Raw genomic sequence first — 56,857 nt, forward strand, 5'->3', positions numbered from 1 at the left:
TTGTACCTCGCAATGACGCGTTTGGTAGATTGGTTCGACAAGCTTACCATGACAATCGGCTCTGGAAATCGTACCTGTTAATTAGGGATTGCTTCGTACCTCGCAAAGACGTGTTTGATAGGGTCATCCTGAGCTTGTCGAAGGAAACGTGCGGTGATGGTTCGACAAGCTCACCATGACAATCGGCTCTGTCAATCAGACCTGTGAATCGGGAGATTGCTTTGTACCTCGCAATGACGCGTTTGGTAGATTGGTTCGACAAGCTTACCATGACAATCGGCTCTGGAAATCGTACCTGTTAATTAGGGATTGCTTCGTACCTCGCAAAGACGTGTTTGTTGTGGTGGATTTGCTTTCGACGAGATTGCCGCGCTGCCGCTCGCAAGGACATGTTTGGATTATAGTGCATTCCCCGCTCCCCGCACCTCAAACCCCGCGCCCGATACACCTACCTGACAGCTATCACCCGGTAAACTACCCAGTATTTAGTTTCGAATACCTTGCGGAAATCCATCTGCGGGATGGTTTTCTTGATCTGTATAATGTACTTATTGTTGAGTTGCGTATATCCGGTAAGTACGTTTTTCGCGGTCGCAATTACAATATAATCAGCATATTTATCGGGCGACTCCAGGGCACTTAAAAAACTCGACTCATAGGGCATTATCAGCGGGCGTATGTCACGCGTAAAGGCTACAATAGGGTAGGCGGTGGCATCGTCAATTAATATGTGCTGGTCGCCGGGCAAACTGGCAATGTAGTTGGCCACATCCATATTTTCGGCTTGCGTATCGTCGTCGGTACGGTTAAACAGTATGTTAACAAAGTTTTTTTCTTCGGGTATAGATGATGTTTTAAGGTAGTAACCACCCATGCCAATCTGCACCGCTACCATTATCCCCAGCATTATTTTAAAAGCGAAATGGTTTTTAACCGTGTGATGTTTGATGATCACGCATAAAAATGCCAATACAATAAACAGCAGGTAGTACTGATAGCCCACGTAAACCTTATCATACTTAATGTGTAAAAACTCGATGAGTGCAAAAGGGGTAAGAATGGTTAACACCTGGTAGGTACTCTCCCTTAACAGGTAAACGGCCACTATTATCATAGGGCAAAACAGCAGTACCCTTGCCGATAACAGGATAGAAATTTCGGGGATCTTGATATTACCGCCGGCGGTTTGCGCGTCAAAGCTTAACTTATCAACCAATACATTCCAGGTAGCGTAGGGGCTCTCATTAAAATAATTCAGATCGCTTGCGTGGGTAAGGTTAAGCAGCTTGTAACACAGTACGGCTACCAGCGGCAGCGCAAACAAAATGATGTACAGCGAGAAGGTTTTGTTAACCAGCTTACGCCTTAACGACGGGCTGTTGATACTTTGATACAAGCGGAAGATAGACTCCTGCTCGCCCAATTTTAAGCTATGTACCGTGATGGAAAGCACCAGCGGTAAAAAGAAAAGCGTTAGCCAGATGAATTTATAATCACAAAATATAAGTGTTACCAGGCAAATGCTGGCAATAGATACGTGGAATGTGGTGTTAGATTTATAAAATTTAAACAGGTTGATGAAGAACAGGAAGAAGAAGATAAGCGACATGTAGATACCCTTGCCGGAGCAGGCCGAGTAAATGAGGCCGGGGTGGAAAAGGAACATGGCCAGTAAGATCCACAGGTAAAAATCGTTCTTCAGGTTTTTGAGCAGCGAGCTGGCCATCACATAAAACAACCCTGCCGTACCCATTGCCGATGCCAGTATGGGTGCCAGCGCGTAGCCAAATGGGGTAAACACAAAAATGGCGTAAAAGGGTGTGATGGGGGCGGTTAAGCCCATTACCTTTAAGCGGTTGCCCAACCCCTCGAATACGATCTTGGCCTTCTCTATATAAAATAACGACTCCTGATTATAATACCCCAGATCATGCAGGTATATAGCGCACACCAGGTAATAAATTACCAGTATGCCGGTGAGGATGAGCAGGTATACAGATTTAGAGATTCTCATTTAACAACGTTTGTAGGATTGTTAACTTTACTTAACCCGTGGTTTGTTTTTTCCCAGTAAAACGGTTTTACTATTAGTTGGTATAAGCCCTTATAAGCTGCTATAGAGTGCATGAGCCAATAAATAGGGTTGGCTACCGCGAATAAGATGAGCTCGTAATACCGGCGCTTAAATACCGCCATCATGTTTACATAAATCATGAGGATGTTACCCACCATGAGGTTAAAGATAGACATGAACAGCACCCAATCCGGGAAGAGGGTACGGATGGTTGAAAGGTCAAATATAACGTAGGCGATAAAAAACAGCAGCAGCAGCGGGTACACCAAAAAGGTTATTGGGGTTGCCCCGATAAAGAAACCGAAACCCAGAAAGCCCTTCCAGCCGATTGTTCGCCATAGTTTAACGGGGTTGCGCATGTGCACCAGGTAGGTTTGCATGTAACCCTTTATCCAGCGCGAGCGCTGGCGGATCCAGTTAAAAGGTTCGTTATTGGCCTCTTCGTAGGTGGTAGAGTTGATGATGGCTACCTTGTAGCCCTTTGCATAGGCGCGTACACCCAGGTCGGCATCTTCGGTTACGTTAAACGGATCCCAGGCACCAAGCTCTATCAGTTCGGCCATTTTAAAGTGGTTGCTGGTACCCCCTAACGGGATAGGGATATCCAGGGTATCCAGCCCGGGCAGCATATAATCAAACCAGTACGAATACTCGAGGGTAAACATACGGGTCAGGAAGTTCTCGTTCCGGTTAAAGTAGTTTAAGGCACTTTGGATACATACATACTCGTTGGGTAGTTTCCCAAACAGCGATACCACTTTTTTCAACTGATCGGTATCGGGGATATCTTCGGCATCGTATATGGTAAGGTATTTACCGCGGGCAAAGTGCAGGCCGTAGTTACAAGCTTTTGGCTTGGTTTTAGGCATGTGGAAGGGTACAATAACCACCTCAAATATGGCAGGGAAATCGAGGTTTTTTACTGCGTTGAGCGTTTTATCGTCCTCTTCTTCCAGCAGCAGTTTAATGTCCAGTTTGTGCTTGGGGTAATCGAGCGCCTGTAAGTTCCAGATCAGTTTTTTGATCAGCTTATCTTCTTTATAAACCGGCAGCAGGATGGTATAGATGGGCATATCCTCATCAACAATCAGCTTCAGCTCATCTTTGGTTACGGCCTGGTGCAATTCAAACCGCGAACCTACCAGCGCCAGGAATAGTTTAAAGATAATGGCTACCAAAAAGAACGAGCTCAAGATCACGTTGATGGTGATGGATGTGTTTTTAAAGCTCAGCACCAAACCTATGGTTACCAGGGCGATCAGTACAAAAATAAAAATGAGCTGGGGTGATGTAAACGTTACCACGGCCGAGTTGTCGGGGTCGCGCTTCATCAGCTCAAACACAGCCGATTTTACATACTTTTCTCCCAGTAGTTTATTGCTCAGCCAAACGATCTCTAAATCGTACGCCACGATGATCTCGGGCTCCTTATCATAGGTGAATTTAATAAAGTCTAAAAAGAGCTCGTCGTTAGGGTTAGCCATCAGCACCAGCACCTTGTTATTCTCTATCCGCATAGGCATAGCCACACGCTCATAGGCAAACTGCAGGTCAATTTTGCTCAGTACCTCAGCGTCGTACTCCATTTCGCGCACGGGCGCAAAGGTGTACCCGGCGTTTAGTAACGACCGCTCGTAATTTTTACGCGAGATGTAGCCAAAGTTCAGTACGATCTTCAGGAACGACAGACCCGACTCTGCTGAAAATGCCTCAATTTCTTCCCGTTCACTTGCCGTAATAAACCCGTCATTGATCAGTAACTCAGGAATGGACATACTCATGCAAAAAATAATAAAGTAGCTAAACGTAATGCACTAAGCGGCTTAATCATTAAACAACTCTTGCGATTTTTGAACTTTTGAGCGTATGTACAAGAATGATAGCAGGATCAGCACCAGTATACCTAACAAAATGTACAGGTTGTAGCTATCCCAGAAACGGGTAAGCGCGCTCTTGGTATCGATGTACTCCAGGTTTTCGCTCGATTTGTTGATGTTGAACAAGTATTTATTATTGTTCACGTCAGATATACAAACGTTGCTGGATAGGGTAGATAGCTGCTCGGTAATTGATTTGGATGCCGCCAGGAAGGCTTCGGCCAGGTGTACGCCTGTAGCCGTGAGTACCAGCGTTGCATTGTTGCTTCGCCCGTAAAAGATCTGCGCCAAACCGTTGGATGTGGTATCCGAGAGCGAGTAAACCACCGTATTATTATCCGTGTTGTAGAGCCTAAAATTCTGGTTGAATTTGATCGGCGCATCCGGGAACTCGTTAAGCAAGGGGTCTTCTTTAGTTAACAAGGCAATGATGTTGTTCTTTTTCAACTCGCTCGACTCCACCGCGTCAGAGTACATAAACTCCGGGAAGTTGTTGGCGTTGATGTTGTTATTTAGCTCGTATATGATCTCGCCCATTGCACCGGCTGCATACTTAGCATATTTTTTAGATACCACGATACGGGTTGTGCCGCTATTGAAGGCCTCCGGATACTGGTAAAAGCTCAGGTCGCTGGTGATGAACGGGTTTTTTGATTCGAGGTATGATTTATCAACGTCAATCTCTGAGAAGAAGTTGGTAAAGCTGTTTGAACAGTTACCGCTGCTTGGGTAAAAGCGGAATTCAGCCTCGAGCGTGTTGTACTTGTGGTGCTGGTACCTGTTAATAGTTACCGATGTATTTAATTTGCCCGATGCGTCCAGCTTTTCGCTGCTTAATAATAAACCGTTAAGGTAAATGTTAAAGAAACCGCGATCGCCGGGGTTAAGGCTGCTGTAGTTGGCAATTATCCTGATCTCTACCTCTTTCGGGGTAAAGCTAAAATCGGAGTTTTTGAAGTTAAAGGCACTCTTTAATGAACCGATACCGGATAAGAAATCGCTAACGCCGCCAATTTGCTTTAACGATAGTTTTGAGCGGTTTTCATCGATGGTTTTAAAGAAGGTATTTTGTGCCTTGTTCACCAAAAGGTAATCGCCAAAAGTCGAGTTCAGGATATTCATATTACCTAATGCGGTAATTGTTTTTTCGTAACCGGCATCATCACCACCCGATACAAATAAGATCTCGACAGGTACGTTCTCCTGCGCTACCGATTTAACCGGCATAGCACGGCCCTTCATATCTACCATAGTGGTAATGGTATCCATTACACTTACTACAGACTTGTGCAAGTAAAATAAACCCTGGTTGTTTTGGGGCGTAACCTTTACCAACGGGCGTTTATCTGCCGTTAATGAGTTTAACTTACCCACCATGATAAAGTTGCGCACGGTATCAGGTAATTTAGAAGCCTCATAAACAGAGATTTCGCGGGTGGCGGTTTTCTTCAACCTTGCATAGGCCCATGCTACTGCCTTTAAATCGTGCAGTGACGGGTTGGCGGGATAAACAATGGCTGTTTTTGAATCGAAACAGTTACTGATATTTACGTTGTTGAAGAAGTTTTTGTTACTTTTTACTAACGATAGGTAAGAGTAGTTCTTAATCTTTACCCACATAGCCGGGTTATCCAGATCCTTACACTGATCATTACTGATGGCTAATAAGGTTTTAACCTGTACTTTTAAAAAGTTATCAGAACTTACATCGGCACGGGTTAAATTGATGGCAATGCGCTGGATAGAATCTTTAGTTAACTTACCGCTGTAAACAGGTTTTGAACCTACAAATAAGTTGATAAAAGATTTTTCGCGGATAAGGGCCTGCGATGGCTCAAAATAAATAACCAGCTTGCTGCCGTTAACTTCATATTGAGGGGTTATTTTATAATAAAATGAGGTAGCACCACTCATACCCGTCACAGATTCGTCATCGTTATGGCCGCCCATTCCCTTTAAAGAAATAGTAGCCATCGATTGCGCAAACGATGCTGAACTAATTAATATGAAAGCTAAAAATGTAAGTAATCTCTTCATCAGATTTGTAAATATTAGTTTATTACGTAAAATTCTACTCTAAAATAGTTGCCGTTATCGTCACTGCGATAAATCAATTCGCCGCCAAGTTCTTTGGTCATCAGTTTGGCAATTGAAAGGCCTAAGCCCAGCCTGCTCTCCATACTGCCCGACGCATCATTTAATGTTTTCAATTTATTAAACATCATGTCAAGTTCATCCTGGCCTATGGCAACACCCTCGTCAATGATCTCAAACACAAATTTTTGGCGTTGCAGGCTGGTCACCACCTTAATATCGTTATTAGTTTGTGAAAATTTGATGGCGTTGGATAATAAGTTCTGGAATACCTGGCCGGCAAAAACGCGGTCTAACTTAACGTTTAGCGGCAGTTTAAGAATATTATCCGTCAGGTGAATGTTCTTCATCTGCGCGGTTTCCTGCAGGCCGCGATACACATGGCTAACTTCCTGGTTGATATCGAAAATCTCCATATTGAATTTCATCTCCGGCGACTCGATCTCCTTAACATCCATCAGTTTGTTAAGCATATACTGCATCTTATCTGCCGATTCTGAAATATAGCCCGCGTATTCCTTTTGGTCGGTGCTCAGGCGGTAATCTTCTTCTTTAAGCATGTTATTGCTCATTACTATTTGGCCTATCAAATTCTTCAGATCGTGACCTGCAATGTTTATAAAGCTGTTTTTCTGATCGTCAAGCTTGCGTAATTGCTCGTATTGCCTGTCAATAATATTATTCTTCTCGTTAATATCCCTGTTTTGCTCTTTTAACTGGTCGTTTGATTTTTCGATCAATATTTGCGAGCGCACCTCACGTGCAATCACTTTAAAACGCGCGTTGGGTATCAAACACGATATAAAGGCAATAATGAAGAAAAACTGCCCTCCATTGGTTACTACCGAATCTAAGGTATATTCGCTTAGCATATTGTAAAAAACTGCTAAAAGTAATATAGCCAATAAGGTTTGTATGATAGAGTTGATAGGCTCCCAAAAAACCTGTAAGTTAAAAAACAGCAAAATGGCCGCGTAAATTAGGTAGTAAATATTTTGCTGCTGAAAATTAACTACGTTACATAGTATTGCCATTGTAACCGACAGCATGAAGAAGCAGATGTGCAGCAAGATGCGATAATTATATTTACGCGTTTGGAACAAATTATACAAACCTAATATCACCAAAACGGTTATGATCCTGATGATTAGAAATTGCAACCAAATATTGTTAGCGTATATAAAATCAACTATGCTAAATATCGGGTACAAAAAGATGATCGTCCAAATGATATTATTAGTTTGGTACCACGCTTTTTTTGATATTTCTTTTTGATATTCTTCTTTAGAGATCTGAACAAACATTCGCTGGTTACTTAAATTTTAAATGGTATAAGTACTAAACTCTTTAATATAAGTGAAAAACACGCTACACTTTAATGTATTTGCAAAGCGGTTAATTATAGTATTAATTATAACTATGCAGGCTTTAGTTGCAAAAAGCAATCCAAACCTGCCTACCGCAAGGCAGTTAGCATTTAAACGCGCCTTAAGCTTAAACAATGGGGTTAGCGTTTCATGGCTCGAACAAACATGGAACAAGGATAATTTAGGCCAAACTGCTACTAAAATCATTGATTTTAAGTTAATTAAACAACTGGGCTTTAAAAGTATCCGCCTGCCGGTGGCGTTTAACTATTTCGACACTACCGGAATCCCTGTTGAGAAAGTATTTACTCATATTGATGAAGTTTTGAAACAATGTAAGTTATACGGTATAAAATTAATAATAGATTACCATTACGGTAATTTAAATGATAATAACTACCTAACCGAAACAAAAAAACTGATTTCCCTTTGGTTAATCTTAACCAAGAGATATATACGGGAAAGCCCCGAAAATGTTTTTTTTGAATTATACAACGAGCCGCCCCATATGGACCCCAAAGTGTGGAAAGATGCTGTGTATAATATAGTTACAGCAATTAGGGGGGTGGACAAAAACCGGACATTAATTGTGGGGGCATCAAACTTTAACAGTATATATGAGCTAAGCCGTATGGAGCGGCTGGCAGACGAGAACATCATTTACACCTTCCATTTTTACGAGCCTTTTTTGTTTACCCACCAGGGTGCAACCTGGGTAGGTGACCAGGTGGCTACAACAGGTATCCCGTTCCCTTACAATGCGGATAAATATCCAGCACTTAACCCCAAAACAAAGGGTACCTGGGGCGAAACCAATTACTATCAGTACAAGGCAGACGGCAACGTGCAATCTGTAAGGGATAAATTGCTGATCGTAAAAAAATGGGCCGACAAGTATTATGTGCCTATCCTGTGCGGCGAGTATGGTGTTTATAACCAGTACGCCGATGCTGATAGCCGGTGCAGGTACATCAAAGCTGTGCGCCAAAATTTGAAGGCGATGAACATCCCCGGCATCCTTTGGGATTATAACACCAGCTTTTCTATATTTGACGGCCCCCCTTCAATCAATAATTTGTCAGATTGTATGAAAGACGCCATAGATTACAAAGCGTCAAAACTATATTAACATTAAAATAGTTAACTTTGAACACTAATAAGTTTGTATGAAATTTTTTGAAGAAAAGCGCAAGGAAGTAATGGGGCATATTGAGAAGTTTATGCTCGAGAAGATGACCGAGTACCTTAAGCCTATTGATACCATCTGGCAGCCGTCAGATTTTTTGCCTGATGCTTCAAGGAGCACTTTTTTTAGCGAAATAAAGGAGTTACAGGAAAGCGCCAAAGGCCTGTCGTACGATTTGGTTGCTGTACTGATTGGCGATACGATTACCGAAGAGGCATTGCCTACTTATGAATCATGGTTGACCATGGTTGAGGGCGTATCTGATAACGAAGAGGGTGGCTGGATGAAATGGACCCGCCACTGGACTGCCGAAGAAAACCGCCACGGCGATCTGTTGAATAAATACTTATACCTATCGGGTCGTGTTGATATGCGGATGATGGAAGTGAGCACCCAATATTTAATTGCCGATGGCTTTGATATTGGTACCGGGCACGATCCGTACCGTAACTTTATCTACACATCCTTTCAGGAACTGGCAACAAATGTATCTCACCGCCGTGTAGCCTCACAGGCTAAAAAAGATGGCGATACCTTGTTATCAAAAATGTGCGGTGTAATTGCCAGTGATGAGGCCCGCCATGCTAAAGCATACAAATACTTTATTGAAAAGATATTTGAAGTTGACCCTAACGAAGCTATGCTGGCGTTTGAGGATATGATGCGCAAAAAGATTGTAATGCCGGCACACTTTTTACGTGAAGTTGGTTTAAAGATAGGCCAAACCTTTGGCCACTTTACTGATGCTGCCGAGCGCCTGGGTATTTACACAGCAATTGATTATGTAGATATATTACGCGAGCTGATAGAAGACTGGCATATTGAAAGCGCTGTTGACCTGAAGGAAGACGGCGAAAAAGCCCGTGACTATATTATCAACCTGCCCAACCGTTTATTACGCGTTGCCGAAAGAATGAAAAACCCGATGCTGGAATACAAGTTCAGCTGGATACACGGATAAGAATATAAAGACATTAACAAAAATCCCGCTATGCAGAGCATAGCGGGATTTTTGTTTTTATAATGTTGTCAGTCTGAGCTTGTCGAAGACTTGTTAGCCCGGCAAAGTAATGTGGCCAATGGTTCGACAGGCTCACTATGACTCTTTGGATATATTTTAATTTATCCTTCCTGCACCAGATCAGTTCCCTCGCTACCGGATACATCATCAAACAAACTGTTTAAGATAGATTCAATGGTAATGGAATTTACGTCATCTACATAATGCTCGTTGCGGGTAATCCAAAGTTCATCGTCCTGTACGGCGATGGTAAATAGCACACCCTCATATAACTCCGGCTGAGAGATCTCTATCCCGGCAGGGGCATTAGTTACGGTAAAAGTAATTGAGCTTTGGCGCTGCTCCCTAAAAATGGGGTTCAAGCGTTCCTTAATATGATTGTAAAGCTCGTCGATACTAACCGGGTTATGCAGGGTGATGATTTTCATGGTAATAGTATTTGCTATATTTACAATTGCCTGTGCTTATTGTTTCTGTTTAACTTTTATTAAGGCCGATAAAACAGGAGTTTTGTTTTCAACGTTCATCTACTAAAACACACTGCTATGAATTATAAATTGCTGGGCCGGTCGGGCCTTAAAGTATCTGAACTATGCCTGGGCACCATGGGCTTTGGCACTGAAGGCGGCTGGGGAGCCGACGCTGCAACCAGTTTCGAGATCATGGATGCTTACACTAAAGAAGGCGGCAATTTCCTGGATACGGCTAATGTTTACAAACTGGGCACCAGCGAAAAACTGATAGGCGAGTACATGAGCAACCACGACCGCGATTATTTTGTACTGGCTACCAAATACAGCTTAAAGGATAATACTACCAACCCTAACGCCAGCGGTAACAACCGCAAAAACATGATGCGCAGTGTGGAGGAAAGCCTGAAGCGGCTGAAGACCGATTTTATAGATGTATTGTACCTGCACATTTGGGATGATATCACCCCGATTGATGAAGTAATGCGCGGTCTGGACGATCTGATACGGCAGGGCAAAGTAAACTATGCTGCCATAAGCGATACGCCTGCCTGGGTGGTGGCTAAAGGCAATACCCTTGCCGAACTGATGGGCTGGAGCCAGTTCATTGCCCTGCAGGTAGAGTATAGTCTGCTCTCCCGCACACCGGAGCGCGACCTGATCCCGATGGCCAAACACTTCGGGATGACGGTTACTCCCTGGGCACCCTTAGCAGGTGGCGCGCTAACCGGTAAATATTTAAAAGGCGACAAAGGCCGTATCAAACCAGAAAGTAACCGCTTGAACGAGCGGGCTGAAAAGATAACCCGTGTGGTGATGGAAGTAGCGAAGGAATTGGGCGTATCTGAAAGCCATGTAGCCCTGCAGTGGACCATGAGCCGCGGCTTTAGCTGCATCCCTATTGTAGGCGCGACAAAAGTTGACCAGCTGAAGGATAATTTAAAGACCGTTGACGTACAGCTAACCGCAGAACATATCGCCAAACTGGACGAAGCCAGTAAATTCGAGTTAGGTTTCCCCGGTGATTTCTTTAAGGAAGACGGTGTGAAGATGAACAGCTTCGGCGGGTTTTACGATAGGGTGGAGAAGAGGTAGGCAGGAATTATGTTTAAAACGTTAATGTCTATATCGTTGTTATTCTTTGTTGCCTCTTTGAGCGAGTTGCATTTAAAGGATTATCTTCGTTGGGATAAGGGTAGACTAAACCAGCACGGTGTATATTTAAGTGATACAGATAAGGATAAGCTTAAGATTTTTGATAGGTATGCGCATATTGATCTGTCCGGGTTTAAGTTTAGCAAACGAATTGTCGGAAGACATATTGTTAAAAGCTGGACGAATGAAAAAAAGAAAATCCATGAAGTGATATCAGTGTTGCCCGCCTTGCCTACGTATGAAGTAAATGATATTAAAAGTGGGAAGGTGAGTACTGAAGCTAATCCTCACAAAAGGATTTTTACTTTTCATACTTATGTGATAAACTTTCCAAACCAACAGTTGCTTGTTTATCAAACCCAAATTAATGAGGGGATGGTGTATTATAGTATCGGTAAAAAAAGATACAATCCTTTAAAAGAAGATATTTTACTTGGCGTAAATTACCCAGACGAAAAGGGGATATTGGATCTTATTAAACTATAATTGGAATATAACTTCCGCGCATATTATGGAAGCAGGGTGAAGAAGCGTTGATAAGATGCTGATAATTAGTTAAATTTGTTAAAAAGGTAAGTTATGACAATAGCAAGTATTCGCGAAAAACTGCACGATTTCATAGATACTGCAGATGACGAGCGTGTTAAAGCTATTTACACGCTTGTTAGAGATGAGCCAGCAAATTATGAATGGACGGCAGATAAAAATTTTGTAGCCGAATTAGACGACCGTTTAGACAAACTAAATAGTGGAGAGGATGCCGGGCGTACCTGGAATGATATAGAGGCATCTATTGAGCAGCTTAAAAGTAAGCGTAACATAATGTAAATGGAAAATGTAATTTTTTCGGTTAAAGCCGAGAAAGAATTGTTAGCATCTTGGGAATGGTATGAAGAGCAACAAGCAGAATTAGGCGATCGCTTCATTAGGGAGGTGCAAAGAAAAATTAGCTTTGTTATTCGCAATCCGCTTCACTACCCATTAAAAGGCAGGCACCGCGAAGCAAAGATTGAAATTTTTCCATTTATTATAACTTATGCCGTCCAAGCAAATGACTTATTCATTAAAATTACTTCCGTATTCCATACGAGTCGCCATCCTGAGCAAAAGTAAACCAAATAGTAAATGAGGTATATAAAATACATAGCGGTCTTTTTACTTTTCCTTTTTAACATCTCTAACATCAACGCCCAATCTCAAAACCTCAAAATCGTTTATATAGGTGATAGCATAACTTATGGTGCAGGTTTAGATAGCCCCGCCACACAGGCCCCACCGGTAATTGCGTCTGCGTGGTTGCGTAAGCAAAAAGGACTTGGCTCGGTGAGTTTCAGTAACCAGGGGCACAGCGGTTATACCACCCTTGATTTTTTACCGGGTATGCCTGCATTTAAACAAGTATTGGAGGCCGCCAAAGCTTTTGGGCAGGCGGATGCCCTGCTTGTATTTGCTATGATGATAGGCACCAATGACAGCGCCGTAAAAGGCACGCACGGTGCCCCGGTATCGGTAGCTGATTATAAGGCCAACTTGAAAACCATTACAGATACCTTGTTAAATCATTTCCCGAAATCCATCGTCATCTATCAGCACCCTTTATGGTATAGCCCTAATACCCAAAACGGGGCAACCTATTTACAGGAAGGGTTAACGCGACTACAAACTTATGTCCCGGCGATAGATGCGCTGGCGAGTAGCTATAAAGCTGTTAATCCTAACCATGTATTTGTTGGCGATACGAAGGCATTTGGCTATTTCAAGGCGAACTACCTTACAGATTTCCAGGCAGAGCCGGGCAGGCAAGGCATATTTTATCTGCATCCCAACAAAAAGGGCGCAGTTGTTTTAGGCGAATTTTGGGCTAAGGCAATCTATAAGGTGGTGAGTAAACTGTAATAGAAATAGTTTGTTAGCCCTGTAGCGGATGGATGTTCACGCAAAGTCGCGAAGCCGCTCAGTTTTTTCTTTGAAACCCTTACAACTATTTAAGCTTTCCAACTCTTTAAACTAATCCCAAAAACCATTTGTGAATTAAACAATTAAGCCTATCTTTGCAGTCCCGTAATTACGGGGTAAAGAATACGTTTAATAAATTTAATTTAAAGCAAGTGAATACGTTAAGTTACAAAACTGTCTCAGCCAACAAGAAAACCGTCAATAAAGAATGGGTTGTTGTTGATGCAAACAATGAGATTTTGGGGCGCTTGTGTACTAAGATCGCGATGATGATCAGAGGTAAGCACAAGCCAGGGTTCACCCCACACGTAGACTGCGGAGATAATGTAATTGTTATCAATGCAGACAAGGTAAAACTGACCGGAAACAAATTCAGCGAAAAGCAGTATGTTTCTTACACCGGTTACCCGGGTGGTCAGCGTTTCATTTCTCCAAAAGAGTTAATGGCAAAGCATCCTGAGCGTGTGATCGAGAAAGCAGTACGTGGTATGTTACCAAAAAGCCGTTTAGGCCGTGCTATTTACGGTAACCTGCATGTTTATGCAGGTGCAGAGCATCCTCATGCAGCTCAAAATCCAACAACCATTTAATTACAAAGGAGAAAAGAAAAATGCCAACAACTAACACTTCAGGCAGAAGAAAAACAGCAGTTGCCCGCATCTACTTAAATGATGGATCTGGCACCATTACCGTTAACGGTAAAGATTACAAAGAGTACTTCCCTACCTTACCTTTACAATACATCGTTATGCAAAGCACAGAAGTATCTGGCAGCGCAGGTAAATTCGATGTTAAAGTAAACGTAGCAGGTGGTGGTGTAAAAGGACAGGCAGAAGCCGTTCGTTTAGCTATCGCGAAAGCTATTGTTGAACTGGACCCGGAAAAGAAACCGGCTTTACGCGCTAAAGGTTTAATGACACGTGATGACCGTATGGTTGAACGTAAAAAACCAGGCCGTAAGAAAGCACGTAAGAAATTCCAATTCAGTAAACGCTAAAATTTTAGGAGGACAACAACAATGGCAAGAACAACATATCAGGATTTACTGGATGCAGGTGTACACTTTGGTCACCTTACCCGCAAATGGGACCCGAAAATGTCACAGTACATTTTTATGGAGCGCAACGGTATCCACATTATCGATTTAAATAAAACCTTATCAAAGGTTGAAGAAGCTGCTGCAGCTATCAAACAAATTGTAAAATCAGGTCGTAAAGTATTATTCGTAGCAACAAAGAAACAAGCGAAGGATATCGTAGCTGAATATGCAAAAGGCGTAAATATGCCTTACATCACCGAGCGTTGGTTGGGTGGTATGTTAACCAACTTTGCTACCGTACGCAAGTCGATCAAAAAGATGTCAAACATCGATAAATTGACTAAAGACGGTACTTACAGCAACCTTTCTAAGAAAGAGCGTTTGATGATACAGCGCGAGCGTATCAAATTAGAAACCTTGTTAGGTGGTATCGCGGATCTTAACCGTTTACCTGCTGCATTGTTCCTGATAGATGTTAAGAAAGAGCACATCGCGGTATCTGAAGCTTTAAAGCTTAACATACCAACATTTGCAATGGTTGATACCAACTCTGATCCGTCGAACATCGATTTCCCTATCCCGGCGAATGATGATGCTACCAAATCAATTTCATTGATCACCGGTATCATTATCAAAGCTATCGAAGAAGGTTTGGATGAGCGCAAACGCGAGAAAGATGACGAAACTGAAAAAGAAGCAGCTGCTGCAAAAGCAAAAGCTGATGCCCCTGAAGTACAAGACCGTTCTGAAGGTGGTAAAAGAAAAAGGACTGCAGATGTAACAGCTGAGGCTGAAACTGAAGCCCCTGCTGCTGATTCAACAGAAGAATAATAATTTTAAGTGAGTGGTGATTAGTGAATAGTGAGTTGTTAAAACTTACCGTTTATTATTCACCACTTACTCATTAATAAAATTTAGTGTTTGGGGATGATAAGTAAACCAACTACTCACCACTCACTATTCACTATTTAACCAAAACAAAATGTCTACAGTACAAATATCTGCATCAGATGTAAACAAACTGCGCCAGCAAACAGGTGCGGGCATGATGGATTGCAAAAAAGCTTTAACTGAAACCAATGGTGATTTTGAAGCTGCTATTGATTTTTTAAGAAAAAAAGGTGCTAAGGTTGCTGCAAGCCGCCAGGACCGCGAGTCTAACGAAGGTGTTGTTATCGCACGTACTTCTGAAGATTTCAAAACAGGTGTTATCATCGAATTGAACTGCGAAACTGATTTCGTAGCGAAGAACGCTGAGTTTGTTGCTTTCGCTAATGAAATTGCAAACGTAGCTGTTGAAAACAAACCGGCTTCTATCGAAGCTTTGTACGATCTTACTATTGATGTTGATACCGAGCGTGTTAAAATTGGCGAAGCTATCATTAACAAAACAGGTAAAATTGGCGAAAAGATCGGCGTATCTAAATACGAAGTGATTGAAGGCGATAAAGTTGTTGCTTACATCCACGGTAACTTCCGTTTAGGTGTATTAGTTGGTTTAAGCAAGGCTGTTGAAGGTGCTGATGAAGCTGGTAAGGATGTTGCTATGCAAATTGCTGCCATGAACCCGGTTGCTATTGATAAAGATGGTGTTGATTCATCTGTTATTGAGCGCGAAATGGAAATTGCAAAAGATGTGATCCGTGCAGAAGGTAAGCCAGAAGCAATGGTTGAAAAAATCGCTGCAGGTAAGCTGAACAAATTTTATAAAGACTCAACTTTATTAAACCAGGAGTTTGTAAAAGACTCATCTAAAACTGTATCACAGTTCTTAGATACGGTTGATAAAGGCCTAACCGTTACCGCCTTTAAGCGGGTAGCTTTAGGAGCTTAAATATTTTATCCCCCTCGTTAAAAACGAGGGGGATTTTTTTTGTCCTGTTATTTTTTTGATCCTGCGTCATTGCGAGGAACGAAGCAATCTCAGAACTGTGCTAAACGATTTGCTTAACCGATTGTCCTTTTTAGAGATTGCTTCGTTCCTCGCAATGACGCAATTGTTATAAATTAAGTATGATAACAGCACTTCATAACCTACAACTCATCACTAACGGCACCATCGCCGCAGGCAAAGCCATTTTAATCGAGGACCGCCAAATAAAGGCCGTTATTGCCGAAGTAGAAATCCCTGCCGATGCCGAAAAGAAAAACCTTCAGGGGAATTATATTGCACCGGGCCTGATAGATCTGCAGATCTATGGCAGCGGGGGTAAGCTGTTTGCAGGCACGCCCGAAGTTGCAGCCTTGCAGCGCATGGAAGACGACCTGCTGAACCAGGGCACTACCGGTTTTTTCGCAACCATTGGCACAAACACCAATGAGATTGTAGAAGCGGGCATCGCGGCAGCGAAAGAATATCGTAGCCACGCACGTGGTAACTTTTGGGGCATCCACCTGGAGGGCCCGTATCTTAATCCGGCTAAGAAAGGTGCGCACCCTGCAAAGTTTATCAAAAAAGCCACGCTCGCGGAAATTAAGGGCTGGATAGATCAGGGTGATGGTGTGATCACGATGATCACCATAGCTCCTGAATTACAGGATCAGGAGGTGATAGACTATCTACATGCGGAGGGGATCATTATATCATCCGGCCATAGCAATGCCACCTACGAGCAAGGTAAAGGATTTTTAAATAACCCTATCCCCGCAGTTACGCACCTGTTTAACGCCATGCCGCAAATGCACCACCGAGAACCGGGTTATATCCCCGCAATTTTTGAAGCAAAACCCTACACTAGTATTGTTGCCGATGGTAACCATGTTGATTGGCCGATGATTCGGCTGGCAAAGCGCGAATTGGGCGATAAATTGTTCCTGATTACAGATGCGGTTACCGCTGCCACCACCGGGGCTTATCAGCACCGCCTGGAGGGTGATAAGTATGTGATGCCCGACGGTACGCTATCCGGATCGAGCCTTACGATGTTAAAAGCCGTACAGAATTGTGTAGAAAAGGTGGGTATTGAACTGGCAGAAGCCATCAACATGGCCAGTCTTTATCCGGCACAATTGGCAAAAAAAGATAGGAAAGGGCAGGTTGCTGCAGGTTTTGATGCCGACCTAATTGTATTTAATGATGCTTTTGAAACGCAGCAAACTATCCTTGCTGGGAATTTGTTAATGAAGACGACATAAAATTTTAACAATACCGATTAATAACTATTTTTGATAAATCTTCCTGATAAATGAAATACAAAAGAATTTTACTGAAGTTAAGCGGTGAGTCCTTAATGGGCCAAAGGCAGTATGGTATTGATAACAACCAGGTTTTGCAATACGCTCAGGATATTAAAGCCGTTAAGGAAAAAGGTATCGAGATAGCGGTTGTAGTAGGTGGCGGTAACATATTCAGGGGCTTAAGCGCCGAAAAAAGCGGTATGGAACGCGCCCAGGCCGATTATATGGGCATGCTGGCTACAGTTATTAACTGTATGGCCGTACAAAATGCACTGGAAACCATCGGTGTAGAAACTCGCCTGCAGTCGGCTATAAAAATGGAGCAGATCTGCGAGCCTTACATCCGCCGCCGTGCCATGCATCACCTGGAATGCGGTAAAATTGTAATTTTTGGCGCCGGTACCGGTAACCCGTATTTCACTACAGATACAGCAGCGTCATTACGTGCCATAGAGATCAAGGCAGACGTTGTACTGAAGGGTACCCGTGTCGATGGTATCTATACTGCCGACCCGGAGAAAGACCCGTCAGCAACGCGTTATGATGAGATAACCTTTCAGGAAGTTTACGATAAAGGCCTAAACGTAATGGATATGACCGCCATTACCCTTTGCCAGGAAAATAAGCTGCCCATCATTGTATTTGATATGAACAAACCCGGCAACTTCATGAAAATTGCCGAGGGCGAAGCTATTGGGACACTGGTGCGGTAAATATACCTGTCATGCTGGACTTGCTTCAGCATCTCACCATCAAAGTTTTCCCGCATGTTGGCTACTTGTCCCGAGAGATCCTGAAATAAATTCAGGATGACAAGATATAAAAATAAGCCCTGCTGAATTTTTCAGCAGGGCTTTGTTGTATAAAGACCATGTCATTGCGAGCGATAGCGCGGCAATCTCAGTGGACAAGCGGATATGCTAAGATTGCCACATCGCTATGCTCTTCGCAATGACACCGTTTTTTTCGAGGCGACGAATAACCATGTCATTGCGAGCGATAGCGTGGCAATCTCAGTAGACAAGCGGATATGCTGAGATTGCCACATCGCTGCGCTCTTCGCAATGACACCATTTTTTAAACCCATAATTTACCACCATGTCCTTGCGAGCGATAGCGCGGCAATCTCAGCGGAGGCAAAACCGTTCTGCGATGGCAAGAAGATTTCTCGTCGCTGCGCTTCCCTCGAAATGACACTGTTTTTTGAAACCGCACAAATTTTTCACCTACGCGTCTACCGTAAATTTCTCGCCAATCTGCTGCCTCCACATAGCGTAATAAAGGCCTTTTTGCTCTATCAGGTCAAAGTGCTTGCCCGATTCAATGATATGGCCTTTCTCTAACACAAAGATCTTGTCGGCATGCATAATGGTTGACAGGCGGTGCGCTATCAGGATGGTGATATGATCGTTCAGTTCAGAAACATCACGGATGGTAGCGGTGATCTCTTCTTCAGTGATCGAATCGAGCGACGAAGTAGCCTCGTCAAACACCAAAATATCCGGTTTACGTAACAAGGCACGTGCGATAGAAAGACGTTGTTTTTCGCCACCAGATACCTTTACGCCACCCTCGCCGATTACGGTATCTAAACCTTTATCGGCACGGGCCAATAACGTTTGGCAGGCCGCGCGTTGCAGTACATTCATACAATCATCGTCAGTAGCACCCGGGCGCACGAATAATAAATTTTCGCGGATAGTTCCTGAAAATAGCTGCGTATCCTGCGTTACGAAACCGATCTTCTCCCGCAGCTGGTCCAGGTCTATTTCATTACTTGGGATGCTGTTATAGCTTACCTCGCCCTCAAACGGCTGATACAATCCTACCAGTAGTTTAACCAAAGTACTCTTACCCGATCCAGAGGGACCTACAAATGCAATGGTTTGCCCGGCGGTAGTTTCAAAACCGATATGGTTTAAAGCATTGCGGTTGGCGGTTAGATGCTTAAAGCTCACGTTATCAAATGTCAGTTTGCTGATTTTTTCTAAAAGCACCGGCTTTTCGGGCTTTTTATCGATGGGTACGCTCAATATGCCCCTAAAGTTATTTAACGATACCTCGGCTTCGCGCCAGCTTAATATTACATTACCTAACTCCTGTAACGGGTTAAACAGGAAGAAGGAGTAGAACAACAAGCTTAGATACTGCCCCGGAGAAATGGTGCGTTCAAATATTAGCAACAATAATACAACAACCATGCTGCTGCGCACCAGGTTAACTGTGGTGCCTTGTACAAAGCTCATGCTGCGTACATACTTCACCTTCTTCAGTTCCAGGTCAAGGATCTTATAGGTGGTATTATTCAATCGCTCAATTTCCTGTTTGGCAAGGCCCAGGCTTTTAACCAGCTCTATATTTCTTAAAGATTCTGTAGTGGAACCTGCCAGCGCGGTAGTTTCGCCTACTATCTTTTTTTGGATTACTTTGATCTTGCGGCTTAGTACCATACTCACAAAGGCAATAACCGGGATAGCCGCCAGGTAAACCAGCGTAACCTTGTAACTGATGCTGAGCGAGTAAAAGATAACGAACAACATACCTGTTAAGCTCACAAAAAGGATACTGATAAAAGAGGTGATAAACTTTTCGCAATCTAAACGCACCTTTTGCAAAATACCCAGTGTTTCGCCGCTGCGCTGATCTTCAAATACCTGGTAGGGTAATTCAAGCGAGTGCTTTAAACCATCGGCATACATTTTGGCGCCCACTTTTTGAGTGATGATGCTGGTATAATAATCCTGAAAGTTTTTGGCGATGCGCGATACCATAGCCACCCCGATAGCTGCACCAACAAAGGTTAAGGCAGCAACTAAATAGTTGTGGTAGGTATAGCTGTTGCGATTACCTATAACCTGGTCAAGTATACGGCCGCTGATGTAAGGATCAAGAAGCGAAAAGCCGATGTTTACGCCGGCCAATAAAAGGGCTAAAAAAACAACGCCCCTGTAATTTTTTAAGTAAGATAAGAGAATATTCATTGCCGCAAAAGTAAAAAAAGGGAATGGCTACGTGGCTCATTCCCTGTAATTTGACAATGTGGTTAATAAGTATAAATTACAGGTCCATCTCCATCTGGATATTGCATCTTTCATAGGGCGAGGGGATACCCGTTATTTTCTTGAACCCTAATTTATGGTATAAGGCAATGGCCGGTTCTAAAACGGTATTACTCTCCAGGTATAGTTTATTTGCACCTAACTGTTTGGCCTGTTCAATACAGTGCCTGCCTAACAGGTAGCCAATCCCTTTACCCCGGGCTTTTGGCGATACTGCCATTTTAGCCATCTCGAACGCATCGTTCTCTGTTTTAATGAGCGCGCAGGCACCAACAGGTTCGTTGCGATATAATGCGATATAAATATGGCCCCCTTTGCTCAGGATATAATCATCCGGGTGATCTAAAGATTGATGATCGTTAGTTTCCATTTTGAACCAGGTGGTTATCCATTCCTGGTTTAACTGTTTAAAGGCCGGCTGGTATTTCGGCTCAAAATCTACTATTTGCAGGTCGGGGTTTTGGTGGGTCATAGTGACGGCTAATTTATGATGGTAGATTGTAAACAAATATTCAAACAAAAAAGGGATGCACCTTGCGGCCATCCCTTTCGAATATAAGTTCAAACTGGATTAAACAGTCATGATGTCTTTTTCTTTCGCGTCGGATAGCTGATCAACTTTGATGATATACGCATCGGTTAGTTTTTGCACCTCTGCTTCGCCAACTTTTATCTCATCTTCAGACACACCTTCGGTTTTTAATTTCTTGATCTTCTCGTTAGCATCTTTACGGATGTTGCGGATAGCGATTTTACCTGTCTCAGCCTCACCTTTGGCTTTCTTAACCAGGTCGCGGCGGCGCTCTTCTGTTAACGGTGGTACGTTAATGCGGATGATCACCCCATCATTTTGCGGGTTAACGCCCAGGTTGGACTCTTTAATTGCTTTTTCGATAGCCACCAAAAGTGTCTTTTCCCAGGGTTGTACGATAATAGTACGGGCATCGGGCGTGTTTACGCTACCCACCTGGCTTAACGGGGTTGGCGAACCATAATAGTCAACCATGATATCGTCCAGCATAGATGGGTTGGCTTTACCCGCGCGGATCTTATTTAATTCACTATCTGCATGCTCAATGGCTTTATCCATATTCGCTTTTGCATCATTTACTTGTTTTTTAATGAGTTCGCTCATTGTGTCTGAATTTTTGACAAAAATAATAAAAAGTATGAAAGCCCCTCATTCCTGTAAAGATAGATCGGGATTTTTTTAACCTTTATATCCTGGCATTGATTTTTTTGTAGTACTACCCTTTAGCTACCGCCGTGTTTTTGCGAAGTAAGTTTTTCTACCGGGTAACCCATGGCTTTACATTTAGCGATCACGGTATCATAAGTTTTCTTATCCAGGCTGGGCTTGCGGCTCATGATAAACAGAAATTTATGGTCGGGGTGGCCCACTACCACGTATGAGTAATCGGGGGCAAGGTCAACCACCCAGTAATCTACTTTAAAGGGCCACAGGAATTGTGCCTTCATTTCGGCGTTGTTTGTGTTCTCCACCAAAAATAGTTTCGATTTTACCGAATGTAGTTCTGTATCGTTGGCCTTTTTGTAAGTAGTAACTACGTCGAAGTATTCCTTATTATCGTTCCAGGTATAGTTGGTGGTCGTTTCTATACTCCCCTTATCAAACGCAGTTGGTATAGAGTATAAAGAGTACCAACGGCCCGAATATTTTTTAATGTCTACCCGTTCTACCGGTTTGTTGGGTACACCGGCAAAAGATGTAGCTATAAATAATAGGATGGTGCAAATGCTTTTCATATAACTATAAAAACGAATTTATAGTTATACCGGTTTTTTGCGAGAAGAAATCAGGAGGCTCTACCTTTTAGAAAGCAATGGTTTATGGGGCAATTCCATAAACGAAAGGCAAAATGTACTATACAGAAAATCGCGCTGACATGTAAATGAAAGCGTGTAAGAGATAAAATATGCAAAAGCAAAACGCTATGGTGACAGCGCCTTGCTTTTGTATTACCGGTAATTAATTACCAACGGCTACCGCCGCCACCGCCACCGCGGTTGTTATCTTTTGAGTAGCCGCCACCGCCGCCACCTCTGCTGTCTCTCGAGTAGCCGCCGCCGCCGCCACCGCGGTTGCCGCCACCAAAACCACCACCGCCGCCACCGCTTCTGCGATCGCCCGGTTTTTTGTCTTCAGCTTGGCTAACAGCAATAGAACGGCCGCTGATTTCTGATCCGTTTAAGCCAGAAATTGCTTTTTGAGCAGCTTCGTCATCTGACATTTCAACAAATCCAAAGCCTTTGCTTCTGCCAGACTCTCTGTCCATAATAATTTTAACGGTGGTTACTTCACCATAAGCTTCAAAAAGCTCCTGCAAATCTGCTTCCTGTAATGAATAAGGAAGGCTTCCTACGAAAATGTTCATTAAAAATTTTGTTTAGTGATGGCGGTTTCCCACCATTTTTACGTTTTGTTTACATCAAATATAGAATAGATATTAATCACTTGTACATTTATTTGTTAAACTGTGATTAATATTTTTTCTTTTTGATGGTTTCGGGTCTGTTTTTCAGCTAATTGACTGTATAAGGTAGTTTTTTCCATTCAAAATAAATTCATCGCCGGCACTAATTCCTTTCATTTTAAGGCCAATGGGCGACGCAGGCGACACCGCAAAGTAGTGTTGGCCATCTAATTGGAGCACCCCCGCGCTTATTGACAGGTAAAAATTACCATTGTTAGTAATCACCAGGCTGCCAGCCTCTGCCTTTTGCGAATTGCTTTTGGTGCCAATCTGGTTAAGGGCCACCATCAGTTTGTTGGCCTCGTTCAGTTGTGCTAAATTTCTGTTGGTTTCTTGCTGGGCCATTTCGCGGCCGGTTTCGTATTTATCACCCGCACTGCTTTTGGTATCGTCATTAGCAGATTGCTGCGCTTCGGCAATGGCCTGCTCAGATGCCTTCATGCGGCTTTGTACATAAGCTACACACAGGTTGTATAACTTTTCTTTTATCTCACTCATTCTTCAATCAAAAAAAACGAAGATGTGGAAAAAGGATGGTATTGCTAAAGGTTTAAAAAATAAAAGCCCCGGCCACTCGCTGCCCGGGGACTTTCAACCTAAACCTTATCACAATGTAAGTGCAAGATGCGCTTACAGATACATTAACGATATTTTGTAGGCGAGGTTATGTAGGTTAATTGAAATTGACATGCAAATGATAATTGGCCTTGGTTAAAACAAACTGGTTGTAAGTTGGTTTATGTGTAAATCATTTAACAGCAACAATTTAATTAAACCATATGAACTTAAAACGTACTTTCGGCGCTATCCTAACAGTGTTAGGGATCATCGGTCTTATTTACACTGGTGTACAGGTTATACAGCATACAGGGCAGGCTACTACTTTAATTGTAGTGGGAATTATATCGATCATCTTCTTTTTTACCGGTATCAGCCTGGTGCGCAACACTAAAGACGAAGCCTAATACGCAACCCGCGTTATCATGCCATCATCGGCAATAATTAAACCGGGTAGTTCAAAATCCGACTTTGTTAAAAGCCTGATGCGGTTGGCTGCGGTATTTGCGGTGTCGGCCAGCAGGCCCACTTCATGCGATTGCTTATAGGATACGATACGGCCACTTAAAAAGTGGCCTTTTTTATTTAAAGTGACTTTTAGTAAGGGTGCCAGCCCGCAAACACCCAGCACGCTTACACTTTTGTAGGTGCAAAAGTTACCCAGGCTATAGGCAATGAGTCTGTTCTTGTAAACCTCCATTGCCCGGCTCACATGCGGGCCGTTACCTAAAACCAGGTCGGCGCCTGCATCAATGGCGGCGTGGGCAAATGCGTTCACGTTGCCCCGGTTCTCGCCAACGTAATATTCCGGTACGCAGGGGATGTGTTCAAACGGCACACCTTCGCCGCCGCCATGAAACGATACAATCACAATATCACACTCCTGCTTTAGCGCGGCAATCGTGCCTTTCACAAACGCCCGGTCTAATAACGGCGCGGTTTGGCTATTAGGCGAGAAAGCGCAGAAACCATATTTTATACCTTTAACGGTAAACGTGGCCGACGGCTTAACCCGCAAGCCCGCATAGTTAATACCCAGGCTATCCAATATTTTAGCAGTGCTTTTACGTCCCGGCTTGCCAAAATCATCTACATGGTTATTGGCCAGGCTGATAAGGTTAAAGCCCGCACTTTTAAATACACCACCGTAATATGTTGGCATCCTAAAAAAGTATCCCTTACTTTTATGCTGTAATTTATAGGCTACCGCTGCCCCTGTATCCAGCAGGGTACCTTCAAGGTTGCCAAAGATAATATCGTTATTTTTCAGATCCTTCAACGCAGATCTGAAACTTTGCCGCCCGCTATCCGGCGGCAAGTGCGTGCTATCCGGGTAGGAGGTACCCAGCATCATATCGCCAACGGCTGCTATGGTTATAGTCGTATCGGTGATGGGTTTTATCGTAACCGTATCTGCAGGCAATTGTGCGGGCGTATTATTAGCTTGTTTTTTCTCGGGCGGATTAGTGCAGGCCGTTATCAGCAATAGAAATGAAAAGCAAAAAAGGATTGGCAAACGGTAAAGCATAGGCATAAAAAAACCTCTCACAGGGCGTGAGAGGTTTGATCTATAAATTTAGGTTTGTAATTAGTTTGAGGTCTCGTCGTCGTTAGTTGATGCAGAAAGTTCATTTTTGAATGACTCCAACATGCGGCCACCTTTGTAAAAGAAGCGGCTGTAGTAAGCATCGTCAAGGCTTGATATGGCAACACCTTTTGATGATGCGTGTGCAAACCTGTTATTGCCTAAGTAAATACCAACGTGTGATATGCTGCGGCTGTGGATCTTAAAGAAAACCAGGTCGCCTTCTTTTAAATCATCTTTACCAACCGGGCTAACCATGCTGAAAATATCGCGTGAACTGCGGCGGATAGTAGTATTAAAAACTTCGCTGTATAGTTGTTTGGTGAATGCAGAGCAGTCGATACCTTTTCTTGAGCTACCACCGAAACGGTATGGGGTACCTATCCAATCGTATACAAAGTGAAATAATTTCATGTTTGAGGTTGCAGACATTGCAACACCCATAATTTGTGACAGATAATCTTTTGCTAAACTCTCTTGTTCTGAATTATCAGCTATCGGAGTTGGAACAGTTTTTGTTTGAGCTTGGGCAGCTAAAACGCTCAGAAATAGTGCAATAGCAAGAGTAATTTTCTTCATTTAACGTCTTTATTTGTTGCAGTCGCGACAACAAGTGTTTATTAAATCAGACAGTGTGTCTATTGTTGGATACAAATCTATATAATATTTCCAATCCTCCAAATTAATCGTGAAATTTTTTTCATGTTCGTTGCGATTAATAATATTAACCGTTGTTAATAAAACTATCGCGTAGGTGAATCTTTTCATCGAAACTTTCAGCCGGTGAATATAATTTTCCAAAACCAGGCTTAATAGAAATTTTGCGATGACAATTCACATGTGATTTTACCTCAAACGTACGCGCCGTAACGGCACTTGAGCCTTGTTGTTTTTCAGCGTAACGTCAGTGGTATTTTTACCGTTTTAGGAGCTCATTTCTAAATTATGATATTACAAACGCATTAGAACATACTGGATGAGAATTTTGCATAAGGCCTCGCGCAGAAAGATTATTGCGGAATTTGAGTGTTTGCGGCAATATAAAGTGTTCATTTTACACGGCTTCCAAATGTAATTTTGTGTTATACAAATAGTAGGCAGTATGGCTTAAAAGCACTATTTTCATCCCGAAATAATCTTTACAACAAATTCGTTGCAGTTTCGGTTATTTGCAGGATATAATTAGATTTGCACTATCTCTTAGAATTGTTTTTACTAAATGAGTTCAATCGAAATAACTAAAGACACCTACCTGATGTGGTATGAGTCTATGCTTTTAATGCGGAAGTTTGAAGAAAAAACTGGCCAGTTATACGGTCAGCAAAAGATCCGCGGATTTTGTCACCTTTATATAGGCCAGGAAGCGGTATTAGCCGGTGCCATGTCGGTAATAAGGCATGAAGACAGTTTGATAACTGCCTACCGCGATCACGCGCATGCTTTGGCAAAAGGTACAAGCCCTAAAGCCATCATGGCCGAAATGTATGGTAAAGCTACCGGTTGCTCAAAAGGCAAGGGTGGTTCTATGCACATGTTTGATAAGGAAAACCATTTTTATGGTGGCCACGGTATTGTGGGCGGCCAGGTACCTATGGGTGCCGGTGTTGCCTTTGCCGAGCAGTATAAAGGAACGGATAACGTAAACATTGCCTACATGGGCGATGGTGCCGTGCGCCAGGGTGCTTTAACAGAAACCTTTAACATGGCCGCTTTATGGAAATTACCAGTAATTTTTGTTTGTGAGAACAATGGTTATGCCATGGGTACATCTGTAGCGCGTACAACTATCCAGCCGGATATTTACAAATTAGGTTTGCCTTACGGTATCCCTTCATCGCCTGTTGATGGTATGGACCCGGTTGCAGTACACAATGCTATGGACGAGGCGGTATCACGCGCACGCCGCGGCGAAGGCCCAACTTTTCTGGAAATGCGTACTTACCGTTTCAAAGGTCACTCGATGAGCGATCCGCAGAAATACCGTACTAAAGAAGAGTTGGAAAGCTACAAATCAAAAGATCCTATCGAGGTGGTTAAAGCGGCTATTCAAAAGAATGGTTATGCCGATGATAAATGGTTTGAAGAGATCGATGCTAAAATTAAAGCACAGGTAGAAGAAGCGGTACAATTTGCCGAAGAATCGCCATGGCCGGAAGCATCTGAACTTTATACTGATGTATATGTTCAGCAGGATTATCCTTACATCCGCGACTAATAACCCTACTAATTATAAATAATAACAGTATTCATCACATTATTATATGGCTGAAGTAGTTAAAATGCCTAAAATGAGCGATACCATGACCGAAGGGGTATTGGCTAAGTGGCATAAAAAAGTTGGCGACAGTGTAAAATCGGGCGATGTTTTGGCCGAGATAGAGACTGATAAGGCCACGATGGATTTGGAATCGTACCAGGACGGCACCGTGCTTTACATTGGTGTTGAAGAAGGTAACGCCGTACCTGTAGACGCTGTTATTGCCGTTTTAGGTAAAGAAGGCGAAGATTATAAGGCACTGTTAGAAGGCGATGCTAAACCGGCTAAAACCGAGGAAAAACCTGCAGAAGAAAAACCTGTTGCAGAAGCTAAACCAGCCGCCGATGCCAAACCGGCAGCGCCGGTTGCAGAGAAATCGGCAGCGGCTAAACCAAAGGTTGATACTTCAAGCATTCCGGCTACTGTTATCCGTATGCCGTTATTAAGCGATACCATGACAGAAGGTACCATTGAAAAATGGAACTTTAAGGTTGGTGATAAAGTAAAGGCAGATGACTCTTTAGCTGATGTGGCAACCGATAAGGCTACCATGGAAGTTGTGGGTTATGAAGAAGGTACACTTTTATATATTGGTGTAAAAGAGGGCGAAGCTGCACAGGTTAACGGTATTATTGCCATTGTTGGTAAAGAAGGTACAGATATACAGCCTTTATTAGACAATGCGGATGGCACTGGCGGCGAAGCTGCCGAAGCCCCGGAAACTGAAGAAAAAACAGAAGCTGCCCCGGCAGCCTTGTCTGATGCTGCACCTGCTCCAAAGGCAACCGGCTCTACAGAAGATGACAGCCGCGTTAAGGCATCGCCGTTGGCACGTAAAATCGCTAAGGATAAAGGCATTAATTTAAATGATGTAAAAGGCAGCGCAGAAGGCGGCCGCATCATTAAAAAAGATATTGAAGGCGTTTCCGCCTCGGTAAAACCTGTTGCCGCCGCTGCTCCTGTTGCCCCGGCTCAGGAAACTGCTGCTGCAAAACCTGCCGAAGCTGCTGCACCTGCTGCAAAGGCACCGGTAGTATTGCCAACCTATACAGGCGAAGAGAAATTTACGGAAAGAAACGTTACGCAAATGCGTAAAGCCATTAGCCGCAGGTTATCTGAAAGCTTGTTTACCGCACCTCACTTCTATGTTACCATGTCGATTGATATGGACCAGGCTATTGTTGCCCGTAACAAAATGAATGAGGTTGCTCCGGTTAAGATCTCCTTTAACGATTTTGTGTTGAAAGCTTGTGCCGTTTCCTTAAAACAACACCCGGCTATCAACTCCTCGTTCCTGGGCGATAAGATCCGTACTAACGAACATGTGCACATTGGTGTAGCTGTAGCGGTCGACGAAGGTTTGCTGGTACCAGTTATTAAATTTGCCGATGGTAAATCGTTAAGCCACATCTCGCAAGAGGTTAAGGAGTTTGCCGGTAAAGCAAAGGGTAAAAAATTACAACCTGCCGAAATGGAAGGATCAACCTTCACCATATCTAACTTAGGTATGTTTGGCGTTGATGAATTTACCGCTATTATTAACACGCCAAACGCTTGTATCCTTGCCGTTAGCGGGATTGCACAAGTGCCGGTTGTTAAAAATGGCGCTGTAGTACCGGGCAACGTAATGAAGGTAACCCTGAGTGCCGATCACCGTGTGGTTGATGGCGCATCGGCTGCCGCATTCTTACAAACATTAAAGTCATTACTGGAAGAACCAGTGAGGATGATGATATAATATTTCGGATTTCGAATTTTCAATTTCGGATTTAAAGAGCGATGGGTTTATACTCATCGCTCTTTTTATTTAAATCCCTTTTAATAGGTTTAGCTTTTAACCTGAAAAAGCACTGGACAAAATGAACAGAATAAGTAAATAGTGATATATTTCAAAAAAATAAATCCGGGGTTATACGAAATCCGTTAATGTATAGATTATAGCCATATTAACTTTAAATGAAGAATACGTTGAACGTTAGGATCAAAGCTGTTGCTGCCAATATCCGGAATAAGCGCGAAGAGTTAAATTATACGCAGGAATACCTTGCGGCCAAACTGAGCATTTCACAAAATGCCTATAGTAAGATAGAATTAGGGTACACCAAAATTACGGTTGAACGTCTATTCCAGATCTCAGAAGTATTAGAAACGGATCTGACGGAGCTGATCAACACAGAAAAAGCCGAAGCTGCTTAATTTATAATTGGGCGGCTTTGCTTTGTGTAATATATTTGCAGCATGATGGCAACATTAAGCAACGCAGATATTATAACGAAAACTGCACAATTTGTAAAAACTACTTTAAAAGAAGCCGAGGGCGGCCACGACTGGTGGCACATTGACCGTGTTTGGACCAACGCCAAACACTTAGCCCAAATAGAGACCTGCGACAAAATTGTTGTAGAGCTGGCTGCCTTGCTCCATGACATTGCCGATAGTAAATTTCATAATGGCGATGAAGAGATTGGCCCCGCAACGGCAGGTAAATTCCTTAAAAGCATAAATGTTGACGATGCTGTGATCGAGCATGTGCAGCAAATTATCCGCAATATGTCGTTCAAGGCCAGCTTTGGTAACGTTAGCTTCCACTCGCCAGAGTTAGCTATTGTGCAGGATGCCGACAGGCTGGATGCCATTGGCGCCATTGGCATTGCCCGCGCCTTTACGTACGGCGGCTTTAAAGACAGGGAGATCTATAACCCCACCATCCCGCCAAATTTAAACATGACCAAAGAGCAGTACAAAAACACCACTGCGCCCACCATTAACCACTTTTACGAAAAGCTGCTGCTGCTCAAGGACAAAATGAATACCGCCACTGGTAAAAAACTGGCCCGGCAACGGCATACTTTTATGGAAAGCTTTCTGGAGCAGTTTTACCAGGAAGTGCAATAAAATACAAACAACCCCCAAGGAAGTGCAATAAAATACAAACAACCCCCAAGCCCCCTACAAATGAATAAATTTTTACTTTCCGTTACTGTCTTTGCAGGCCTTGTCAAGGCAGCTGCCGCGCAAGACACTGTTAAACAACAGCGCTTTAATTTCCACTTTCAACAAACGATTATTACGCAGGCTAAACCAAACTTTAGCGCCAAATATACCGGCGACAACAGTTTACTAACCCCCGGCGAAACACAAAGCTCATTAACCACTACTTTTTTTGGTGGTGCCCGTTTATGGAAGGGCGCTTCAGCCTTTTTTAACCCCGAAATGTCGGGCGGTGCCGGATTAAGCAAAACCCTTGGTATAGCAGGTTTCCCAAACGGCGAAACATTTAGGGTTGGCGGTGCCGAACCTAAGATCTATATCGCCAGGTTGTATTTTACCCAGAATTTTGAATGGGGCAACCAACGGGATACTTTAAGCGATGATGTAAATCAGTTGGCCGGTACCATTAGCAAACGCTATTTAAAATTTACGGTAGGTAAATTTGGCATGGCCGATTTTTTTGACGGCAATGAATTTAGCCACGACCCGCGGTCGCAGTTCATGAACTGGAGTTTAATGGATAACGCCGCCTGGGATTACCCCGCCAACACCCGCGGCTACGTAATGGGTGCCATGGCCGAGTTAGGGCAGCCAACCTGGGCTTTACGCTTTGCCTTCACCATGACCACTACCACCGCCAATGGCGCTATATGGGATGAACGCGTAGGCCGGGCCAATACGCAAACCCTGGAGTATGAAAAACGCTACACCCTCAACGGGCAAAAGGGAACTTTCCGCGTATTAGGTTTCCGTAATAATGGCAAAATGGGCAACTACCGCCAGGCGCTTGCTATTAGCCCCGTTAACCCGGTGGTTGATACCAATTTGGTTTACGGGAAACATAAATTCGGCTTTGGTATCAATGCCGATCAATACCTGTCAAAAAACTTTGGCGTTTTTGCTAAGCTGAGTTATAATGATGGCAAGACCGAAACCTGGGCCTTCACCGAGATTGATCAGTCGTTAAGTTTTGGTGCCGTATTAAAAGGCGGCGAATGGAAGCGTAACGATGATGAACTGGGCCTGGCATTTGTAGCCAACGGCATATCGGCACCGCACCGCGATTACCTGGCGGCAGGCGGTTACGGTTTCATTATTGGCGATGGCAAACTAAACTACGCGCATGAGTTAATTGCCGAGCTGTATTATAAGATCAACGCCTACCAGAAAAAACTTTGGCTCAGTCCGGATTACCAGTTCATTGCCAACCCTGCCTATAATAAAGACCGCGGGCCGGTAAACGTATTCTCGTTAAGGGCGCACGTTGAATTTTAGTTTATCTGCCGGATGATTTAAATGGCGGAGCGTTAAACGGTTAACCGTAAATTACGTCATATTTGTAATATGAAAAGACTTTGCATCGCACTGCTGATACTGACTGCCGGAAACGCAGCGTTCGCGCAGCTAAAAAATAATGTTACCCGCTCAAATATCAGGTTCGAGATCAAGAACCTGGGTATTAAAACCGGCGGCGTGATCGAAAAAATGGAGGCCGAAATTAAATTCGACCCGGCAAATTTGGCTGCAAGCAAGATAGAGGCGGTTGCCGATGCGACTACTATCAATACCGATAATAATATGCGCGACAGGCATATTAAGGATGAGGATTATTTTGATGTAGTCAAATATCCAAAGATCACCATGTCGTCGGTATCGTTCACCCAAAAAGGTGGCAATAACTATGTCGGCAAGTTCAACATCACCATAAAAGATAAAACCAAACTGGTAGACCTGCCCTTTACTTATACTGTTGCAGCCGGTGCAGCGCAATTTAAAGGCAGCTTTAAAATAAACCGCCGCGATTTTGGGGTGGGGGGCGGCACCTTTACGCTATCTAACGAAACCACTATTTTTATCGAGGCCGATACACCACGATAATGCACCCCCGAATGGAGTGATTTCTTACACACTTTATTGATCAGATTCGCTTTTTGAATACGGTCTGTTTGTGTAACCAGCGTCCATTTAAAAATATCATATCATGCTTAAAAAGTCAAGCTTTGATTTCCTAACCGGTCTCGCTGAAAACAATACTAAAGAATGGTTCGATAAACATCGGGATGATTACCAGGCGACACATGATGATTTTACTCTTTTCAATCAAGATCTCATAGATGCAATATCGAAATTTGATAAGGAAATTGCAGAATCAGATCTGCAGGGCAAAGATTGTATCCCACGGCTCAACAGAGACTTAAGGTTTACTAAAGATAAATCGCCATACAAAACTTATTACTATTCTATCATCAATAAAGGTGGCAGAAAAAGCGGTAACGCCGGGTATTTTATAGTATTAAAGCCAGGCGAGTGTTGTATAGGAGCAGGTGAATATCAACCGGAGCCTAAACGTTTAAAAAAGGTGCGCCAGGAAATCGAATATAATTTTGAAGAGTGGCAGAAAATCGCGCAAGACGGTAAACTGCTTAAAGCATTTCCGGATGGGATTATTGCCCAGGAAACATTGCAAAAGGTTCCGAATGGCTTTGATACAGATAGCCCCGCAAAGGAATTTTTGAAGATGAAAGGCTTCTTTGTGCAAAGACACTACCCTGATTCCTTTTTTCGGGTCAGGGATAATTTTAATACCATTATTGAAAGTTTCAAAACCTGCCAGAAAATAAACGAATTTGTTAACTCAATAGAGGATGAGACTGCAAAGTAATGATTTAAAATGCAGCCTGATTGTTGATAGTAAGAGAGGATAAATGAAAGAATTACTTAAAAATAAAAAACTGATTCTGCAGCATATACCTGGAAATGGTTCCTGGACTTATCACATTGTTATTCCCGATTCGAAGGACATTCCCGGGAAATGGGGAGATATTAAGGTATCGGGTACTATTAACGGTTATGCATTCAAGAATATGAACCTGGCCCCGGTTACTGGAAAGGACAAAAGGATGTCTGTAAATGGTGACATCAGAAAAGCGATCAATAAAGTTGGTGGCGACGAAGTAGTGGTTACCATGTACAAAGAATCAGATAACCCGTTAACAAAAGAGAGTGACATCATAGATTGCTTTAGGGATGCTGAAGTCTTGGGAAAATTTAAAGCATTGGAGGAAAAGGAACAGCACGAAATATTGAAAGATATTTTAGCGCTTCGTAGCGAAGAAAGTCAGTCAAAAAAGATTGTGACTCAAATCAAAAAGCTTTCCTGATAATGGAATTGAACAGAAGTCGAATGCCTGATCTCAGATATAGACAATAAATTGGGGAGTCTTTTGCTTTTGCGCTTATCACTATATATAATATAGTAACCATAAATTAACACGTTAATGCCCATACTGTTGGGCATTAATTGTTTATAAACGCTAACTTTATAGCATGAATTTGCGTGTACTGGTTTTCATTAACTCCATTGCGGTAGCCATTAGCCTCTCGGCAGTAAACTATTATTTTCAGCACAAGTGGTATGATATGATGATCACCTTTTTGGTGACGCTGATAAGCAGCTATATTGTTTTTTATTACCTGATAGAGAAATACATCTACTCCAAAATCAAACTGATCTATAAACTGATCCATAACCTGAAACTGGGCCGCGACCTGCGGGATGCCTTGGGCGAACATGTAAGTGCCGACCCTATTCACGATGTGGAGAAGGAAGTAAAGGAGTGGGCCCGTTTAAAGAAAATTGAGGTTGATGACCTAAAAAAGCAGGAAAAATTCCGCAGGGACTTTCTGTCCAATATTTCGCACGAATTTAAGACCCCGCTATTTGCTATACAAGGTTATATTGAAGCCCTGCAGGACGATGAATTTGAAGATAAAGAACTGGCCATACAGTTTTTAGATAAAGCCTCTAAAAATGTTGACCGCTTAAGCTACCTGATCAAAGATCTGGATGAGATATCTAAGCTCGAGTCGGGAGAGATTCCAATCAACTACAGCAAGTTTAAAATAAACGACCTGGTGCGCGAGGTTTTTGAATCGTTAGAACTGAAGGCGGCACAGCACAAAATAACCCAGGTGTTTAAGCAAAAGTATGACGACGGCCTTTATGTAAATGCCGACAAAGAAAAGATCCGCCAGGTGCTGGTTAACCTGATAGATAACTCTTTTAAGTATGGCCGCGAGGGCGGATCAACCGCGGTAAGCATTTTTACCCTGCATGAGCAGGTACTGGTAGAAGTGACCGATGACGGCGTAGGAATTGAAGAAAAGAACCTGCCCCGCCTGTTCGAGCGTTTTTACCGTACCGATACCAGCCGTTCGCGCCAGATAGGCGGATCGGGCCTGGGTTTAGCTATTGTAAAACATATTATCGAGGCGCACCAGCAAACCATTAACGTGCGCAGTACCGAAGGGCTGGGCTCCACATTTGGGTTTACGCTGCAAAAAGCCAAACAGACTTTACCCTTTCCAAACATACCGGTGCTAAAAAGTTAACATTAACTTAACATACAGTACGTACCTTTACCCAAAATTATCTTAGACAATGTCACTGAACAGTATCTTCCAATATTTTGTCCCTAAAGACAAAAAAACTTTCTTCCCTTTATTTGAACAGGCAGCAAGCAATGTTGTAAGCATGGCTACTATTTTGGTAGAGGCGGTTAACTCGATTAACCCGGCCACCCGCGAAGAATTGTTCAGGCAGATTGATAAGTTAGAGAACAAAGGCGACGAGCTTACCCATCAGATTTACCTGGAGTTAGGTAAAAATTTCATCACCCCTTTTGACCGCGAAGACATCCACTCTTTAGCTACTGCTATTGATGATGTTGCTGATTATATACATGGTGCCGCTAACCGCATGCTGCTTTACCGTATAGACGATTTTAACGAGCACATCCGCAAGTTATCTGAATTGATATTACAGGCAGGTACCGACCTGGAAAAAGCAGTAAGGGAATTAAAAGACTTACGCAACGTACGCGCTATTGCCGATTCATGCATCCGCATAAACAGTGTAGAAAACCAAGCCGATTATGTATTTGACCGCGCCGTTGCTGATTTGTTCCTGTATGAAACAGATGCTATCCGCCTGATCAAATACAAAGAGATATTAGCCGCATTAGAAACTGCTACCGATATGTGCGAAGATGCTGCCAACGTAATGGAATCAATTTTAGTTAAAAACGCCTAAGCGCATATACTTATCATTCAATAGATGGTTACCACCTTACTTGTTTTTGTAGTTGCCCTGGCACTTATTTTTGATTACACCAACGGCTTTCACGATGCGGCCAACTCTATAGCCACCATCGTATCTACAAAGGTGTTAACGCCTTTTCAGGCGGTATTAATGGCTGCTGTATTTAACTTCGCCGCTTACTTTTTTATTAAGGATCATAAGGTAGCCAACACGGTTGCCAAAATAGTTCACGAAGAATTTATTACCCTGCACGTGATACTGGCAGGCCTTATCGCTGCTATTACCTGGAATTTAACTACCTGGTGGTTTGGTATCCCATCCAGTTCATCGCACACGTTGATTGGTGGTTTTGCAGGTGCGGGTATCACTAACGCCTTGTTTTTAGGTGCACACGGTTTAGATGCGGTTAACCTGCATTACATCCTTACCATTATAGCCTATATTGTACTGGCGCCTTTTATAGGCTTATTCATCGCCTATTTTATCACCATTATGATTTTGCACGTATGCAAGCGGTCAAAACCGGCCAGCGCCGAGCGTTGGTTTAAACGTTTACAGCTGGTATCGGCTGCGGCATTAAGCTTTGCACACGGTACAAATGACGCGCAAAAGGTAATGGGGATCTTATATGTGGCGCTGGTAGCCTCAAAAATAATTAACAGCGGCGCGGCAATGCCCGAGTGGATCCCGCTGGCATGTTACACGGCAATATCATTAGGTACCATGTCTGGCGGTTGGAAGATCGTGAAAACGATGGGCTCAAAGATCACCAAGATAACCCCGTTGGAGGGTGTAGCGGCAGAAGCTGCAGGTGCCATTACCCTTTTTATTACCGAGCGCTTAGCTATCCCTGTTTCAACAACACACACCATTACCGGTTCAATCATCGGGGTGGGTTTAACAAAAAGGGTATCGGCAGTACGTTGGGGTGTTACCATTAACCTGGTTTGGGCCTGGATAATTACCATCCCAATTTCGGCTTTAATTGCAGGTCTGGTATTTATGCTGGTACGCCACTGGTAATTAACCGTATCTTGGCAACTAAATTGCTACCTTACAGTTATGAAAAAATTCCTACTCTTTATCCCGTTTGTTATTGCCTTATTTTGCGGCTGCGATACATTGAGCCAGGTAGCCAAAACTACCGTTAGCCAAAGCATCAACCCATCATCATTAGAGATTGGCAACGGCCTTAAACAAGCACTGGAATTGGGCACCAATAAAAGTTCGGACCAGTTATCATCCCTCAACGGTTTCTTTGGCAATGCGGCGGTAAAGATCCTTTTCCCGCCCGAAGCGCAAAAGGTTGAACGTACCCTGCGGAGTATTGGGTTAGGCAAACTGGCCGATAATGTCATACTTTCCCTTAACCGCGCTGCAGAAGATGCCGCTGGTAAAGCCAAACCTATCTTTGTAAACGCCATTAAGCAAATGACCCTGCAGGATGTTACCAATATCCTTTTAGGTAACCAGGATGCCGCTACGCAATACTTTAAACGAACTACTACCTTACAATTGTCGGCCAGTTTTAAACCGGTTGTGCAAACGAGTTTGAATAAAGTAGGGGCAACCAAGTATTACGGCGACGCCGCTGCCGCTTATAACAGGGTGCCGTTTGTGAGCAAGGTTAACCCGGATATTTCTGACTATGTAACTCAAAGGGCAATCGACGGCTTATTCGTGGAAATAGCACAGGAAGAGTTAAACATCCGGTCGAATTTAGCGGCACGCACCACACCGTTATTACAAAAGGTATTCTCCTTTTACGATAAGAATAAGAAGTAATTAAAAATCTGATTTTTTAAATAAAAATAGAGATTTTTAGAAGTGCTTAACGTGTTTACAAGATCTCGAAAGTAAACGCGGCGCATAATTTCCGGAGTATAGATATTGAACTAATGGTGGCGTTACTGTGTCAGTGCCCGTTTTTTAAATGGCTAATTATCAAGCATTTAAAAATGTTCACGTGTGTTCATAGCGTGAACGTGAACAAAAACATTGTATCCCTTATCACTTTTTATACTCCACCTTTACCTTTACCACCTCGGGCTTGCTGTTAGTGTTACCATACCAGGCAGGACCGTTAGTAACAAGCCTGAGCGCGTTGGCATCTGTAGCAGGGCCAAGGCTTTTGGTCACCTTTAAATTGGTAAGTTGCCCGTTTGGCTCTATCGTAAACTGAAGTTTTACCGTACCGGTTATACCATCAAGGGGGATGGCGTTCGCTTTCAAATAATTCTTAAAATCTTGCCATCCGCGGGCGGGGTGGGCACCTTGGTTTACCTTTTGCACGTTACCTGACGGTACCACCGCCACTTCGGCCAGCGAACTGTTATTGGGCCGCAAAGCGATATTTAAAGAATCTTTACCGTTTAAATTAACCTGCGCCGATTCATACCCTAAAGAAGATACGGAAACGGTTTTATCTTTTGCGCCGGCTAATGCAAACTTGCCGTTAACATCGGTCAATGTACCTTCGGTAGTGCCCAGCACCCGTATGTTTACGCCGGGTATCGGCAGGCCGTCGTCTTTTGCTATTACCTGGCCCGCTATGATTACCGGCTGCTTGGGCGCATTGTAGTTGGGGCTGGTTTGTACCCCCTTAACCCGGCTGTTTAACGCTAACTGGTACCTTCTTGATGTATCTATGGCTACCGTGGTTTCGGCCAACTGAGTTTCTTTTTTCTTTTGAAGGGCCAGTCCGTTCATTACCATATCGCTCAGGTCGTTGCTGTCTTTAGGTATTACAGCTGCTATTGTTTCCGCGGATGGTTTACCAACCGGTGGTTCAGTCATATTTTCTACAATTCTATCCGGGTCGATAATTCTGTTTTTAGCTATCGCCGAGGGCTTAGGTTTGCGGGCATCAAACACTACTGCGTTAGGTGCCGGCTTTTTCAAGATTGAATCCTTTGCAAGATCGCTTTTAATTGCCGGTGCTAATTCTGTTGGCGCAGTGGCGGTTTTATCAGCCTGTGCAACCAAAGTATTTTGTTGCGGCGCGCTGTATTTATAGAAAAGGCCTGCTACCCCTGCAATAATCAGAACTGACGCAGCTACGCCCCAATACCACATCGGCACTATACGTTGTTCCTTTTTGCTGGCCCGCTTTTGTAACCGGGTTTGCAGTTCTTTCAAACCGGCAACTTCGTTCTTGCCTGCATGCTCAAACCCTTCCAGCGCATCCATCAAAAATGGATCGTCTTGTGCCTCGCGTTCTAAACGGTGCATAGCATCAGCGTCAAGCTCCCCGTTAAGGTACTTCCGTATTTGCGATATGTTTGGCAGTTTATTGCTCACTGTTTTTTTCCAGGCAAATTTTAAGGTTGCGCTTGCCGTTTTGTATATAGCTTTTCACTTCGTTTAAGGTAAAACCGGTTAACGCTACAATATCTTTATAACACTTTTGTTCCAGGTAAAATAAACTAACGCTCTGTTGTTGTGCGGCTGTTAATTTACCGATACATTTTTCCAGCGCTTGCATCGCTTCTTCCCGGTTATCGTTATCAGGATGCAAAACGGGTGTAAATTCCATAAAATCATCTAAAGTAACAGTTTCCATTTTCTTACCGGCCCTTAACTGCATCAAACAATAGTTACGGCTAAGCACGTATAGCCACGGCCTGAATTCTTTGATCTCGTGCTGCTTAACTTTTGTAATGAGTTCTTCGAAGATACCCATTACTGCATCTTTAGCCGCCTCATCATCCTGCAGGTATTTAAGGCAAACCCCATATACCAGTGACATGTACCGCTCGTACAGTTTCCCTAAAACGGCCAAGTCGCCATCTGTGCGATAATTGCTTACCAGCACATCATCTGCAAGGTCTTCGGGTTTAACGGGTCGGGTAAAAAATTTCATTCAGCGCGTGCCGCAAAATATATTTTTTAAGCGGCTTACAGAAATATATATGCATTAAGGTTACTGCGGCCCTACAACCGAAAACGCAACATCAAAGGTATTACGTATCGCGTGGTCGCCAAGATTGGCAAAAAAGCTGCTTGAGTTATAAACAACCCCGTACTTTGTCCTGTCGATAATTATTTTACCGCTGATAGTAATTCGCCCGTTCGCTGTTTGAATATCAACCGGGCAGATCAAGGGCTGTGTGTTATCCTTAATAGTGAGTTGCCCGTACGCCTGTCCGTTAACCACCCGGGTAATCCTGATAGTACTTAAAGTATATTTTTCTACGTCAAAAAAATCGGGACCTTTGAGGTGCCCTAACAAATCATTATTGCTCTGTTGCATAGTTTTCATATCTATCAGGAGCAAAGCGCTGTTTACTAAGCCGTTCTTTAAAATGATCTGGCCTTCTTTAAAGTTAAGTGTGCCGGCGGGAGCATAGCTACCAATTTCGGCATGGCCTGTCCAGTTTACAACGCTGTTCTTAATGTCGATAGTTAATTTCTGCTGGGCAAATGCCAGCGATGCGGTTAAGCAAATTATGCTTAATAAGATGATCTTTAATTTCATGATGGTAGTGTTTATTTGGTGTTAATTACTTTAGTTTCGGTCTCTATCAGGGCAATGCCTTTATATAGCTTGCCATTTTTATCTTTAGCAATAATGTACCATAACGCATCGCCTGCGTACAGTTGCTTTCCAAAGCGCCAGTTTTTTAAATAGGTGTATGTTCTACCTTTTTTAAGAATAGCGTTGGGGCAATTAAATGCCTTGGCAAATTCATCGGGCGAATAGCTCATATTATTGTGCCATCCACTTTCATCGTACCAGATAAAGCTGCCGCAAACAACAACGGTAAGATCTTCCTTCTGTGCCATTGCAAAAGTGCTGTGCTTCCAATAATAAGTGTCGTTCACCAGTTCGGGATAGCAGGGGTTAGGATCGTGCCACATGGTTATGCCCACCGGCAACTCGCGGAGTTTATCGGGCAGTACACGGCTTTTGTTTGTCCAGTCGGTTTGTGCCATTAACATGGCCGGCAGCGTAAAAAGGGTGAGCAGGATTAAAATATTCTTTTTCATGACTAAATTATTTGTTTAGCCAAAAGTGCCGTTAAACGTGCAGCGCATCGCCCCAAAACAGGAATTGGGACGTATCAAACCTGAATTGGTACTACTTTTTTAAATAATCTGACGGTGATTGCCCGGTAAACTCCTTAAAAATTCGGTTAAAGGATGTTTTTGAATTAAATCCCGACTCATAAGCAATACCCAGTAAGGTAAGTTTTGCGGCATCATTTGCGGCCAGCCTGCGTTTTACTTCGTTAACACGATAAGTGTTTATATAGGTATTAAAGGGTTTGCCGAAACCGGCATTTACATTAGCCGAAATAGTTTTGGCCGGCAACGCTAAGTGTTTGGCTACATCGGTAAGGGTAAGCTCGGGGTTAAGGTAAAGCTTATTTTTCGCCAGGGCATCCTCAATAAGCTGGATCACCGTTGCATCGGCAACAAAGGAGGAAGCTTTTTCTTCGGAGGGACTAACTTGCGGTACGAAGGAGAGATCAAGATTTGATTGCAGATAACCCAGGATGCCAATACAGATCACCACGATGCAAAGCAGATTGCCCGAGAAGTCGTATTTATAATAAATGCCCGAAAAATCGCGCAGGTAGGCTTCAAACAACCATGCGATACATACCATAAACAATATTACCAATGATGCATTTAACCAGTTAAGCATCTTGCGGGTGATGTTTGAATAATTTTGCTTTAACCATTGCCGGTAATTTTTAAGGTATCCTATCGATAGGATAAGGTAGATGATCATTGATAACCATGTACCATCATACTCTATCCGGTAGGTGTAGGGCTGATGTATATTAAACCAGATATAATACTTGGTTTGATAACTGGTGAATATAACCGACCAGTAAAAAACGGCCTGTAAAAATACAGGGATAAAATGCAGCAGATACCTGTATTTAAAGCTAAACGATGCATTGGTTATGGCCTGCACATAAAAGTAGAGCAAGGGCCCAAACGCGAAAGAGTAATAGATGGGTAAGAAATAAAGATCGGACCGCTGACCATAGATACCCGACGCGCGAAAAAAAGCATCGACAATCCAGCCGGTTATAGCAAGCATGAGCAGTGCCAGTAACCGGTTAGCGGTTTTGTTTTTAGCCGACGAAAGCAGCAACGCTGCCGAAAACAAACCGATAATTATGGCGACTAAAAAAAGGATAACATTGATGCCGAAATCTATCTTCATTCAGCATTAAATATAATTAATTAGCATTTACACATTGCTAAATGCCTGCAGATATTTATCGATATAAGCTTGTTTAGATTTATTTTTATACTGCATAATAAAACGGGGGTGCTCCAGGGCGACTATCTTATTGAAAAAACCATGCTCGTCATTTAGTTTTTTAATGAACTTTTCATTCTGCCCCGTGCCGAAGCAGAAACAAGTATCGGTATAGCAGCCTATGGAAATTTGCTTTTTGATATTGGAAATGATAAAAGGCGTAACAGTATTACAGAGTTCCTTGCTATCATAGTAATTGTAGTTCTTCTCCTTGCCAGATTTATCTACGGTTGTAAAACCCAGCGGACAAAGGGAGTTGATGTAGATATCCCTGTAAAATGCCTCGGGGCCTCCGTAAGTGTTGATCACTTCATACACATATACAGACGAAGGTTCATGGGTAAGCTTTCCGTTATAGGGAATGTGGCATTCTGCTATTAGCCGTTTAGGGTCGGTAAAGGGGATGCCGGTTAAGCCGCCGCCAAACCTGCCGGGGTTGATCCCCAGTATCAGGTGCCGTTTGTTATTGTCGTTATAATACTTGCGGTAGAATTGTGATGAGATTGCCAGGGCCTGCTCTTCTTCCCTAAAAGGGTTCATGATCCGGATACCTGCGGGTAGCGGCGGACCGGTATACTCCAGCTGCTGGTTAAATTCAATTACTTTATCGGCAAAGCTCATCGGTTGTTTGCTTATAATAATAGCGATGATTTTGGGTCATCGCTATCAATTCAATTTATAAATAAGATTTTTTTATTGCGTCTTTGCCCAGGCATCCATTTTGGTTTCAAAAACGCTGAGCGGCATCGCACCATCTTTCAGCACCTGATTATGAAACTCGGCCAGGTTAAACTTGCTGCCTAATTGTTTTTCATAACGGCTGCGCAGCTCGCGGATCTTTAACGCACCCGTTTTATAACCCAATGCCTGTGCGGGGATGCCCATGTAACGTTCAATTTCTGCAGTTGCACCCTGTTCGCTGATGGCCTCATTATCCATCATATATTTAATGGCCTGCTCACGTGTCATGCCTTTGGTATGGATAGCCACATCCACCACTAATCTAACGGCGCGGTGCATTTCGTCGCCCAACGCGCCCATGTGCTGATATGGGTCGGTATATAAACCTAATTCCTTCCCTAACGATTCGCAGTATAAAGCCCAGCCTTCTACATAGGCGTTTTCAAAGATCAGGAACCTGCGGAACTTAGGCAGCGTGTTATTCTCCTGCGTTAACGAGATCTGGTAATGGTGACCTGGGATAGCCTCATGCAGAAACAACGATTCCATGCCCGAAGTGGTATTGAATTTAGTTGCATCCAGTATCGGGACATAAAATATGCCCGGGCGTGTACCATCTGCCGAACCCTGGTTATACTCTGCACTGGCCGATGCTGCACGGAAAGCCTCGGTTTGTTTGATCATGAACGGTGTTTTTGGCACATGATTAAACATCTTTTTCAAATTCGGCTCCATGCGTTTGTGGATATCTTCAAATGCGCCCAGCACCTCGGCAGGGGTTTTATAGGGCATGAATTTAGGATCAGTTTTCATGTACTCAAAAAAAGCAGCCCTGTCGCCTTTAAAGCCAACCACATTTTTAATGCTGTCCATTTGCTTAACAATCCGGGCAACTTCGCTTAACCCGGTTTGATAGATCTGTTCCGGTGTGCGGGTGGTAGATGTTTGTTGTTTTACCAGGTAGGCGTATTTGGCAGCGCCATCGGTAACGGACGACAGCCCCGAAGTGCTCCGCGATTTTGGTAAGTATGTATTCTGCAGGTAACCGGCCAGTTTTTGGTAGGCAGGCACCGCCGAATTGATAATGGTGTTTTTATAGGCATCGGTTAACGATTTTTTGTCGGCGTCAGAAAAACTTGCCGGGATGTTTTTGATAGGGTCGTAAAAGATGCTTTTAGTTGCATCATTAACCACGAAACTTTGCATCTGCGGGATCATTTTTAAAACAAGGGCTTTGGGTAATACCACGCCTGTTTTAATCCCTTTGTCGAAATTAGCGATAGCGGTATCGGCCCATGGCGTAAACGAGGTTAAACGCTTTAGCCAATCGTTATAATCCTTAACCGTTTTAAAGGGCTGCGCGTTTGAGCCGGAGCCCAGCTGCCCTATGGTGATAGGCAAGGCGAACATTTGATTAAATGGCAAATACTCCAGGTGGTGCTGAAATCCGTCCAGGTTGGTTTGTGCTTCGTACACAAAAATATCGTACGATAGCTTGTCGTTATCATCCAGGTCTTCGCGCTTAAAGGCTTTCACGCTATCCAGGTAGGCCGCGTAAAAATCATGCGCTTTTTTCAAATATTCAACAGAGCCTGTATTCGGCAGTAAGTCATTATAGCGGGCATCACCGATAGAAGTGGCCGTTAAGGGGTCAAGCTTTAAGTAGCCTTCGTAATAGTTATCAAACAGTTTTGCCAGCTTTTGATTTCCATGAGTAGTGGTGTCGCCGGTTGTACTGCCGCTGTCTGTTGCTTTTTGTTTACAGGATGCTAAAGCAGCAGCCACGCAAACAACAATGAATATTTTTTTCATTTAATGATTGGGGTTTTTGATGCTTTAAAGCTAAAGATTTTTCGCTCAAAAGTGAAGCTGCCTCTACAGGTCTTATTTCGCCGGGTCTTGCCTGAAAGTGCGGCTCAGTATATCGTAAAGTTCGGGGTGTTTGGTTTGGAACTGATCCGGCTTTTCAAAAAAGTATTCAGATACCACCGCGAAAAATTCGGCCTCGTTTGTGGTAGCATAAGGGTCAATGTCCGAATGCCCTTTTTCTATCTTATGGATTTCCTGGTGCATCATGCTTAACCAGGGTTTGGTGTATTCATGCGGTAAAAAATTCTCGGGGACGCCATCTGTAGCGCCATCGGTTTTATCCAGCAAATGCACAAATTCATGGATGCCGGTATTTTCTTTGCCCGATTTTTTGGAGAAACCTTTTTGCAAAGCGTTGCGCGATAAGATCATTTGCCCGTTCATGTAGCCGTTGCCTACCATGCCCATAATATTGCGCCCTTCGCCCTCGTTGCCTTCAAACTGAAATTCTTTATCAAAGGTGTCGGGGTATAATAATACGTTGGTCACGTTGCGGTAGGTCCAGTCTTTAAACCCAAAAATGGGAATCACTGCGCTGGATGCTACCATAATGCGGTCGGTATCATCAAGCTCCAGGCCCACGCCTTCGATATGTACGTCAGTTAAGAACGTTTGAATGCGTTGCTCAAAGTCTGCCCGGTTAGCATCATCAAGGTTATTGTAAAATTCAATATGTTGGGTAAGCAGTTGTTTAAGCGCGGGCATAGGCGTCTGCGCAACAGGTTTGCTTTTTTTATTGAAGATGATGAAAGCTATAATAGCAATGGCAACAATGGCGATAATAAGCATAATGCAGTAATGAACAGGAGAGGAGATAAATTGTGTGGTTTGCAACAATTATATCGATAGCTGTTTGGGGTAGGTATCCTGCAATAAATATACCCGCCGTTAAAATTAACCGTCAAATTTATACCAGACAAAAAACCGGCATTTGCCGGCTTCAAGCTATTTTAAATCATACTGCACAACTACGGTTGGCAGCAAAGTTGCAGAGTTAAGCGGGATCTGGTCCTTGGATACGATGGGTTTGCGGGTGCGGTAAAAGGCATAAGCGGCCTTTTGTACTTCAGCTACACCGGTTTTTGGTTTATTAAACCCGATAGAGAAGGGGATAATAAAATCATGGAATTTCTCCTTGTTGGGGATGATCCACCTTTTACCCGATTTTTTTAACGCATCGATAACCGGCAGGGTGATCAGGAATTCATCAGCGTAATAAATTACAATTTTGGATACGTTACCGTTGATGTCGGACGTAAATTTAAGGATGGCCATCCCGGTGGCTTTTTTCTTCACAATTTCGGGACTAACCACTACGCTATCCATAAAAAATTTAGTCATGACAGCACCGCCTCCCTGAAACGGAAAAGCGATGTCTTCCTGTGCTTTACTGTAAAGCGCCGATGTTAACAGCAGGGCAATGATGATCAGTTTTTTCATTATTCTGTTGGTTTTGGTTCGCGTTTGGTACCCTCATATAATTCGTACTCAAACAAGCGGCAATCCAGCTTGCCATTATAAAACTCAATACGGCGGCTTGGGCGCAGGCCAATTTTTTTAGCCAGATCTGCATTACCGGTAAATACATAGCCACGGTAACCCAGGCATTGTTTCTTTAAAAAATCGCCAATGCGGGCGTAGGTTATTTCTAACTTGGTATGCACACCTAAACGTTCGCCATACTCCGGGTTAAACATGATCACACCCGGCTCGGCAGGTACTTCGGTATCTGCAAAATCACAAACAGCAAATTCTATCAAATGTTCTACCCCCGCGGTATTTGCGTTCTTGCGGGCAATATCGATGGCATCGTCAGATATATCGGTAGCAATGATTTTAAAGTTGATCGCTTTTTTTGATTTGTCCTTGAGTTTACGCCGCTCCACAAAAAACACCTGCTCATCGTAACCCATTAGGTGCATAAAGCCATAGTTCATCCGGAACAAGCCCGGATGCTTATCGGTAGCCAGTAAGGCGGCCTCGATAGCAAGCGTACCTGAACCGCACATGGGGTTAATAAATGTACTGTTACGATCCCATTGCGTTGCCATAATGGTTGATGTAGCAAGGGCCTCCAACATAGGTGCCTTGCCCGGTATTTTACGGTAGCTGTGTTTAGCCAGCGTTTCGCCTGAAGTATCCAGGTATATATCGGCTTTATCATCCTGCCAGTACAGGTTGATGACGGTTTTGTTGGCATCTGCACCAGAGTTTGGCCTGATGCCCTTTTGCGCCTTTATCCTGTCGACAATGGCATCCTTTACCTTAACGTTGGCAAACAGCGGTGTCAGGATATGCTCGTTATTCACGTTTGAAGTTACCGAAAAGTAGCCGCTAAAATCTATCAGCGTTTCCCACTCAATCTTCACCAGCTCTTCGTAAAGCTCGTTAGGGTTCTCGGCGGTAAAGCTTTTCAATAAATAAAGCACCTGGCTTGCGCAGCGCAGGTTAAGGTTAAGGGCAATGGTATCTGTAACGGTACCCATCAGCTCGATGCCTGTTTGGAAAACGCGTGTAGGCTTATAGCCCAGCGCTTCAACTTCCTGCTGCAGGTAAGGCGAAAGCCTTTTGTTACAGGTAATAACGATTTTACTCTCGGTGTGGAAAACTTGCATAATATTTCTGCGAATTTATGAATTAAATGCTCCCGTTTTAATTTGATACTATTAACTTTACATTTTAAATATTCTGATTATGGAAGTTAAAGGTAAAGTATACGAAGTATCGGCAACCCAACAGGTTACCGAGTCATTAAAAAAGAGAGAATTAATACTGGAATATATTGAGAACCCTCAATACCCGGAGTATTTAAAGTTTGAGGCTATACAAGACCGTTGCGCATTGCTTGACAATGTTAAGATTGGTGATGATGTAGAGGTTTTCTTTAATTTAAAAGGCCGCCCGTGGACAGATAAAGCCGGTAAAAAATCTTATTTCAACTCCCTGCAATTATGGAAAGTGAATAGCTTAGGCAGCGCCGGTGCAGCCGCAACACCAGAATATGCAGCCCCTGCAGATATCAGCACATCTGCTGATGACGATGATCTGCCGTTCTAATTAATCGCAATTCCCCGTTTGCCTGGTCAAACGGTTGAAATATTAAAGGCCTTTCGAGATGATCGAAAGGCCTTTGTTGTGGATGAAATATTTTTAAAAACGGGCAGGCCAGCTACAGATTACCTCCCACAGATCATTAATTTTCTTTTACTATCCGCTTGGTTACTGATTTTGCGCCCTGCTTAACAGTTAACATATAAACACCATTTAAGGGTATGTTTACTTTTTTGCTAAAACTGCCGGCTAATACCTTACCTGCCAGTAAGGTGGTGCCCTGGTTGTCCGTAAGCTTAACATCGGCGGTTGCCTTTGCGGGCAGGTTAAAACTCAAAAGTGTTTTACCTGTGCTAAATTCGGGACTCAGGCTCAGGTCACTTAATATCAAACGGCCTTTTTCAGCTTCGGCCATCGGTCTGCCCCGTTCAGGCAATGCATCGGTAACCATAAAGCTGATGTGGGTACTAATGCCATCTTTATCGGTATTCTCAAAATCAAAGTTTTGTACATTACTGCCGCTCATTCTTAAGCGCATGGGTCTGTTACCCGGTCCGTTGTCTCTGTACGCGCGGTCTAACTCAATGCGCATCGGTCGGTCTTCCATTGTCTTGAACTGGCCCGGGCCGCCTCTTCTTTCTCTATTGGCATTTCCATCAGCGGGGCTTAACCGGCGTAACCTCACCCTTGGCTGGTTAGGCTCAAGTGCATCATTATTGGTATAAAAATCGGTTTTATAAGGGCTTGAGGCTGGGTCTTCATTTCCGTTCATTTTGGGTAGCTGGTCGGTGTTGCTACTTTCCCTCAACAGGTTGTTGCCACGCAGATCTTTTCTACGGCGTACAATGATGTCTGCCTGGCCGTCTTTGCCATTTTGCCTGAAATTGATGGTGCTCATTTTGCCAATTTCCTGCATGGCATCGGCACGTTCCTGAGCATTTAGTTTTTTAATGTCCCTGCCGTTAATGGTGGTATCGCCGTTAATGATCTTGATTTCGATATCTTTTTGGGTTTGGGCCATTACCAACGGCGGCAGGCAAAGTATAGCAAACAGGCTTAACGAAAATATAGCTTCGAAGCCCGGTTTTGAAGTTAGCTTTTTCATTTTTATGACGATTTAAGATTATTATAACAAAATTAACAAACAGTTATTGTTCAAGTGTTTAAATGTAGCGTTTCAAATTGTTAAAAATTGTTAAAAGCAAGTGTAATCAGCTTAATTAAAATAATTTTGTGATTGCATGAAAAAACGGAGCATTGTTATTTTAATAGGGTTGATGGGTATTGCGCTTTTGGGCGTAGTAGTTATGCAACTGTATTTTTTGCGCCAGAGTTATTTAATGCAGTCAGATCTGTTCAGCAACACTGTTAATGAAGCCCTGAATAATGTAGTTACCAAAGTAGCCAAGCAGGATGCTAATAACTATTTGAACGCCCGGCTGCGAAAGGTTAATATGCCCGGCACCACCCTTGCCGAAAGAAAGACCCGCATCAGCATTAATGGCAGTATTACCGAGGTTAGTACTTCTGTAAAGCGGAAAAAGCGACAAACCAAACGCGAACTTAAACTGGCCATGTTGCGTGATAGCCTGAAACGGATGATCATGCATAAAAAACTGGATGATGAGCAAGCTGCTCTGGCAAAAAAGGGATCACTCAATCTGCGTATCCGTGTAGAGGAATTTACAGATGAGTTTGGTGATGTACATGGCCGCTTTATCCCTGAGATTGTGCGGGCCGCACCGTTGCCAGTTAAAAGAAAGTTAACCAAGTTTGATACTATCCGCTATACCTACATCGACCCGCAATTTGGTAAGCAAGTCATATCCGAGATCAATATCAACCCCGAGTGGCAACGTCGCCAGATAAAATTACAAAAGGAACGGCAGCTAAAGCAGATACAGAAAATGCTGGAGGTGGATTCTTTACAAAATGCACCGCAGGATAAAAAGAAATCGCTGGTGTTTGAAAACCTGGCCATTGAATATGGCAAAACAAACGAGCCGCTAAAAAACAGGTTGAACAGTTTCTGGATCGATTCCCTATTACGGTTCGAACTGCATAACCGCGGTATCTTTTTGCCGTTCAGCTATGAAGTATCTACCGCGAACAGCGATTCGCTCATCTTTTCAAGCGCAATGGATGTTGATGGCCGTAAGCCCCAGTTTATTGCCGCCAATACTTATCAAAAGGCAATTTTTAATAATGAACTGATCAATGACCCCGGGATGATCAAAATCTCGTTCCCGCAAAAAAGCTCATTTATATTGGGTAATATGACGGCTACTATCGGCACAACCGGCGGCTTGCTCTTTGTGCTGATATTTTGCTTTGGGTTCACTATTTTCTCTATTCTTAAACAGAAAAAAGTTTCTGAAATGAAGATAGATTTCATTAACAACATGACCCACGAATTTAAAACCCCGGTATCAACCATTATGATAGCCAGCGAAGCTTTAAAGGATGAGGAGATTGCCCGCGATAAGACGCGGGTTGCGCGGCTGGCGAATGTTATTTATGAAGAGAACGTACGCCTGGGCAGCCATATAGAACGTGTGCTTAACATCGCGCGGATAGAGAAGAACGACTTTAAGCTGGATCAGAAACCGGTTGATGTAAATGAAATGATAACCATTGTGTTGGATAGCATGGCCCTTAAGCTGCATAAGGTTGATGCCGTTACCACTTTAAATTTAGATGCCGATAGCCCCGTAATAATTGCCGACGAGCTCCATTTTAGCAACGTATTATATAACCTGATAGATAACGCCATCAAATACAGCAGCGAATCGGCGGATATAGCCATTAGCACAATAAACAAAAATGGCCACGTTTGTATTAAAGTTGCCGATAAAGGCATTGGCATGAACCGCGACCAGCAAGCTAAGATATTTGAGCAGTTTTACCGTATACCCACCGGCAATCTGCACGACGTTAAGGGTTTTGGCTTGGGCTTAAGCTATGTTAATACGATAGTGAAGCGTATGGATGGAACCATCAGTGTACGATCTGAGAAAGATAACGGATCAGAATTTGAATTGAAGTTCCCGGTTGCGTAAAATAGGAAGTCCGCAAGACTTAATAAGTAGGGAAGTACGTAAGTCGAATAGTTATCACGTTAAATATAGTTTTTCAAACCTTTCGGTATTCCGGTATTCCGGCTTCCGCACTAAACAACCACCTGTCATGAAAAAAATACTACTTGTTGAAGACGACCCCAACCTTGGTTTGCTGTTGCAAGACTACCTGCAGTTAAAGGGTAAATTTGATGTAGTATTATGTAAAGATGGTGAAGAGGGCTTGCGTGCCTTTACCAAACAGACTTATGATTTGCTGATATTGGATGTAATGATGCCCAAAAAAGATGGGTTTACATTAGGAAAGGAGATTAGGAAGATAAACCCGCGCGTGCCCATCATTTTTGCGACGGCAAAGGCCATGATCGAAGATAAAACGCAGGCCTTTAATCTCGGCGGCGACGATTATATTACCAAACCCTTTAGGATAGAGGAGTTGCTGCTACGGATAAATGCCTTGCTAAAACGGACGGAAAGCCCGGCCGGGAAGCAAATTGACGATAGTCCCTCGCAATTTAAATTAGGCAAATACAATTTTGATTATACTTCGCAAACGATCATTCATGATGGGCTGATACAAAAGTTATCCACCAAGGAGGCCGAACTTTTACGCCTGCTTTGCCTTAAAAAGAACGAGGTACTTACCCGCGAAGAAGCCCTGCTTAATATATGGCATGACGACAATTATTTTAACGGACGCAGTATGGATGTGTTTTTAAGCAAGATCCGTAAGTATCTGAAAGACGATCCATTGGTCGAGATCATTAACGTGCATGGCCGCGGATATAAACTCCTAATTAATTAATCGGCTTTAGGGGTGCCGGAAATATCTTCGCCAAAGTGAATAATATTGCCAGCATTATCCAGAATACTGAATTGGCGCATACCCACTCCACATCTTTTAGTTTACCGTTGGGGTTAACGACCCCTTGTGCTTTTAATTCTTCATAAAGCTCCTCAACCCCGGTTACGTTTATAAACAGCCGGTTGCTTTGGGTATTTCGGGTTCTTTCGTAGGCTAGTGATGGACAGCTACCCCTTCACGGCTGAATATCAGATACCCGTCCCAACTGGAATGAAAGGTAAACCTCAGTTTTTCGGTATAGAACTTAACGGCCTCTTTTTCATTTAAAGAGGAAAGCATGGTATGGCTGTTTGTGCCAAAAAGGCAAAAAATGATGTGCTAAAATGGTACAATATGAATTATTTGAACATCAGCTATGTGAATATTTTGTGATAATGTTCACAAAAATATTCAATTACTTTAGCGGCATGGGCATAAAAGCTTTAAAATAAAATTGGTAAAAAAACTATTGTATTTGTCTAAAAATCAAGGAGGTTAACTTATCCGTTAAAAAATTAACGTTCCGTTTACTTAAAATAATGGCCTTAATGGCATCGGTGGCATATCAATTGATAAACGATGTGAAAAACATCATTATGAAAAAATTTACTTTACTTTTCGTTTTAGCAGTAGCATTTGCTGCATCTGCGTCTGCACAGATCCAACAAGGCAATGTACTTGTAGGCGGTAACTTTACTAATCTTAACTTAGGCCTTAACGACCCAAAGGTATTCAGCCTGGATATTACGCCTAAGGCAGCATGGTTCGTACAAGACAACATTGCACTGGGTGGTTATGTAAACCTGGGTATCCAAACAGCTAAAAATTCTAACACTACTACAAGCTACGGCGTAGGTGGGTTAGGCCGTTACTATACCGGTAAAGATGTTGAGGTTTTACGCCACGGCCGTTTCTTTGCCGAGGGTACTTTAGGTATTGGTGGTGTTAACGTGAGCAATGGCGGCGGTAATACCAATGGCTTAAACTTTAGCGCAGGCCCTGGTTTCGCTTACTTTGTTACACCTAACATCGGGTTAGAAACTTTGTTAAAATACAATGGCTTGGGTGGTTTTGGTAGCCAGGGTTACCAAAGTAACTTGAATTTATCTTTTGGTTTCCAGATCTATCTGCCAGGTAAAGGTACCGCCAGAAAAGTGATGAACGACGTTAGATAATTAACAATTAACAAAAATTCCGAACGGTATCAGCAATCGCTGATGCCGTTTTTTATTGACCGGCATTTTGGCGATTAAGGAAAACTATGTTAAATTTTCGAGGTCGTCTAAATCTTTAGACCGGGCTGATTTTTTCTTAGCAACGATCAAGTCATTTAAATGGATGGTTCTTATATTTAGGCCGTCGTCGTTAAAGTATATAGCTTGTTTAAAGCAACTGTCAAATTCAAGCCCTAAAACTTCCACCATTATATCTATGGCAGAAGGGGGCCTTCCAAAGGTAAACACGTCGCTATTATTATCAAACAGGAATTTTTCTTCAGTCATGTCGAACACAGGCATCCCAAAATGGAGAAAAGCGAGCTTGATTTTTTTGTAATTTTCAAGCGTCCTGTCTACCCAGATATCCATATCGCCTGTAGTCCTGGAGTATCCGTGCAGTATAACAGAAAAACCGCCTACTAAAATATACCTTACTTCGTTTGTATTTAACGCTTCAATAAAATCTTGAAAATCTTCTTTGAAAATATTACCCATTGTTTCGGCGTCTGATACTAAAGGCGGTTTTATCCATCCTTGGCGGTTCATTCTCAGGGTAATTGAACGCTATGCTGTTTAAATAGTTCGCTATTTTTAACCTTTCCTGCCATGTCAGGCTTTTATAGTAGGCAGCATGGTTGGAAGCTTCTTTAGCCGTTTGTGCTTTAAACGCAGTCCTGTCTAAACGGAAATTACTCATAATTCAAATATACCTCAAAATCTAAACTACGTGTAACAGATTTGTTAAATCGTTGGCGAAGTAATCATGGTTATTTTAAATAAGTTTGTTACTGATTAACTAACTGACTGAAAATGAAATTAAAACTACTTTACACTTGTTTGGCAATTACAGGTATAACAGCTTCGGCATTAGCCCAGGAAACTGTAGACCAGGCCGCTGTTCAAAAAATTCGCGAAGAAGGTTTAAATCACTCTAAAGTGATGGAAACCGCCTTTTACCTTACAGACGTCGCAGGCCCGCGTTTAGCAGGCTCGCCGGGTTTAAAACGCGCGCAGGACTGGGCCGTTAAAACACTGGCAGGCTGGGGTATGGTCAATTCCAAATTAGAGCCTTGGGGTAAATTTGGTAAAGGCTGGGAAGTTCAAAAGAATTATGCAGCTATTACCGTGCCTTACTACCACGCCATAATCGCTATTCCGAAAGCGTGGACTCCCGGCACTAACGGCCCTATAAAAGGTGATGTAATATTGGTAAAGGCCGATACCACTACCGACCTGGATAAGTACAAAGGCAAGCTGGCAGGTAAGATCATCATATTTGATACACAGCAAACCAAATTAGCCCAAGGCACCAAGGCTGATCTATCCCGCTATACAGATGAGGAATTGGATAAAATGGCTGCAGCCACCATGGCTCCGGCTGGTGGCCCACGCCGCGCGTTTGATCCTAACAGCCCGCAAATGGCAGCACGCCGTAAAGCTTTGGTGATGCGTACTGTTTTAAATAAATTTTTACTGGACGAGAAGGTTGGGCTGATATTGGCGCAAGGCCGCGGTACTGATGGTACCACCTTTACTACAAACGGTGCATCATATGCCGATACTGCTAAAACCGTTGCACCTGAATTAGAAACCAGCGGCGAAGATTACCTGCGTGTTTTACGTTTGGTAAAGGCAGGCCAAAAGGTAACCATGGAGGCTGACATCAAAACAGAATTTTTCACCAATGACTTGCAAGGCTACAATGTGGTTGCCGAAATACCGGGTACCGACAAGAAATTGAAAGACCAGGTAATTATGATTGGCGGCCATTTAGATTCATGGCATGGTGCAACCGGCGCTACTGATAACGCTGCCGGTAGCGCGGTAATGATGGAGGCAATGCGCATCCTTAAAACTATCGGCTACAAACCAAAGCGTACTATCCGTATTGCTTTATGGAGCAGCGAGGAGCAGGGCTTGTTTGGTTCACGAGGTTACGTGGCATCGCACTTTGGCGACCCGCGTACCATGGTGCTTAAACCCGAGCAGGCTAAATTGGATGCCTACTATAACCTGGATAACGGTACCGGTAAAATTCGCGGTATTTATTTGCAGGGCGATAGCGCGGCCGGGCCGATATTTAAGGCATGGTTAGCACCTTTTAAAGATCTGGGTGCAACTACGGTAACCGTAAGCAATACCGGGGGTACAGACCACCAGAGCTTTGATGCAGTAGGTTTACCGGGTTTCCAGTTCATACAGGATGGTATGGACTATAACACCCGTACCCACCACAGCAACCAGGATACCTATGATCGTTTAAGCGAAGATGATTTGAAACAGGCGGCTACTATCGTAGCCTCTTTCGTTTACAATACCTCAGAGCGGATGGACATGATCCCGCGTAAAGCATTGCCAACGCCTCCACCCGCAGCACCGGGCAGGTAATTTCCCTATAGACAATATGAATTAACAAAGGCGATGAGTTTTAAACTTATCGCCTTTGTTGTTAATTTGTTCACGTGAACACTATGAACACCGTGAACAAACTTTAAACTGTTGATAATAAGCGACTTCAAAAAATGGCTACTGACACGGTAGTGCCACCATTTTGCACTCGCTCCGCCGAAGCCGAGTGAGCTGTATTATAGGGCTTCCGGCCACAGCTATAACCAGATTCACCGGCCGGAGGCCGGAGAATAGTCGTCACTCGGCTGCAGCCAAGCGACAGCGGAGGTTTTCGCTTATAAGAAGGATACTGAAATAATTCAGCATGACCCGGTTAAACAAAAAATCTTCTTTAAAAATTAAAGAGGATTTACTGTTTTTAAATGTTCTTTACGATGCTATAATATGCTTATTACATTTAATAGCCAGACTGCGCACCGTGCCGGCAATGCCTGCGGCATCATAACCGCATTCGGCCCAAAGTTCGGGTTGTTCGCCGTGTTCAATAATATGATCGGGGATACCCAGGCGGGTAACATTTGCCTGGTATTTGTTATCGGCCATAAATTCTAATACCGCTGTACCCATGCCGCCTTCCAAACACCCATCTTCAACCGTAATTACATAGGCATATTTTTGAAAAACTTCGTGCAACAGGTCTGCATCCAAAGGTTTTACAAAACGGAGGTCGTAATGGGCGGGGTAAAAGCCGTCGTTATTCAGATCGGCAATGGCTGTTGTAGCTTCGTTGCCTATTGTGCCTATAGTTAATATGGCTACTTCCTCGCCATCACAAATTTTGCGACCCTTACCAACAGGGATCGCTTTCATCGGGCGGCGCCAGTCAACCATCACCCCATTGCCGCGCGGGTAGCGGATCACAAACGGCCCCATATCATCCTGCTGGGCAGTGTACATCAGGTTGCGCAGTTCTTCTTCATTCATCGGTGCGGATACCGTCATGTTAGGGATACAGCGCATGTAGGCCAGGTCATAAGCACCGTGGTGTGTTGGCCCGTCGGCACCGGCAATACCGGCACGGTCCAAACAAAATACCACGTTAAGGTTCTGTATGGCTACATCATGTATCACCTGGTCATAGGCCCGTTGCATAAAGCTGGAGTAGATGTTACAAAAAGGTATCAAGCCTTGCGTAGCCATCCCGGCGCTAAAGGTAACGGCGTGCTGCTCGGCAATGCCCACGTCAAACGCGCGGTTAGGCATAGCCTTCATCATGAGGTTTAATGAACAGCCCGATGGCATCGCAGGCGTTATCCCCATTATTTTAGGGTTAGCCTCGGCCAGTTCAATGATGGTATGGCCAAACACATCCTGATATTTAGGCGGTTGTGGCTTCTCGTAAGTCGTTTTCTTGATTTCGCCGGTTATCTTATCAAACAAGCCGGGTGCGTGCCATTTAGTCTGGTCCTTTTCGGCCAGTGCATAGCCCTTGCCCTTTGTGGTAACGCAGTGCAGCAGTTTTGGGCCGGGAATGTCGCGCAAGTCGCGGATCAGTTTCACCAGGTGTTTTACATCATGGCCGTCAACCGGGCCAAAATATCTAAACTTAAGCGCCTCAAAAAAGTTACTCCGTTTTAGCAGGGTACCTTTAATACTTTTCTCTAATTTCTGCGCAATTTTAAAAGCATCAGGGCCAATAGAAGATAGCTTGGTTAAAACACTCGCGATATCATCCCTAAACCTGTTATACGGTTTTGAGGTAGTAATATCGGTTAAATATTCTTTTAGCGCACCAACGTTAGGGTCAATGGCCATGTTGTTATCATTCAGTATCACCAGGATATTGGTGTTTTCGATACCGGCATGGTTAAGTGCCTCAAAGGCCATACCTGCGGTCATAGATCCATCGCCAATAACGGCAACATGCTGTCTGTCGGTTTCGCCTTTATATTGCGAAGCCACGGCCATTCCCAAAGCTGCCGAAATAGAGGTAGAGGAGTGACCCACGCCAAAGGTATCGTAAATAC

General features: G+C 43.4%; 59 protein-coding genes (1 of these 59 cut by a window edge). 31 read left to right on the forward strand and 28 right to left on the reverse strand.

Going from position 1 to position 56,857, the window contains the following annotated elements:
• Positions 1–448: 448 nt before the first annotated feature.
• From IDJ76_RS12430 to IDJ76_RS12445, 4 genes are read right to left on the reverse strand one after another with little or no spacing between them, the layout of a single operon-like run.
• Complete coding sequence (locus IDJ76_RS12430) at positions 449–2,014, reverse strand: hypothetical protein (protein ID WP_191163658.1); 1,566 nt, start codon at positions 2,012–2,014, stop codon at positions 449–451.
• Positions 2,011–3,855 carry a glycosyltransferase family 2 protein gene (locus tag IDJ76_RS12435; RefSeq protein WP_191163659.1) on the reverse strand — a complete coding sequence of 615 codons (1,845 nt, stop codon included), beginning with the start codon at positions 3,853–3,855 and terminating at the stop codon, positions 2,011–2,013. Before IDJ76_RS12435 ends, IDJ76_RS12430 begins: the two co-directional genes overlap by 4 nt.
• A gap of 42 nt (positions 3,856–3,897) precedes the next feature.
• A complete protein-coding gene (locus tag IDJ76_RS12440) occupies positions 3,898–5,988 on the reverse strand; it encodes a cellulose biosynthesis cyclic di-GMP-binding regulatory protein BcsB (protein ID WP_191163660.1) in 2,091 nt (696 codons plus the stop codon).
• A gap of 14 nt (positions 5,989–6,002) precedes the next feature.
• Positions 6,003–7,349, reverse strand: a complete 1,347-nt coding sequence (locus tag IDJ76_RS12445; RefSeq protein ID WP_191163661.1) for a sensor histidine kinase — start codon at positions 7,347–7,349, stop codon at positions 6,003–6,005.
• A gap of 115 nt (positions 7,350–7,464) precedes the next feature.
• Between IDJ76_RS12445 and IDJ76_RS12450 the strand changes: the two genes are divergently transcribed.
• Together IDJ76_RS12450 and IDJ76_RS12455 are read left to right on the forward strand one after the other, a co-directional pair.
• On the forward strand, positions 7,465–8,541 hold the full coding sequence (locus IDJ76_RS12450) for a glycoside hydrolase family 5 protein (protein WP_191163662.1): 1,077 nt from the start codon (positions 7,465–7,467) through the stop codon (positions 8,539–8,541).
• Positions 8,542–8,578: 37 nt separating this feature from the next.
• Positions 8,579–9,559 carry an acyl-ACP desaturase gene (locus IDJ76_RS12455; protein WP_191163663.1) on the forward strand — a complete coding sequence of 327 codons (981 nt, stop codon included), beginning with the start codon at positions 8,579–8,581 and terminating at the stop codon, positions 9,557–9,559.
• Positions 9,560–9,720: 161 nt separating this feature from the next.
• Here IDJ76_RS12455 and IDJ76_RS12460 read toward each other — a convergent pair whose 3' ends face one another.
• Complete coding sequence (locus tag IDJ76_RS12460; RefSeq protein WP_191163664.1) at positions 9,721–10,047, reverse strand: hypothetical protein; 327 nt, start codon at positions 10,045–10,047, stop codon at positions 9,721–9,723.
• Positions 10,048–10,164: 117 nt separating this feature from the next.
• Here IDJ76_RS12460 and IDJ76_RS12465 point away from each other — a divergent pair, with 117 nt between their 5' ends.
• The 11 genes from IDJ76_RS12465 to pyrH all read left to right on the forward strand — a co-directional run bounded on the left by IDJ76_RS12465 (position 10,165) and on the right by pyrH (position 18,129).
• Positions 10,165–11,184, forward strand: a complete 1,020-nt coding sequence (locus IDJ76_RS12465) for an aldo/keto reductase (protein WP_191163665.1) — start codon at positions 10,165–10,167, stop codon at positions 11,182–11,184.
• A gap of 24 nt (positions 11,185–11,208) precedes the next feature.
• Entirely contained in the window at positions 11,209–11,730 is a 522-nt protein-coding gene (locus tag IDJ76_RS12470) for a hypothetical protein (protein WP_224746311.1), read from the forward strand.
• 93 nt (positions 11,731–11,823) lie between these two features.
• A complete protein-coding gene (locus IDJ76_RS12475; RefSeq protein WP_191163667.1) occupies positions 11,824–12,072 on the forward strand; it encodes a hypothetical protein in 249 nt (82 codons plus the stop codon).
• The gene (locus IDJ76_RS12480; RefSeq protein ID WP_191163668.1) at positions 12,073–12,357 is read left to right on the forward strand and encodes a type II toxin-antitoxin system RelE/ParE family toxin; all 285 of its coding nucleotides are present in this window, start codon (positions 12,073–12,075) and stop codon (positions 12,355–12,357) included. It begins immediately after the preceding gene.
• 12 nt (positions 12,358–12,369) lie between these two features.
• Positions 12,370–13,140, forward strand: a complete 771-nt coding sequence (locus tag IDJ76_RS12485) for an SGNH/GDSL hydrolase family protein (protein WP_191163669.1) — start codon at positions 12,370–12,372, stop codon at positions 13,138–13,140.
• 212 nt (positions 13,141–13,352) lie between these two features.
• The gene (gene rplM / locus IDJ76_RS12490) at positions 13,353–13,790 is read left to right on the forward strand and encodes a 50S ribosomal protein L13 (RefSeq protein ID WP_191163670.1); all 438 of its coding nucleotides are present in this window, start codon (positions 13,353–13,355) and stop codon (positions 13,788–13,790) included.
• Between the two features lie 20 nt (positions 13,791–13,810).
• Positions 13,811–14,197 carry a 30S ribosomal protein S9 gene (gene rpsI, locus IDJ76_RS12495; RefSeq protein ID WP_191163671.1) on the forward strand — a complete coding sequence of 129 codons (387 nt, stop codon included), beginning with the start codon at positions 13,811–13,813 and terminating at the stop codon, positions 14,195–14,197.
• 21 nt (positions 14,198–14,218) lie between these two features.
• On the forward strand, positions 14,219–15,070 hold the full coding sequence (rpsB, locus tag IDJ76_RS12500) for a 30S ribosomal protein S2 (protein WP_191163672.1): 852 nt from the start codon (positions 14,219–14,221) through the stop codon (positions 15,068–15,070).
• 151 nt (positions 15,071–15,221) lie between these two features.
• On the forward strand, positions 15,222–16,073 hold the full coding sequence (gene tsf / locus IDJ76_RS12505; protein ID WP_191163673.1) for a translation elongation factor Ts: 852 nt from the start codon (positions 15,222–15,224) through the stop codon (positions 16,071–16,073).
• A gap of 179 nt (positions 16,074–16,252) precedes the next feature.
• Positions 16,253–17,374, forward strand: coding sequence for an N-acetylglucosamine-6-phosphate deacetylase (nagA, locus tag IDJ76_RS12510; RefSeq protein ID WP_191163674.1), 1,122 nt, complete (start codon positions 16,253–16,255; stop codon positions 17,372–17,374).
• 50 nt (positions 17,375–17,424) lie between these two features.
• Positions 17,425–18,129, forward strand: a complete 705-nt coding sequence (gene pyrH, locus IDJ76_RS12515; protein ID WP_191163675.1) for a UMP kinase — start codon at positions 17,425–17,427, stop codon at positions 18,127–18,129.
• Between the two features lie 513 nt (positions 18,130–18,642).
• Here the strand turns inward: pyrH and IDJ76_RS12520 are convergent.
• The 6 genes from IDJ76_RS12520 to IDJ76_RS12545 form a co-directional block, all read right to left on the reverse strand.
• Positions 18,643–20,397 carry an ABC transporter ATP-binding protein gene (locus tag IDJ76_RS12520; protein WP_191163676.1) on the reverse strand — a complete coding sequence of 585 codons (1,755 nt, stop codon included), beginning with the start codon at positions 20,395–20,397 and terminating at the stop codon, positions 18,643–18,645.
• A gap of 76 nt (positions 20,398–20,473) precedes the next feature.
• The gene (locus IDJ76_RS12525) at positions 20,474–20,947 is read right to left on the reverse strand and encodes a GNAT family N-acetyltransferase (RefSeq protein ID WP_224746312.1); all 474 of its coding nucleotides are present in this window, start codon (positions 20,945–20,947) and stop codon (positions 20,474–20,476) included.
• Positions 20,948–21,046: 99 nt separating this feature from the next.
• Positions 21,047–21,610, reverse strand: coding sequence for a ribosome recycling factor (gene frr / locus IDJ76_RS12530; protein WP_191163677.1), 564 nt, complete (start codon positions 21,608–21,610; stop codon positions 21,047–21,049).
• 119 nt (positions 21,611–21,729) lie between these two features.
• The gene (locus IDJ76_RS12535; protein WP_191163678.1) at positions 21,730–22,242 is read right to left on the reverse strand and encodes a lipocalin family protein; all 513 of its coding nucleotides are present in this window, start codon (positions 22,240–22,242) and stop codon (positions 21,730–21,732) included.
• A gap of 227 nt (positions 22,243–22,469) precedes the next feature.
• Positions 22,470–22,871, reverse strand: a complete 402-nt coding sequence (locus IDJ76_RS20990) for an RNA recognition motif domain-containing protein (RefSeq protein WP_191163679.1) — start codon at positions 22,869–22,871, stop codon at positions 22,470–22,472.
• A gap of 144 nt (positions 22,872–23,015) precedes the next feature.
• Positions 23,016–23,468, reverse strand: coding sequence for a 3-oxoacyl-ACP synthase (locus tag IDJ76_RS12545; RefSeq protein WP_191163680.1), 453 nt, complete (start codon positions 23,466–23,468; stop codon positions 23,016–23,018).
• A gap of 281 nt (positions 23,469–23,749) precedes the next feature.
• On the opposite strand from IDJ76_RS12545, the gene IDJ76_RS12550 reads away from it, so the two are divergent.
• Positions 23,750–23,935, forward strand: coding sequence for a hypothetical protein (locus IDJ76_RS12550; protein ID WP_191163681.1), 186 nt, complete (start codon positions 23,750–23,752; stop codon positions 23,933–23,935).
• Here the strand turns inward: IDJ76_RS12550 and IDJ76_RS12555 are convergent.
• The gene (locus IDJ76_RS12555; RefSeq protein ID WP_191163682.1) at positions 23,932–25,062 is read right to left on the reverse strand and encodes a CapA family protein; all 1,131 of its coding nucleotides are present in this window, start codon (positions 25,060–25,062) and stop codon (positions 23,932–23,934) included. The genes IDJ76_RS12550 and IDJ76_RS12555 overlap by 4 nt on opposite strands.
• Before the next feature lie 54 nt (positions 25,063–25,116).
• A complete protein-coding gene (locus IDJ76_RS12560) occupies positions 25,117–25,692 on the reverse strand; it encodes a C40 family peptidase (protein WP_191163683.1) in 576 nt (191 codons plus the stop codon).
• Positions 25,693–26,332: 640 nt separating this feature from the next.
• Between IDJ76_RS12560 and pdhA the strand changes: the two genes are divergently transcribed.
• From pdhA to IDJ76_RS12620, 12 genes are all read left to right on the forward strand, one after another.
• Positions 26,333–27,328: a pyruvate dehydrogenase (acetyl-transferring) E1 component subunit alpha gene (gene pdhA / locus IDJ76_RS12565; RefSeq protein ID WP_191163684.1), complete on the forward strand. Its 996-nt coding sequence runs from the start codon at positions 26,333–26,335 to the stop codon at positions 27,326–27,328.
• Between the two features lie 46 nt (positions 27,329–27,374).
• Positions 27,375–29,108: a pyruvate dehydrogenase complex dihydrolipoamide acetyltransferase gene (locus IDJ76_RS12570; RefSeq protein WP_191163685.1), complete on the forward strand. Its 1,734-nt coding sequence runs from the start codon at positions 27,375–27,377 to the stop codon at positions 29,106–29,108.
• Positions 29,109–29,326: 218 nt separating this feature from the next.
• Entirely contained in the window at positions 29,327–29,566 is a 240-nt protein-coding gene (locus IDJ76_RS12575) for a helix-turn-helix domain-containing protein (RefSeq protein WP_191163686.1), read from the forward strand.
• Between the two features lie 42 nt (positions 29,567–29,608).
• Positions 29,609–30,265, forward strand: a complete 657-nt coding sequence (locus tag IDJ76_RS12580; protein ID WP_224746313.1) for an HD domain-containing protein — start codon at positions 29,609–29,611, stop codon at positions 30,263–30,265.
• Positions 30,266–30,325: 60 nt separating this feature from the next.
• Positions 30,326–31,636 (forward strand): carbohydrate porin, encoded by a 1,311-nt coding sequence (locus IDJ76_RS12585; protein WP_191163687.1) that lies wholly within the window; start codon positions 30,326–30,328, stop codon positions 31,634–31,636.
• Between the two features lie 69 nt (positions 31,637–31,705).
• Positions 31,706–32,239: a YceI family protein gene (locus IDJ76_RS12590; protein WP_191163688.1), complete on the forward strand. Its 534-nt coding sequence runs from the start codon at positions 31,706–31,708 to the stop codon at positions 32,237–32,239.
• A gap of 103 nt (positions 32,240–32,342) precedes the next feature.
• Entirely contained in the window at positions 32,343–33,023 is a 681-nt protein-coding gene (locus IDJ76_RS12595; RefSeq protein WP_191163689.1) for a DUF2461 domain-containing protein, read from the forward strand.
• A 43-nt stretch (positions 33,024–33,066) separates the two neighbouring features.
• Complete coding sequence (locus IDJ76_RS12600) at positions 33,067–33,522, forward strand: DUF1905 domain-containing protein (RefSeq protein WP_191163690.1); 456 nt, start codon at positions 33,067–33,069, stop codon at positions 33,520–33,522.
• Between the two features lie 166 nt (positions 33,523–33,688).
• Positions 33,689–34,753: a sensor histidine kinase gene (locus IDJ76_RS12605; protein WP_191163691.1), complete on the forward strand. Its 1,065-nt coding sequence runs from the start codon at positions 33,689–33,691 to the stop codon at positions 34,751–34,753.
• A 49-nt stretch (positions 34,754–34,802) separates the two neighbouring features.
• Positions 34,803–35,453 (forward strand): DUF47 domain-containing protein, encoded by a 651-nt coding sequence (locus IDJ76_RS12610; RefSeq protein WP_191163692.1) that lies wholly within the window; start codon positions 34,803–34,805, stop codon positions 35,451–35,453.
• 24 nt (positions 35,454–35,477) lie between these two features.
• Positions 35,478–36,485: an inorganic phosphate transporter gene (locus tag IDJ76_RS12615; protein WP_191163693.1), complete on the forward strand. Its 1,008-nt coding sequence runs from the start codon at positions 35,478–35,480 to the stop codon at positions 36,483–36,485.
• Positions 36,486–36,524: 39 nt separating this feature from the next.
• Positions 36,525–37,247, forward strand: coding sequence for a DUF4197 domain-containing protein (locus tag IDJ76_RS12620; protein ID WP_191163694.1), 723 nt, complete (start codon positions 36,525–36,527; stop codon positions 37,245–37,247).
• A gap of 225 nt (positions 37,248–37,472) precedes the next feature.
• On the opposite strand, the gene IDJ76_RS21155 is transcribed toward IDJ76_RS12620, so the two are convergent.
• The 10 genes from IDJ76_RS21155 to IDJ76_RS12670 all read right to left on the reverse strand — a co-directional run bounded on the left by IDJ76_RS21155 (position 37,473) and on the right by IDJ76_RS12670 (position 46,907).
• The gene (locus tag IDJ76_RS21155; RefSeq protein ID WP_191163695.1) at positions 37,473–38,762 is read right to left on the reverse strand and encodes a TonB family protein; all 1,290 of its coding nucleotides are present in this window, start codon (positions 38,760–38,762) and stop codon (positions 37,473–37,475) included.
• Positions 38,752–39,324, reverse strand: a complete 573-nt coding sequence (locus IDJ76_RS12630; RefSeq protein WP_191163696.1) for an RNA polymerase sigma factor — start codon at positions 39,322–39,324, stop codon at positions 38,752–38,754. Before IDJ76_RS12630 ends, IDJ76_RS21155 begins: the two co-directional genes overlap by 11 nt.
• A 60-nt stretch (positions 39,325–39,384) precedes the next feature.
• Positions 39,385–39,939, reverse strand: coding sequence for a YceI family protein (locus tag IDJ76_RS12635; protein WP_191163697.1), 555 nt, complete (start codon positions 39,937–39,939; stop codon positions 39,385–39,387).
• Between the two features lie 11 nt (positions 39,940–39,950).
• The gene (locus tag IDJ76_RS12640; RefSeq protein ID WP_191163698.1) at positions 39,951–40,451 is read right to left on the reverse strand and encodes a hypothetical protein; all 501 of its coding nucleotides are present in this window, start codon (positions 40,449–40,451) and stop codon (positions 39,951–39,953) included.
• Between the two features lie 91 nt (positions 40,452–40,542).
• Positions 40,543–41,643 (reverse strand): helix-turn-helix domain-containing protein, encoded by a 1,101-nt coding sequence (locus tag IDJ76_RS12645; protein ID WP_191163699.1) that lies wholly within the window; start codon positions 41,641–41,643, stop codon positions 40,543–40,545.
• Positions 41,644–41,670: 27 nt separating this feature from the next.
• Positions 41,671–42,363: a uracil-DNA glycosylase family protein gene (locus tag IDJ76_RS12650; RefSeq protein WP_191163700.1), complete on the reverse strand. Its 693-nt coding sequence runs from the start codon at positions 42,361–42,363 to the stop codon at positions 41,671–41,673.
• Positions 42,364–42,435: 72 nt separating this feature from the next.
• The gene (locus IDJ76_RS12655) at positions 42,436–44,235 is read right to left on the reverse strand and encodes a DUF885 domain-containing protein (RefSeq protein ID WP_191163701.1); all 1,800 of its coding nucleotides are present in this window, start codon (positions 44,233–44,235) and stop codon (positions 42,436–42,438) included.
• Between the two features lie 72 nt (positions 44,236–44,307).
• Positions 44,308–45,081: a M90 family metallopeptidase gene (locus IDJ76_RS12660; protein WP_191163702.1), complete on the reverse strand. Its 774-nt coding sequence runs from the start codon at positions 45,079–45,081 to the stop codon at positions 44,308–44,310.
• A 156-nt stretch (positions 45,082–45,237) separates the two neighbouring features.
• Positions 45,238–45,732 carry a hypothetical protein gene (locus tag IDJ76_RS12665; RefSeq protein ID WP_191163703.1) on the reverse strand — a complete coding sequence of 165 codons (495 nt, stop codon included), beginning with the start codon at positions 45,730–45,732 and terminating at the stop codon, positions 45,238–45,240.
• Positions 45,732–46,907 carry a THUMP domain-containing class I SAM-dependent RNA methyltransferase gene (locus IDJ76_RS12670; protein WP_191163704.1) on the reverse strand — a complete coding sequence of 392 codons (1,176 nt, stop codon included), beginning with the start codon at positions 46,905–46,907 and terminating at the stop codon, positions 45,732–45,734. The genes IDJ76_RS12665 and IDJ76_RS12670 overlap by 1 nt, the downstream gene beginning before the upstream one ends.
• Positions 46,908–46,986: 79 nt before the next feature.
• Between IDJ76_RS12670 and IDJ76_RS12675 the strand changes: the two genes are divergently transcribed.
• Positions 46,987–47,349: a DUF3127 domain-containing protein gene (locus tag IDJ76_RS12675; protein ID WP_191163705.1), complete on the forward strand. Its 363-nt coding sequence runs from the start codon at positions 46,987–46,989 to the stop codon at positions 47,347–47,349.
• A 136-nt stretch (positions 47,350–47,485) separates the two neighbouring features.
• On the opposite strand, the gene IDJ76_RS12680 is transcribed toward IDJ76_RS12675, so the two are convergent.
• Positions 47,486–48,448 (reverse strand): T9SS type A sorting domain-containing protein, encoded by a 963-nt coding sequence (locus tag IDJ76_RS12680; RefSeq protein WP_191163706.1) that lies wholly within the window; start codon positions 48,446–48,448, stop codon positions 47,486–47,488.
• A gap of 136 nt (positions 48,449–48,584) precedes the next feature.
• Between IDJ76_RS12680 and IDJ76_RS12685 the strand changes: the two genes are divergently transcribed.
• Complete coding sequence (locus IDJ76_RS12685) at positions 48,585–50,402, forward strand: sensor histidine kinase (protein ID WP_191163707.1); 1,818 nt, start codon at positions 48,585–48,587, stop codon at positions 50,400–50,402.
• 127 nt (positions 50,403–50,529) lie between these two features.
• Positions 50,530–51,225: a response regulator transcription factor gene (locus IDJ76_RS12690; protein WP_191163708.1), complete on the forward strand. Its 696-nt coding sequence runs from the start codon at positions 50,530–50,532 to the stop codon at positions 51,223–51,225.
• Between the two features lie 213 nt (positions 51,226–51,438).
• Here the strand turns inward: IDJ76_RS12690 and IDJ76_RS20995 are convergent, their stop codons facing one another.
• Positions 51,439–51,564 (reverse strand): VOC family protein, encoded by a 126-nt coding sequence (locus tag IDJ76_RS20995; protein ID WP_262892222.1) that lies wholly within the window; start codon positions 51,562–51,564, stop codon positions 51,439–51,441.
• A gap of 296 nt (positions 51,565–51,860) precedes the next feature.
• On the opposite strand from IDJ76_RS20995, the gene IDJ76_RS12695 reads away from it, so the two are divergent.
• Positions 51,861–52,439, forward strand: coding sequence for a hypothetical protein (locus IDJ76_RS12695; RefSeq protein WP_191163709.1), 579 nt, complete (start codon positions 51,861–51,863; stop codon positions 52,437–52,439).
• An 84-nt stretch (positions 52,440–52,523) separates the two neighbouring features.
• On the opposite strand, the gene IDJ76_RS12700 is transcribed toward IDJ76_RS12695, so the two are convergent.
• The gene (locus IDJ76_RS12700) at positions 52,524–52,976 is read right to left on the reverse strand and encodes a DUF6036 family nucleotidyltransferase (protein WP_191163710.1); all 453 of its coding nucleotides are present in this window, start codon (positions 52,974–52,976) and stop codon (positions 52,524–52,526) included.
• The gene (locus IDJ76_RS12705; RefSeq protein ID WP_191163711.1) at positions 52,969–53,178 is read right to left on the reverse strand and encodes a hypothetical protein; all 210 of its coding nucleotides are present in this window, start codon (positions 53,176–53,178) and stop codon (positions 52,969–52,971) included. The genes IDJ76_RS12700 and IDJ76_RS12705 overlap by 8 nt, the downstream gene beginning before the upstream one ends.
• Positions 53,179–53,291: 113 nt before the next feature.
• On the opposite strand from IDJ76_RS12705, the gene IDJ76_RS12710 reads away from it, so the two are divergent.
• A complete protein-coding gene (locus IDJ76_RS12710) occupies positions 53,292–54,869 on the forward strand; it encodes a M28 family metallopeptidase (protein ID WP_191163712.1) in 1,578 nt (525 codons plus the stop codon).
• A gap of 390 nt (positions 54,870–55,259) precedes the next feature.
• On the opposite strand, the gene dxs is transcribed toward IDJ76_RS12710, so the two are convergent.
• A protein-coding gene (gene dxs / locus IDJ76_RS12715; protein WP_191163713.1) for a 1-deoxy-D-xylulose-5-phosphate synthase crosses the window boundary here: on the reverse strand, positions 55,260–56,857 show its 3' portion. 331 nt of this gene lie beyond the right edge of the window; the window shows 1,598 of its 1,929 coding nt (coding positions 332–1,929); its start codon lies beyond the right edge, outside the window; its stop codon occupies positions 55,260–55,262.

Origin of the sequence: Mucilaginibacter glaciei, assembly GCF_014773245.1 — a bacterium.
GTDB classification, from domain to species: domain Bacteria; phylum Bacteroidota; class Bacteroidia; order Sphingobacteriales; family Sphingobacteriaceae; genus Mucilaginibacter; species Mucilaginibacter glaciei.

What these genes read in the sequence shown, in the direction of transcription:
- IDJ76_RS20995 (WP_262892222.1), bottom strand. Translation starts at nt 51,564, where the DNA reads ATGCTTTCCTCTTTAAATGAAAAAGAGGCCGTTAAGTTCTATACCGAA.
- IDJ76_RS12690 (WP_191163708.1), top strand. Translation starts at nt 50,530, where the DNA reads ATGAAAAAAATACTACTTGTTGAAGACGACCCCAACCTTGGTTTGCTG.
- pyrH (WP_191163675.1), top strand. Translation starts at nt 17,425, where the DNA reads ATGAAATACAAAAGAATTTTACTGAAGTTAAGCGGTGAGTCCTTAATG.
- IDJ76_RS12610 (WP_191163692.1), top strand. Translation starts at nt 34,803, where the DNA reads ATGTCACTGAACAGTATCTTCCAATATTTTGTCCCTAAAGACAAAAAA.
- IDJ76_RS12580 (WP_224746313.1), top strand. Translation starts at nt 29,609, where the DNA reads ATGATGGCAACATTAAGCAACGCAGATATTATAACGAAAACTGCACAA.
- tsf (WP_191163673.1), top strand. Translation starts at nt 15,222, where the DNA reads ATGTCTACAGTACAAATATCTGCATCAGATGTAAACAAACTGCGCCAG.
- IDJ76_RS12520 (WP_191163676.1), bottom strand. Translation starts at nt 20,397, where the DNA reads ATGAATATTCTCTTATCTTACTTAAAAAATTACAGGGGCGTTGTTTTT.
- IDJ76_RS12635 (WP_191163697.1), bottom strand. Translation starts at nt 39,939, where the DNA reads ATGAAATTAAAGATCATCTTATTAAGCATAATTTGCTTAACCGCATCG.
- IDJ76_RS12525 (WP_224746312.1), bottom strand. Translation starts at nt 20,947, where the DNA reads ATGACCCACCAAAACCCCGACCTGCAAATAGTAGATTTTGAGCCGAAA.
- IDJ76_RS12705 (WP_191163711.1), bottom strand. Translation starts at nt 53,178, where the DNA reads ATGAGTAATTTCCGTTTAGACAGGACTGCGTTTAAAGCACAAACGGCT.
- rpsB (WP_191163672.1), top strand. Translation starts at nt 14,219, where the DNA reads ATGGCAAGAACAACATATCAGGATTTACTGGATGCAGGTGTACACTTT.
- IDJ76_RS12620 (WP_191163694.1), top strand. Translation starts at nt 36,525, where the DNA reads ATGAAAAAATTCCTACTCTTTATCCCGTTTGTTATTGCCTTATTTTGC.
- IDJ76_RS12685 (WP_191163707.1), top strand. Translation starts at nt 48,585, where the DNA reads ATGAAAAAACGGAGCATTGTTATTTTAATAGGGTTGATGGGTATTGCG.
- IDJ76_RS12675 (WP_191163705.1), top strand. Translation starts at nt 46,987, where the DNA reads ATGGAAGTTAAAGGTAAAGTATACGAAGTATCGGCAACCCAACAGGTT.
- IDJ76_RS12630 (WP_191163696.1), bottom strand. Translation starts at nt 39,324, where the DNA reads ATGAAATTTTTTACCCGACCCGTTAAACCCGAAGACCTTGCAGATGAT.
- IDJ76_RS12465 (WP_191163665.1), top strand. Translation starts at nt 10,165, where the DNA reads ATGAATTATAAATTGCTGGGCCGGTCGGGCCTTAAAGTATCTGAACTA.
- IDJ76_RS12545 (WP_191163680.1), bottom strand. Translation starts at nt 23,468, where the DNA reads ATGAGTGAGATAAAAGAAAAGTTATACAACCTGTGTGTAGCTTATGTA.
- IDJ76_RS12485 (WP_191163669.1), top strand. Translation starts at nt 12,370, where the DNA reads ATGAGGTATATAAAATACATAGCGGTCTTTTTACTTTTCCTTTTTAAC.
- IDJ76_RS12470 (WP_224746311.1), top strand. Translation starts at nt 11,209, where the DNA reads ATGTCTATATCGTTGTTATTCTTTGTTGCCTCTTTGAGCGAGTTGCAT.
- nagA (WP_191163674.1), top strand. Translation starts at nt 16,253, where the DNA reads ATGATAACAGCACTTCATAACCTACAACTCATCACTAACGGCACCATC.
- IDJ76_RS12595 (WP_191163689.1), top strand. Translation starts at nt 32,343, where the DNA reads ATGCTTAAAAAGTCAAGCTTTGATTTCCTAACCGGTCTCGCTGAAAAC.
- IDJ76_RS12695 (WP_191163709.1), top strand. Translation starts at nt 51,861, where the DNA reads ATGAAAAAATTTACTTTACTTTTCGTTTTAGCAGTAGCATTTGCTGCA.
- IDJ76_RS12700 (WP_191163710.1), bottom strand. Translation starts at nt 52,976, where the DNA reads ATGGGTAATATTTTCAAAGAAGATTTTCAAGATTTTATTGAAGCGTTA.
- IDJ76_RS12615 (WP_191163693.1), top strand. Translation starts at nt 35,478, where the DNA reads ATGGTTACCACCTTACTTGTTTTTGTAGTTGCCCTGGCACTTATTTTT.
- IDJ76_RS12560 (WP_191163683.1), bottom strand. Translation starts at nt 25,692, where the DNA reads ATGAAGAAAATTACTCTTGCTATTGCACTATTTCTGAGCGTTTTAGCT.
- IDJ76_RS12460 (WP_191163664.1), bottom strand. Translation starts at nt 10,047, where the DNA reads ATGAAAATCATCACCCTGCATAACCCGGTTAGTATCGACGAGCTTTAC.
- IDJ76_RS12430 (WP_191163658.1), bottom strand. Translation starts at nt 2,014, where the DNA reads ATGAGAATCTCTAAATCTGTATACCTGCTCATCCTCACCGGCATACTG.
- IDJ76_RS12575 (WP_191163686.1), top strand. Translation starts at nt 29,327, where the DNA reads ATGAAGAATACGTTGAACGTTAGGATCAAAGCTGTTGCTGCCAATATC.
- IDJ76_RS12555 (WP_191163682.1), bottom strand. Translation starts at nt 25,062, where the DNA reads ATGCCTATGCTTTACCGTTTGCCAATCCTTTTTTGCTTTTCATTTCTA.
- IDJ76_RS12475 (WP_191163667.1), top strand. Translation starts at nt 11,824, where the DNA reads ATGACAATAGCAAGTATTCGCGAAAAACTGCACGATTTCATAGATACT.
- IDJ76_RS12640 (WP_191163698.1), bottom strand. Translation starts at nt 40,451, where the DNA reads ATGAAAAAGAATATTTTAATCCTGCTCACCCTTTTTACGCTGCCGGCC.
- rpsI (WP_191163671.1), top strand. Translation starts at nt 13,811, where the DNA reads ATGCCAACAACTAACACTTCAGGCAGAAGAAAAACAGCAGTTGCCCGC.
- IDJ76_RS12480 (WP_191163668.1), top strand. Translation starts at nt 12,073, where the DNA reads ATGGAAAATGTAATTTTTTCGGTTAAAGCCGAGAAAGAATTGTTAGCA.
- IDJ76_RS12440 (WP_191163660.1), bottom strand. Translation starts at nt 5,988, where the DNA reads ATGAAGAGATTACTTACATTTTTAGCTTTCATATTAATTAGTTCAGCA.
- IDJ76_RS12435 (WP_191163659.1), bottom strand. Translation starts at nt 3,855, where the DNA reads ATGAGTATGTCCATTCCTGAGTTACTGATCAATGACGGGTTTATTACG.
- IDJ76_RS12605 (WP_191163691.1), top strand. Translation starts at nt 33,689, where the DNA reads ATGAATTTGCGTGTACTGGTTTTCATTAACTCCATTGCGGTAGCCATT.
- pdhA (WP_191163684.1), top strand. Translation starts at nt 26,333, where the DNA reads ATGAGTTCAATCGAAATAACTAAAGACACCTACCTGATGTGGTATGAG.
- IDJ76_RS12650 (WP_191163700.1), bottom strand. Translation starts at nt 42,363, where the DNA reads ATGAGCTTTGCCGATAAAGTAATTGAATTTAACCAGCAGCTGGAGTAT.
- IDJ76_RS12655 (WP_191163701.1), bottom strand. Translation starts at nt 44,235, where the DNA reads ATGAAAAAAATATTCATTGTTGTTTGCGTGGCTGCTGCTTTAGCATCC.
- IDJ76_RS12450 (WP_191163662.1), top strand. Translation starts at nt 7,465, where the DNA reads ATGCAGGCTTTAGTTGCAAAAAGCAATCCAAACCTGCCTACCGCAAGG.
- IDJ76_RS12660 (WP_191163702.1), bottom strand. Translation starts at nt 45,081, where the DNA reads ATGCTTATTATCGCCATTGTTGCCATTGCTATTATAGCTTTCATCATC.
- IDJ76_RS12665 (WP_191163703.1), bottom strand. Translation starts at nt 45,732, where the DNA reads ATGAAAAAACTGATCATCATTGCCCTGCTGTTAACATCGGCGCTTTAC.
- IDJ76_RS12570 (WP_191163685.1), top strand. Translation starts at nt 27,375, where the DNA reads ATGGCTGAAGTAGTTAAAATGCCTAAAATGAGCGATACCATGACCGAA.
- IDJ76_RS20990 (WP_191163679.1), bottom strand. Translation starts at nt 22,871, where the DNA reads ATGAACATTTTCGTAGGAAGCCTTCCTTATTCATTACAGGAAGCAGAT.
- IDJ76_RS12590 (WP_191163688.1), top strand. Translation starts at nt 31,706, where the DNA reads ATGAAAAGACTTTGCATCGCACTGCTGATACTGACTGCCGGAAACGCA.
- IDJ76_RS12680 (WP_191163706.1), bottom strand. Translation starts at nt 48,448, where the DNA reads ATGAAAAAGCTAACTTCAAAACCGGGCTTCGAAGCTATATTTTCGTTA.
- IDJ76_RS12455 (WP_191163663.1), top strand. Translation starts at nt 8,579, where the DNA reads ATGAAATTTTTTGAAGAAAAGCGCAAGGAAGTAATGGGGCATATTGAG.
- IDJ76_RS12600 (WP_191163690.1), top strand. Translation starts at nt 33,067, where the DNA reads ATGAAAGAATTACTTAAAAATAAAAAACTGATTCTGCAGCATATACCT.
- IDJ76_RS12550 (WP_191163681.1), top strand. Translation starts at nt 23,750, where the DNA reads ATGAACTTAAAACGTACTTTCGGCGCTATCCTAACAGTGTTAGGGATC.
- frr (WP_191163677.1), bottom strand. Translation starts at nt 21,610, where the DNA reads ATGAGCGAACTCATTAAAAAACAAGTAAATGATGCAAAAGCGAATATG.
- IDJ76_RS12645 (WP_191163699.1), bottom strand. Translation starts at nt 41,643, where the DNA reads ATGAAGATAGATTTCGGCATCAATGTTATCCTTTTTTTAGTCGCCATA.
- IDJ76_RS12445 (WP_191163661.1), bottom strand. Translation starts at nt 7,349, where the DNA reads ATGTTTGTTCAGATCTCTAAAGAAGAATATCAAAAAGAAATATCAAAA.
- IDJ76_RS12535 (WP_191163678.1), bottom strand. Translation starts at nt 22,242, where the DNA reads ATGAAAAGCATTTGCACCATCCTATTATTTATAGCTACATCTTTTGCC.
- IDJ76_RS12670 (WP_191163704.1), bottom strand. Translation starts at nt 46,907, where the DNA reads ATGCAAGTTTTCCACACCGAGAGTAAAATCGTTATTACCTGTAACAAA.
- IDJ76_RS12710 (WP_191163712.1), top strand. Translation starts at nt 53,292, where the DNA reads ATGAAATTAAAACTACTTTACACTTGTTTGGCAATTACAGGTATAACA.
- IDJ76_RS12585 (WP_191163687.1), top strand. Translation starts at nt 30,326, where the DNA reads ATGAATAAATTTTTACTTTCCGTTACTGTCTTTGCAGGCCTTGTCAAG.